Consider the following 55398-nt stretch of genomic DNA (forward strand, 5'->3'; position numbering starts at 1 on the left):
ACCCCTGCTAGTCCGAGGTGCGGCCGCTCCTGGCAACCTTCCGCAGCTAGGCCATCAACGGCACCTGCGGGGAGGGGATTTCACGAGTCGGCGCGGGATTCGCGAGGGCACACGATGCCCGCGCTGCTACGTGTGCGCCCTCATCCACCCTGCGGCGAAGGCGAATCCGCCCGTAGAGGATGCGAGGAAGACGAGGACGAACACCATGGCACTCGCCGGGGTCGATACGCCCTCGGGAATCATGAGGGCGGCGACGGCGGCGACCGCGAGACTCCCGACGACGATCACGCCGGCGGCGGCGACGGCCGCATACCTCTGCGGAGGACGACGACCAGCCGCTCGATGACGTCCGGCCGGGCGGCCCCGAGGTCGATCAGGACGACGCCGGTGGCCTTGGCCGAGCGCCAGTCGATCCCGAGGGACGGGAGTTTCACGTCGGCGGCGTTCAGGACGGCCTGGAGGTCGTCGAGGACGTCGGCCGCGGTGCGACGATCCTCGGCCGTGATCTTGCCGATCATGCTGGTCATCGGGCATCTCACTGTTCGGTGTTCGTGATCCAACGCGCTTCGGCGTCCCACTCGATGCCGCCGTTGAGGGGCCGGAGGTAGGCGCGGCCCTGCTGCCACCCCATGAAGGCGGCCCAGCGGCCGGAGCGGACATCGAAGACCCGCTCGCCGACGGCGGAGGGACGGTAGGGGTTGGTCGGCGGCGCCACCCGCCGCGCGGGCGGCGCCGCGGGGGTCAGGGAGGAGGCGTTCACCCGCGCCTCGGGGACGGAGTCGCCGCACTGCGCGCAGCGGCAGGGCGGAAAGTTCCGCCGCAGAACCAGGCTTTCGACACCCTGATTGTTCGTCATATTCACCGACTAGTCTCTCTCTGTTGCCATCCCCTCACCAAGAGTGTCTGCTCGCGACTAGTATCAGAAGAGCTTCACTTTGACAGCAAGCATTGTGGAAATCGGTGATCACCATGCCTCAGCGGGAACTAGACCCAACCTCATCTCCGAACGCGGCCATCGGCGTTCAGCTGCGACGCTTCCGCAAGGCGAGGGGGCTCACGCAGATCGAGCTCGGACGGCGGACCAACTACAGCGATTCACTCATCTCCATGATCGAGAACGGAGACCGCCCCGCGCCATTGAACCTCGTTCGCCGGTGCGACAAGGAACTCGACACCTGCGAGGCGCTTGAACTCCTGTACTGGACTGCCAAGAGCAGCACCTTGATCGGCGGATTCGTCGCCTTCATCGAGCACGAGCGCAAGGCCACGGCCTTCAAGGTCTACGAGCTGAACGTCATCCCCGGACTGCTCCAGACCCGGGCCTACGCCTCCGCGATCGTCAGCGCCGAGGCCCGACGGGGCGAGATCCCCGAAGACAAGGTCAGCGAACGCGTCAATGTCCGGATGGCGCGCCAAGCCGTGCTCTACCAGGAACCCGCCCCCTCGATCCGCATCGTCATGGAAGAGAGCTGCCTGCGGCCCGTCGGTGGCCCCTTCGTCATGGCCGAACAGCTTCGCCGGCTGGAGAATGTCGCCGGCCTTCCGCACGTCATGCTGCAGATCGCGCCGTCCAGCCTCGGCGAGAACCTCCCGTCGCTCCTGCCGTTCACGCTGCTCACCTCCCCGAGCGGGGCGTGGATGGCCTACCTCGAAACCATCCAACGGGGCTACGTGGAGCGAGAGAACCAGGACAACATCCACTCCCTCGCAAGGACTTACGATTGGCTCCAGGTCCAAGCCCTCTCATGTGCGGACTCGCTTGCCCTCATCCGCACGCGTCTCAAGGAGTTCCACGCCATGTTCCCCATCGCGGCCTCCAAGCCCGTCTCCTGGCTGAAGTCCTCGTACAGCAGTGGCGGCGGCAACTGCATCGAGGTCGCACCGGGCCACCCCGGCATCCTCCCTGTGCGGGACAGCAAGGACCCCGACGGCCCTCAGCTCGACTTCGGCATCGACGCCTGGCGGTCCTTCATCGCCGGCATCAAGTCCGGTGAGTTCGGAACCGCCTGAGAGGAGCTAGCAGAACGGTGGTGTCCAAGTCCGCTCATGCTGAACGTGGGCATCCGATGGAGTGGCTGCCTCAGAAGCTCGCCGTCGACCCGGATATCACCTGCTGGCACTGGCTACGGACTGGCACAAGGCCGGGATCTAAGGCCAGCTGCACCAGGTGCTGCTGACCGAGTTGCACCGAGCCGGCGAGCCGGACTCGTTGCGGACGGTACACAGGAACTCGCCCTGCCAGGCCCGCCGCAGGCCAATCACGGTCGGACCCGATCAATCGCCCGACCGGACTCGGGAGCGGTACGTGATCACCGACAGTCGCAGCACACTACCGGCCATCACCGTGACCTGCGGCAACCGCCACGACACCACCAAGCCCCAGCGGCGCCTGGACGTCCCACAGCATTCGGCAGTACCTGTCGTAGCCGCAGGCGCACGCCGCAGTGTGCCGCACGACTCTGGCCTCGAAGCCGTACGGCGCCTCGTCGAGCAGATCAACACCCTGCTCATCTACTGGACATCCGTCAGGCATTTCTCAAACTGGCCTAACGTCATCACATTCCGACGCATCCAAGTCTTACGCCAGGCCCTCTAGGCATCTGGCCACGCGAATCATCATCCACCGCGTGTCAATCTTTACCTCGACATCGAATGAAGGAGCAGCGTTGACGCCCGAAGGTGCCGAAAGATCCCCCAACGCTCCACGGACAGTCCATAACGACATGTCCGGGACGGTTTCCGGCCCGATGGTTCAGGCATCGGAGATCGGCAACATCACGATCAATTACAATGCGACACCACCTCCACTTGATTCAACATCCAAGCGAGACGCAATTGAAGACGCCTGCTCCAGTTACTTTGAACCCGTCCCCAGATCTCTAGATCTAATTACCTCGATGACTTTGCGCCGACCGCCGGCCTGGGAGTATCTCATTTATGTTGGACATTTGCACATTGGAATAAAGGAGCTGGAACCGAGATGGTTTGACTATAGCCTTGGATACAGATCAACCGGTCCCACCTTCACCAATGTAGAAGATTTGTCCAATCATATATCTGCAGCATTCCACGAGGCAGCAGACATCGCCCATCGGGTGGAAGTATGGCTCTCCCCCGACGCCCAGGAGAGGGCCTTCGGCGCACCAGGGGAACCAGGCAACCCGGTTCTGATCGAGCACCTCGCACGGCGGCTGGTCGGCACCTACGGGAGCCTGATCGAGTGGTCCGTGTCAGTGAGATCCATAAGCGCTCCTGAGAATCTCTCCCGGATTGTCGATGCAGCTGCAAAATTTGTCGATAAGTCCATTCGAGAATTCCGGACTTTCATCGCCGACCTACTGGCGAGGCTTGACCAGCTCTCCACCCTCGGGCCAATGGCGCCAACGGAACCAATATCCTTGGACTTCTCTTACGTAATGGATATTGATCCTGGGGTAGTCAAGGACTTTCAGGCGGAGCTAAAGCGAGCAAAACGACGCCAACGCCGGTGGTTCTGACGCCACTAAGGACCCCGACGGCCCTCAGCTCGCCTTCGACATGGACGCCTGACGGTCCTTCGTCGCCGGCATCAAGTCCGGTGATTTCGGCAGCATCTGAGAAGTGGTGGCGGAGTGGGCCTCGCCCGCTCCGGGTGAGGCCCACTCCGCCCGCTCACCCCGCCGCAGGCCTCGTCAGGCGGCGCACCAGAGTGACCAGCGCCTCCCGGTCCGCCACCGGGTCGGTCGCGCCGGAGAGGAGCAGCCGCACCATCTGCGGGAGCGTGAACCACGCGTTCACCAGGCCGATCACCGCGAACATCAGCCGTCCCGGATCCACGTCGTCGGCCAGCTCGCCCGCCCGCTGCGCGGCCGCGAGGACGGCGACCTTCTCCCCGTAGTGCGCGGTGCGTTCGGGCTCCGCCGCCAGCGCCTCGGACTCCGTGCCGCGCTGCAGCCCTTCCCAGGCCAGCAGGCGCGAGAAGTGCGGGTTGGCCGAGTGGTAGTCGAAGACGCGTCCGGCGTAGTCGCCGAGCTCCAGTTCCAGCCCCGGCACCGGGGCGAGCGGCACCGCTTCGGCCAGCTTGCCGAGTTCGGACGCCAGCACCGCGGCGAAGAGCTGGTCCTTGCTGCCGAAGTACTGGTAGATCCGCTCCTTGTTCACTCCCGCCCGGGTGGCGACGCGGGCGATCCGGGCGCCGTCCGGGCCGAATTCGGCGAACTCCTCGACGGCGGCGTCGAGGAGGAGTTGCTGCGTGCGTGCGGTGTCCCAGGCCATGGCACCACCGTAGCGCAAATCTCCAACCAAAGGGTTGGACATCTGCGTGCGCGCCTGCCAAACTCCAACCGACGGGTTGGAGTTTGGAGCATCCAGAGCGTCCAGCCGCTCGCTCACGGGAGGAAACCGCCTTGAACACCGACAACATCACCGCATCGGCCCCCGCAGCCCCGTCCGTGCACCGCCGGGCACTGCTCACCTGGCTCGCCGTCTACCCGACCATCACCGCCGCCTTCGCCCTGCTCGGCCCCCACCTCGGACGCCTGCCACTGGTACTGCGGACCCTGGTCATGACCGGTCTCGTCGTCCCGGTCGTCGTCTACGCGCTACTGCCCCTGCTGCTCAAGGCGGAGAAGAAGCTCACCCACCGCCCCGGCCGACGGAGGTAGCGAGCACCCGGAACCACGGCAGCCACCGCACCGCTCCGGACGCCGAGCCCCGGGCGCCGAGCCCCGGGCGCAGGCCACCGCCCGAGGGCGCCACCGCTCAGCGGCCCTGCGCGACCAGGAAGCGGCCGGAGCGCCAGTGCAGCCTCGCCGGGCCGCCGGTGGGCCAGTCGTGGTTCAGGTGGCGGCGGCCGCGGCCGAGGGCGCCGAGGCCCTGGGGCCGCAGCGTTCCACTCCTCAGGCCGCTCGCCTCGACGGCCGTCACCGGCATGATCGTCACGTACTGGGCGTCGTCCCCGCCCATCCAGTCGACGACCTCGGTGAAGATCCACACGAACTGCTGCGAACAGTCCAGGCAGCGCCGCAGGTTGACCGCGAAGCGCGAGCCGCCCACCACCTCCGCCTCGTGTTCGAAGCCCTCCCGCTGCCGGCCCCACACGGCCCGCTCGTCCTCGCCGTAGCACTTCGCGCAGCCGAACTCCGCCATCGGCCTTCCCATCGGTCGACTCCCTGTTCCGCGAGGTCCCGTGTCGCGGCCCATGATGCCCGCAGGGCCCCGGGGGCCGGCCGGGCAGTTCACCCGACCGGGGAACAATTCATGGACCGTTCCCGCACCGTTCGCGCCTCAGGGCGGACACCCGGACGGCCGGTTGACGCCCCGAGGCCCGGCACGGGCTTCGGACCGCGCACCTCGAAGTCCGCACCGAAGGCCCTCGCGCCCGAACGGCCGTCGCATCGGAAGGTGACGCGTACATGTCCCAGATTTCTGGGATTCTCCTCGCCCACCCGCCTCGCACAGAATCGGCTTCAGGCCCTCCGGTGAGAGCGGAGGCCCGCCAAGTCACCCATCTGAAACAGGAGTTGATCAACGATGACACACTCCTTCAAGCGCGCCGGTGCCGTCCTCGCGGCGGCGGCGATCTCGCTGTCCCTGTCCGGTACGGCCACGGCCGTCGCCCAGCCCGCGGCGGTCGGCGGCTCGGCCCGGAACTGCGTGGTGAGCGCGGAGGGCGGGCAGTCCAAGTGCTTCGGAACCTACCGGGAGGCCATCAAGTTCGCCACCGGCGGGCGGGTCGCCGACGCTCCGTTGACCGCCGCCGCGGCCGCCCGGGACACCGAGTTCACCGAGGAGCTGAACGGTTCGACCGGCCTCTCCAGCCTGGTCGTCCTGGGGACGATCTACCAGGACTTCTTCTTCGAGGGCGAGTCCGTGACCTTCACCGGCCCCCACGGCTGCTACAACGGCAACAGCGCCGACTACTCCTTCGACATCCCCGCCCCGCTCACCAACCACGTGTACTCGCTGCGCCCGTACGCCAACTGCTGGTTCAACCTGTTCACCGGCGTCCAGGCCACCGGCTACGCCAGCCCCAGCTACAAGGGTGAGACCGTCTCGGTGGACGAGGCCTGGCGGACCCACTCCAGGTCGCTGACGCTCGGCTGAGCGACGGCCCTGACCCCCGCACCCCACCCCGCTCGGCGCGCCCCCTCCTCGGAGGCCGCCGGGGGGAGCAGGGTCAGGGCAGGGGGCGGCCGGCCGGAGTTCCGGCCCGCCGCCCCCTCAGTCGGTCTCCAGCAGGACCGCCGGGAGCGCGCCGTCCAGCACCAGGGCCCGTGGCAGGTTGAGGCCGAAGTGGCGGCCGAGCACCTCCAGGCAGGTGCGGTGGAGGTCGTCGTTCTCCCGGTCGTGGTCGGGCAGCCCGGCGGCGGCCAGTTCGGCCGTCAGGGCGGCGACGGTGGCGGGCTCGCCCCGGACGCCGTCGGGGCCCCAGCCGGCGTCCAGGTGGAGGTTGAGGAAGCAGGTCTCCCGGCCGTCCCGGTAGCCGTGGAAGAACGGCGGCACCGGCTTGCCGTTCTCCTCCTCGAACTCCAGGTGGTAGACCTCGGCGCCGCCGCGCGAGACGGACGGCGACACACTCAGCTCGCCCTGCCAGTAGCCGTACACCACCGCGAAGGCGAGGTCGCCGCTGCGCCCGTGGTGCAGCCCGATGTCCTCGACGTCGCCGGGGAATTCGAGTTCGTGCTCCTCGACCAGGTCGTCCGCCGTGAGTTCGCCGAGCGGGCGCACGGTGCACCCCGGGAGTTCCTCGGCGATCCGGGCCACGAGCTCCTCGGGCTCCAGGCCGCGGGCCAGGACCACGCTGTAGCCGCCGAAGGCGATCGACTGGGGTTCGGCCAGCCAGGTGAGTGAGTCCGTCATGGTGATCATCATGGCGCACGGGTCAACCGTTCGGTATTCCGAACGGCCGGGCAGCGCGGCCGAACCCGTTCCGCCCGCTCAGTGCCAGAGTCCCCACGAGGCCGGCCGGACCGGTTCCGCGAGGTGGCCGTGCTGCTCGGCCCGGTACTGCAGCACCAGCACCGAGCGGACCTGTTCGCCGTCCAGCGCGGTGTAGGCGTGCGGCAGCGCCGCGTCGAAGCCGATGTAGTCGCCGGGGCCGAGTTCGATCTCGCGCCCGTCGACCCGCACGCCCAGCCGGCCGGTCTGGACCATGGTGTGCTCGGTACCGGTGTGCCCCCCGGACTCCTGGGCGGATCCGGTGCGCACCACCTGGTCGTACAGCTCGAACACCGCGTCCCCGGACTCGATCCGGCGCAGCGGGCGCAGGTCGACGCCCCGCCCGGTGAGCACCTCGGTCTCGGCCGCGCGCACCACCGTGACCTCGCCGCCCGGCCGGGCCTCGACCAGGTCGGAGATCGGCACGCCGAGCACCCGGGAGAGCCCGAGCACCGTCTCCAGCGTCGGGTTCCCGGCCCCGGACTCCAGCTGGGAGAGCGTCGCCTTCCCGACCCCGGCCTGCCGGGACAGCTCGGACAGCGACAGTCCGCGCTGGGCCCGCACCCGCTTCAGGTTGGCGGCGAGGACGCCCCGGACGGATTCCTCGGCATCGTTCACTCTCGACCTCTTCTCACCCGGCACTGTTCGATATACCGTACGGGACGCACACCGACGGACGGGGAAGCGTAGCGAAGCACCGCGCTTCCCTCACCCTCACCAGGAGACCTCAGTGACCGAGCCCGCCGAGACCGCCGAGACCACCGAGCCCGCCGAGACCATCAAGTACCGGAAGAACGGCCTGACCCGCGGGGTCACGGACGAGCTCGCGGAGAGCATGACGCAGGGCTGGGCCGACACCGAGCGCACCGCCCTGGAGCCCGTCCCCCAGGCCGCGCACACCGCCCGCCGCCGCGCGGAGCTGTCCGCCGCCTTCCCCGGCGAGCTGTTGGTGGTCCCGGCCGGCAACCCCAAGGTCCGGGCCAACGACACCGACTACCCGTTCCGCCCCTCCTCCGACTACGCCTACCTGACCGGCGACCAGTCCCAGGACGGCGTCCTGGTGCTCACCCCGACCGGCGCCGGCGGCCACGAGGCCGTGCTCTACCTGCGCGACCGCTCCCGCGTCGACAACGGCGAGTTCTGGCTGGACGGCCACGGCGAGCTGTGGGACGGCCGCCGCAACAGCCTGACCGAGAGCGAGCGGCTGTTCGGCCTGCCCTGCCGGGACGTGCGCGCCGTCCGCGCGGACCTGCGCGCCGCCACCGGCCCGGCGCGGGTGCTGCGCCGCCACGACGCGGGCGTGGAGGAGGCCCTCGCGGACCGGGCGGTCGCCGAGCGGGACGAGGAGTTCGAGGTCTTCCTGTCCGGGCTGCGCCTGGTCAAGGACGCGTTCGAGATCGAGGAGCTGCGCTTCGCCTGCGCCGCCACCGCCCGCGGCTTCGAGGACGTGGTGCGCGTCCTCGGCACCGACACCGAGACCGCCGAGCGGCTGATCGAGGGCACCTTCTTCGTCCGGGCCCGGGTCGAGGGCAACGACGTGGGCTACAGCACCATCGCCGCGGCCGGCCCGCACGCGACCACCCTGCACTGGGTGCGCAACAGCGGGCACGCCCGGCCCGGCGACCTGCTGCTGCTCGACGCGGGCGTGGAGACCAACCACCTCTACACCGCCGACGTCACCCGCACCCTGCCGGTCAGCGGCCGCTTCACCGAGCTGCAGCGCAAGGTCTACGACGCCGTGTACGCGGCCCAGGAGGCCGGCATCGCGGCCGTGCGGCCGGGCGGGCAGTTCCGCGACTTCCACCACGCCGCCCAGCGCGAGCTCGCCGAGCACCTCACCTCCTGGGGCCTGTTCGGCGACCTGAGCGCGGACAAGGTGTACGAGCTGGGCCTGCACCGCCGCTTCACCCTGGCCGGCACCGGGCACATGCTGGGCATCGACGTCCACGACTGCGCCCACTCCCGCACCGAGGAGCACGTCGACGGCCCGCTCGTGGCGGGCATGGTGCTCACCGTCGAGCCGGGCATCTACTTCCAGGAGAACGACCTGACGGTGCCGGAGGAGTACCGGGGCATCGGGGTGCGGATCGAGGACGACATCCTCGTCACCGAGGACGGCAACGAGAACCTCTCCGCCGGCCTCCCGCGCCGCTCCGACGAGGTCGAGGCCTGGCTGGCCCGCCTGCGCGGCTGAGCGAGGGAGCGGCTGCGCAGCTGAACGGCGAGAGCGGCACCGGGCGCGCCCGGTGCCGCTCTCCGCACAGCCACGGCTTCGGCTTCGGCTTCGGCTTCGACTGCGTCGGCTACTTCAGCTGCGCCAGCGCCTCGGCGACCCGCCGCACCGCCGCCTCGACGTCCTCGGGCATCCGGCTGGTGAAGCAGAGCCGGAAGAAGCCCGGCTCCGCGTTGTGCATGGTCCCGCCGGGCAGCAGGGAGACCTCGGTGGGCTTGGCGGCGAGGTAGCGGAACAGCCACTCCTCGTTCGGATCGAGCCCGTCCGGCCCGATGGCCGGCAGCCCGTTGACGTGCTCGCCGGGCGCGCGCTTGCCCAGGTACCTGCTGAGGTCGAGCCAGAAGAACATCGCGGCGTTGTCGCCGTCCCGGTGGACGTACTCGATCCCGGCGGCGTCCAGGGCGGCCTTGGTCCGGCGGAAGCTCGTGCTCAGGAGCGTGCGGTACTCGCGCATCGCGTACGCCGGGTACGGCTCGCCCTCGACGGTGGTCCTGAGCAGTTCCCCGACGACGTAGGTCTTCAGTGAGTCGAACGGGGTGAACCAGGGCAGTGCGCGGGTCTGCTCGGCCGGGTCGTCGCTGCCGAGCATGGCGCGGTGCACGGCCTCGTTCTTGGAGACGACGAATCCCGTGCGGAAGCCGGACAGCCCGAAGTCCTTGGCGAAGCCCCAGACCACGTGGATCCGGTCGGTATGCCCCTGGTACGCGTCCAGGGCCATCGCGCTGGTGAACGGCGTCGTACCGGTGTCGAGTTGGGAATGACAGTAGATCTCATCGGAAATGATGTGCAGATCGGTGTGCGCGAGCGCCCAGTCGTAGATCTCGTCGAGCAGTTCCTTGGGGTAGTTGACACCCAGCGGGTTGTGCGGATTGGTGAGGACGAGCAGCCGCGGGTTGTGCCCCGCCTCCTTCCGCGCCTCGTAGGCGTTCACGATCAGGTTGAGGGTGAGCCGGTAGCGGTCCTCGCCGTGGGTGGGCAGGTGCACCGGGACGCACTTCAGTTTGGGCCGTTCCTGGAACGACCAGTTGAAGCCCTGCCAGTACGGCGCCGGGATCAGCACCTCGTCCCCCGGCTTGAGCGGCTCGCCGCCCGTCCCCTGCCGCCGCATGAGCCCGAAGGCGATGCACTCCAGCGCGGAGGAGACCCCGGCGCAGCCGAACACGTCGTCCATCGCGACCGTGCGGCCGAACGCCCGGGTGAGCAGGTCCGCCACCTGCTGACGCAGCCACGGTATGCCGACCGGGGCCATGTACTTGATGTTCGCCTCGGGGATCAGCCGGACCTTGTCGAAGACGTCCCGCTGCATCGAGTGGTGGTACAGCAGGACGTTCTCCGCGACGGACAGGTCGATCGCGGTGTCCGGTGCCAGGTGCTGGTGGTAGAAGGCGAGGGCCTGCTCGAAGTCGGGCAGGCCGGCGTGCAGGTCGGCGACCGCCTGGGGCGGGGCGAGCCTGAGTCCGTTCACGGTGGTGGTCATGGTGGTCCCCTGTCGGGTGAGCGGGTCCGGCGGTGCGCCGGAACGGTGCCGAACGACACCTGACGATGCCGTTCGCACACGCATCGCTCCCAGCCGACCACGCCCCGGAACCGGCCGCCAGCGCTCGGCGGCCGTCCGGACGGCGCCCCTGCCGCCACACCCTCGACCGTCAGCCGAGCCGCCACACCGTCGTGGTCTTGACCGCGGTGTCCTCCAGGTCCGCGACCACCGGCACCTGGTAGGCCGCCACCGCGGTGAACCGCTCGCGGGGCAGGTAGGCCCGGCCCGGGTCGCCGACGACCACGGTCGCGCCGCGCGCCGCGGCCCGCTCCAGGAATGGCAGGAAGCGGGCGGCCATGGCCCGTTCGTAGAAGACGTCGCCCGCGAGCACCACCTCGGCGGGACCGCCGTCGCCGTCCACCAGGTCCACCAGGGCGCCGTCCACCCGCACCCCGTTGGCCTCGGCGTTCAGCCCGATCGCGGCCACCGCGTAGGCGTCGATCTCGGCGGCGCGCACGTCCGTGGCCCCGCGCAGCGCGGCGGCCACCCCGACCAGCCCGGAGCCGGCCGCGACGTCCAACACCGTACGGCCGGCGACCAGTTCGGGGTGGTCCAGCACGTAGCGGGCGACCGCCACCCCGCCCGCCCAGGCGAAGGCCCAGAACGGCGGCGGCAGCCCGTCCTCCCCGCGCGCCCGCTCGGTGGTCTCCCACAGGGCGATGGCGTCCTCGGCCATGTGCAGGCTGATCTCGGGCACGAAGGGGACGGACTTCAGCTCGGTCTCCCGCCGGACGAAGGCGAGGTCCTCGGCGGGCTGAAGAGTGCGCAGCTCACTCGGCATGCCCCGCAGCATAGAGCCCGCGCGGGGTGCCCGCGCACGCCCGCGCGCCTGGCGCCGGGCCGGCGGGACGGCGGCAGGGCTGCGGGGCAGGGGGGCAGGGGGCAGGGGGCAGGGGCGGCCCGACGCGAACGCCCGCCGCCCCCGGCCGGGTTCACCCGCGCTCGTCCACCACCCGCTTGATCTTCCCGACCGAGCGCTCCAGCGTGTACGGGTCCACCACCTCGGCCGCGACGGTGATCCCCACCCCGTCCTTCACCGCCCGGACGATCGTCGCCCGCGCCGCCGCCCGCTGTTCGGCGGAGGCCTCCGGCCGGGCCTCCACCCGGACGGTCATGTGGTCCAGCCGCCCCTGCCGGCCGAGCCGCAGCTGGAAGTGCGGCGCGACGCCCGGGGTGCGCAGCAGGATCTCCTCGATCTGGGTCGGGAAGACGTTCACCCCGCGCAGGATGATCATGTCGTCGCTGCGCCCGGTGACCTTCTCCATCCGGCGGAAGGCCGGCCGCGCGGTGCCGGGCAGCAGCCGGCTGAGGTCGCGGGTGCGGTAGCGGATGATCGGCAGGGCCTCCTTGGTGAGCGAGGTGAAGACCAGTTCGCCGCCCTCCCCCTCCGGCAGCACCTCGTCGGTGAACGGGTCGACGACCTCCGGGTAGAAGTGGTCCTCCCAGATGTGCAGCCCGTCCTTGGTCTCCACGCACTCCTGGGCGATGCCGGGGCCGACCACCTCGGAGAGGCCGTAGATGTCGACGGCGTGCAGGTCGAGCCGTTCCTCGATCTCGCGCCGCATCTCCTCCGTCCAGGGCTCGGCCCCGAAGATGCCGACCCGCAGCGAGGTGCCGCGCGGGTCGACGCCCTGCTTCTCGAACTCGTCCAGGAGGGTCAGCAGGTAGGACGGGGTGACCATGATGATCTCGGGTTCGAAGTCCAGGATCAGCCGCACCTGGCGGGCCGTCATGCCGCCGGAGGCCGGGATGACGGTGCAGCCGGCCCGCTCGGCGCCGTAGTGGGCGCCGAGGCCGCCGGTGAACAGCCCGTAGCCGTAGGCGATGTGCACCTTGTCGCCGGGCCGGCCGCCGGCCGCGCGGATCGAGCGGGCGACCACGTCGGCCCACATGGAGAGGTCGTTGTCGGTGTAGCCGACCACGGTCGGCAGCCCGGTGGTGCCGCTGGAGGCGTGGATCCGGCGGACCTGCTCCATCGGGACGGCGAACATGCCGAAGGGGTAGCCCTCGCGCAGGTCGGCCTTGGTGGTGAAGGGGAAGCGGGCGAGGTCGTCCAGGGTGCGGCAGTCCTCGGGGCGGACCCCGGCGGCGTCGAACTTGCGGCGGTAGAGCTCGACGTTGTCGTACGCGTGCCGCAGGGTGGCCCGCAGCCGGGTGAGCTGGTGGGCGCGCAGCTCGTCCGGACTCATCCGCTCACCGGCGTCCAGGAGCTCCGGCGGGATCGGCTCCCCGAGGTGTCGGTGCGGGACGGGTGCGGTGCCGGTCATCGTCGCTCCTTCGCTGCTCGGCCGGGGTTCCCCTGCCAGGGGCACCGACCGATCGTTCGGTCAGCCCTGTTCGCTCCATTGATCCAGTACCCGAACCACCTGTCAAGGGATCGCACGAGGCTTCCGGAATGTGAAGTTCCGACCACTTCGAGGTGACTTCACCTCGACAGCTTGGCTGTCCGATATGAAAATCATTACAGAAGTTTGACTTGCCACCGGCCTTCACCGCCCCGCCCCCATGGTTCAGTAGTGCGGTTTCCGCCCCGCACCCCGGAGTGATCACCGTGCCCACGACTCCCGCCCTGGTCAGCGCGCTGCGCGAACTCGGCGACCGACCCGCCGTCGTCGCCGACGGGCGCGCGATCAGCGGCATCGGCCTGCTGCTCGGCGTCTCCCCGCCGGGCGGCCTGCCCCGCGCCCTCGCCCGGCGCGTCGCCGAGCACGCCGCACTCCCGCCCTCCGCCGCCCGGGCCGCCGAACAGCGGCTGCGCTACTGGGCCGGCGTCCTCGGCACGCCCCCGATCCGGCACACCGTGCTCCACCCCGTGACCGACCTCGCCGTCGACCTCGCCCTCGCCACCCTCCTGGCCGGCGGCACCGTCCACTGCGGCGACCCCGACCAGCGGCCCGAACAGCAGCTCCGGGCCGTCGCCGCCGCCCGGACCACCCACCTCAGCCTGCCCTCCGCCCTGCTCTGGCCGCTCAGCCGGCAACCCGACCTCACCGCCCACGACCTCGGCGCGCTGCGCCTGGTCCTGCACGTCGGCCCCGAACCCCGACAGGAGGACGTCTACACCGCCGTCGACGCCCTCGGGGCCGTCCTCGCCCACGTCCGCGCCCCCGACAGCAACGCCGAGGCCGCCGACCGCCGGCTGCGCGCCGACACCGAGAACGCCACGGCCGCCGCCTGGAAGCACAGCATCGGCATCACCGCCGCGCAGGTCCGCGACTTCGGCGCCCAGCTCGACCGGGCCGTACTCGCCGCACTGCTGCACACCCTCCAGCAGAGCGGCGTACTCACCGACCCCGCCCGCGGCCACCCCGAGGCCGAAGTGCTCGCCGCGGCCATGGTCACCCCCGCCCAGCGCCCCCGCGTCGCCCGCTGGCTGGACGCGCTCGCCCGGCACGGCCTGATCACCCGCCAGGACGGCGGCGCCCAGGGCCCGGTCTTCCGCGGCCGGCCCGGCACGGCCGCCGCCGAGGTCCGCGACACCTGGCGCCCCGCGGTCGAGACCTGGGCCGACGGGCTCGGCCCGGCCGCCGCCCTCACCCGGGTCCGGCGCGACGCCCTGCGGCTGCCCCGGGTGATCACCGGCCAGGAGGCCCCCCGGCCGGCCGCCACCCCGGTCCGCCGGGCCGCCGCCCGCGGCTACCTCGGCGCCGCCCTCGGCGCACTGGTGCGCGGCACCGCCGAGGCCCACCAAGGGCCCGGGCCGCTGCGCGTGCTCGAACTCGACCCCGAGGGCGGCGAACCCGCCGTCGCCCGCGCCCTCGCCTCCGCCACTCGGCCCCGGCACGCCGTCGAGCACCACGCCGTTCCCGACGGCGGGCGCTACGACGTCGTCGTCGCCACGGTGACGGCGGCTCCGGCATCGGCTCCGGCATCGGCTCCGGCCTCTGCCTCTGCCTCTGCCTCTGCCTCTGCCTCTGCCTCTGCCTCGACCGTGGCCGCCACCGCGGCCGGAGAACCGGAGCAGGAGGTGACGACCCTGGTCCGACTGCTCTCCCCCGGCGGCCGGCTGCTGCTGCTCGCGCCCACCGCCGAACAGCTCGACCTGCTGATCACCGGCGACGCCCACAGCCCCCCCGCCCGCCCGGCGGAGCACTGGCGGGCCGCACTGACCGCCGCGGGCTGCCCGACCGTGCTGACCCTGCCGGAGGACGAGCACCCGATGGCGCTGCTGGGGCAGCGGCTGTTCGCGGCCCGGGTGGACTGACGGACGCCCGGGGGTGCGGCTGGCTACTCTCAAGGGTCATGACCACTTCCGCGCCTCCGGCCCGACCCGCCCGCGGGTCCATCGGCTCCCTCCGCTCGATCGGCTCCATCGTGTCCGTCCGGTCGATCGGCTCGATCGGGTCGGTGCTGTCGACCGGCTCGATCGGATCCGTCCTCTCCCTCGGCTCGATCGGGTCGGTGCTGTCCATCGGCTCGATCGGGTCGGTGCTGTCCATCGGCTCGATCGGATCCGTCCTCTCCCTCGGCTCGATCGGATCGGCCTGCTCCGCCCTCAGTGTCCTGTCGGCCGGGTCCCGGCGCGGCCTCGGCTCGCTGCTGTCGGAACGTTCCCTCCCGTCGGTGCTGTCCCGGCGGCTCGCCCACCCGCCCACCGTGGCCGAGCGGTGAAGTCCGGATCACGCACCGCCACCCGATCCGTACCATTTCGATACCGAAGCCTGGATGAGCTGCGAGGATCCTCGCCGCCCGGCTCCGTCCCCGGGTAGGCTCCGCATGTCCTCCGGCCCTCGCGCAGGCGGCCCCCTGCCGCCGTGCCGCGTTCTCCGGGGGTGCACCCCCGCGGGCCACTCGGTGGGCACCGCGCACTCGACACCGCGCGCCAGGGCAGTCGCGCGAACGGCGAAGGGCATCGCATTGGCGGATCGGCTCACCGGAGGAGACTCCTCGCTGCTGCGGCGGATCAACGCGGCGGTCACGCTCCGGGCGCTGCGCAACGGCCACTCCGTGACCCTCACTCAGCTCGTCGGCGAGACCGGGCTCTCCCGCCCGACCGTCGAGGGCGTGATCGAGGGTCTGGTCGAGACCGGGCTGGTCGCCGAGGTCGAGCAGCCGCGGGAGGAGGGCCAGCCGGGCCCCGGCCGCCGCGGCCGCCCGGCCCGCTGGTTCCGTTTCCGCGCCGAGGCCGGGCACATCCTCGGCATCGAGATCGGCGTGCACGACATCCGGGTCATCCTGGCCGACCTCACCGGCGAGGTGGTGGGCAGTCACTTCAAGCCGGTCGACGAGACCCTCGACGCCGAGGACCGGCTCGCCGCCGTCCGCACCGCCGTCGCCGAGGTGCTGCGCAAGGCCGGCATCTCCCGGGACAACCTGTGGTCGGTCGGCATCGGCACCCCCGGCATCGTGGACCGCGAGGGCACAGTCCAGCTGGGCACCGCGATGCCCGGCTGGACCGGGCTCGACCTCGGGGCCCGGCTGCGGCGCTCCTTCCGCTGCCCGGTCCTGATCGAGAACGACGCCAACCTGGCCGCCATCGCCGAGCACTGGCAGGGGGCGGCGGTCGGCGCCGACGACGTCGTCTTCGTGATGGCCGGCCTCAGCCCCGGCGCCGGCTCCCTCATCGGCGGCAGGCTGCACCGCGGGTTCGGCGGCGCGGCCGGCGAGATCGGCGCCCTGCACCTGCTCGGCCAGGAGGTCACCCCCGAGCGCCTACTGTCCACCACCGGAAAGCCCCTCAACCCGCTGGACGAGGCCGCCGTGGCCCGCGTGCTGCGGCTGGCCCGGGAGGGCGACGAGGTCGCCAAGGTCGCCATGGACCGCTTCCTCACCCGCCTCGTCCAGGGCGTCGCCGCGCTGGTCCTCGCCATCGACCCGCAGCTGGTGGTGATCGGCGGCTGGGCGGCCGGCCTCGACGGCGTCCTGGACCCGCTGCGCGAACGCCTGTCCCAGTTCACCCTGCGCGCCCCGGAGGTCGCCCTGGCGGCCCTCGGTTCGGAGGTGGTGGCGATGGGCGCCCTGCGCGTCGCCCTGGACCACGTCGAGGAGCAGCTCTTCGCGGTGGACCCGCCCCGGGCCTGACGTCGGGCGCGGTGCGGGGCCGGCCCGGGGCCGGCCCGGGGGGCTGGGGGCTGGGGGGCTGGGCTGCCGTCGGAACCGCTCCGCCGTCACGGCGCGTAGTCCGGGTCGGTCAGGTCGAGGGTGAGGATGGTTCCCCAGTCGTTGACGAAGTGCGCCAGCGGCCAGTCGACGGACACCCGGAGGAACGGGTTGCCCTGGGTCGACGTCAGCACCCACACCAGCCGGCGCCGCCCGTCGAGCCGGGCGAGGAAGCCCTCGTCGCCCATGCCCCCGCTGCCGCAGCAGACGAACCCCCGCCCGTCCGGCAGCTCGGCCTCGCCGTCCACGTCGATCTCGTGCTCGTACGTGGGCTCCTCGACCTCGAACGGCTCGCCCAGCTCCAGGTGCAGCGAGCCGGGCCCGTCGAAGAACACCTCCCGCGCCGTTCCGTCCGCCCTGAACAGCCCGCCGTACGCCGGTATCTCCGACTTCGCCCACAGCTCCACGACCAGGTTCACGACCCCGTCCTCCCCCTCCGCACTGCCGGAGCCTCCGATGCTATGCCGGCCAACGGCAAAGGCCCGGACGCCAGTTGGCGTCCGGGCCTCGACCTGAGGGTGTTCGGAAGATGGTTCAGGAGGCGGTGCGGACCTCGGCCGTCGCACCGACCGGGGTGACCTCGACGAGTCCGGCCTCGCCGAAGGTCAGCTTGCAGGTGTCCGCCCGGTAGGTGGCGACGCCCAGCGCCACCAGCCGGCCGGCCGCGGCGTACTGGGTGGTCATGACCAGGACCGGGGCGCCGGGCGGGCGCTCCAGCAGGGCGGCCTGCTCGGCCTCGGCGACGCCCAGCTCGACCGAGCGGGACTCGCCGTCCACCTCCAGGCGCTCCAGCTGGCGCAGCACCGAACGGGCGCGGTCGCTCTCGGCGCGGAAGCCCGGCAGGTGCGGCAGGGCGGCGGCCGGAACGTGCAGCGCCTCGGTGGCCACCGCGCGGCCCTCCACCAGGCGGACCCGGCGCACGGTGTGCACGGTGGCGCCCTCGGCGATGCCCAGGCCCTTGGCCAGCTGCGCGGAGGCGGGGGCGGTGGTGCAGTCGAGCGTCCGCCAGGACTGGCTGCGCGCGGCGCCGGGCCAGCCCTCCTCCTGCCGGTTGACCGGGACGCCGACCCGAGGGGCGGCGATCAGGGTGCCGATCCCCCGGCGGCGCACCAGGCGGCCCTCCAGCTCCAGCTGGTCGAGCGCCTGCCGCAGCGTGGCCCGGGCGACGCCGAAGCGGGCCGAGAGCTCGCGCTCGTTGGGCAGCACCTGACCGATGGAGAACTCCGAGTCGATGGCCCGCAGCAGCACCGTGCGCAGGTGCCAGTACTTCGGCTCCGGCACCGCAGAAAGCTGTCCTGTCGTCCCCACCGCGTCCTCCACCCTGATGCTGTCCGCCCTGAGACAAGGAGGGCGGATCCCGGGCCCACTGTCCGCTGTTGCGGCAGGTGGGAGAGCGGGCCTTTATCCGTCCTTCTTTATTAAAGGTCCTTGCAGTAAGTGACCCTAGGCGCTCCGTCCGAAGATGGTCAAGACCAATGGCGCGGCTTGATGGGACTGTCGCACATCTTCATGCCGCGTTCACGACAGGTCCTGTCAGTCGCTGTCACCATTCACGTCCACCGGAATCCTGGAGTCCACACCCCGCGGAGCCGGCCGCCCGGCCATCGGCCCCGCGCGTCACGATTCGGGACGGGGACGACCAGTCGGTAGGCTGCCCGGGTGATCGTGGTGACGAGTGTGAACGTGAACGGAATCCGGGCAGCGGCCAGGAAGGGCTTCGTCGAATGGCTGGCCGGCACCGAGGCCGACGTGGTCTGCCTGCAGGAGGTGCGCTCCGAACCCGAGCAGCTGCCCGCCGAACTGCGCGACCTCGACGGCTGGCACGCGGTCTGGGCCCCGGCCGCCACCAAGGGCCGGGCCGGCGTCGCCATCCTCTCCCGCGAGAAGCCGCAGCGCACGGTGATCGGATTCGGCTCCGAGGAATTCGACAATGCGGGCAGGTACGTCGAAATCGACCTCCCCGGCCTGACCGTCGCCAGCCTCTACCTCCCCTCCGGTGAAGTCGGCACCGAACGCCAGGACGAGAAGGAACGCTTCATGGCGGAATTCCTCGTCCACCTCACCGCCCTGCGCACCCGCGCCGCCGCCGACGGCCGCGAGGTCGTCGTCTGCGGCGACTGGAACATCGCCCACCGGCCCGAGGACCTCAAGAACTGGAAGGCCAACCAGAAGTCCGCCGGCTTCCTCCCCGAAGAGCGCGCCTGGCTCTCCCGCGTCTACGACGAGGCCGGCTACGTCGACGTCGTCCGCGCCCTCCACCCCGACCGCACCGGCCCCTACTCCTGGTGGTCCTACCGCGGCCGCGCCTTCGACAACGACTCCGGCTGGCGCATCGACCTAATTGTTTGTCAAAAAAGCCTCGCTGACAGGTGCGTTGAAGCCTACGTCGAACGCGCCGCCTCCCACGCCGAGCGCTGGTCCGACCACGCACCCGTCACCGCAGTGTTCGACTTCGAGCGATAACTGAATAGCCAAATGACAATGGCCTCCAAGCCGGGTCTCGTGGCTAATCAGCAGCAACTTCATGACGGCGGTACCCGGACGTGAGCACCTCGACTCAGAATCCCCTGCATGCGAGACAGCTCCGCGGGCGGACCGATGCTCTGGCCGGCCGACGAGCCGTGAAGGCATGGGGCGCACTCTCGAGGACGGAATCGACCCCGGGCTGACGGACCCCGAGCGGGAGGTTCTGGCTTCGCTGGACGGCATGCCCCATGGCTGGCGAGCACCGACCCAATCCCCATGACAGCTGTCGCGCAGCTGTACCGGCGGGACGTGCCCGACCTGGCCGGCGGGCCCACCGACTGCGGCCTGCTCCAGGTGTCTGGTGCCGTTCGACGCTCGGCGGCGATCGTAGGCGGGCAGGCCTGCCTACGATCGCCGGTAGGAGGTGAAGTCCGGGCCGGTTGTACTGCGCGGGGTGTCGGGCAGGGTGGGGGTGCCGACGAGTTCCAGGGCGGCGTCGACGCCCTGCGGGTATAACTTCCGTACGGCGTCGGAGATTTCGCCGGTGTCCAGGAGCGGGTGGTCGATGCCTCGGCGCTCGAGGTCGTCGAGCCGGTCCGAACGACGGGTGGTGGCAAGGACTGAAATTCCACCCTGGGGCTGGACACCTGGAGGCTGGGACATGTGAGCCCGGAGGAAGCAGTTTCAGGTGGGAAGCAACGGCAACATGAGTAAGCGGTACACGGCGGAGTTCAAGAGGGACGCGGTCGCGCTCGTCCGGTCTTCTCCGCACCGGAACGTCACCGAGATCGCCCGGGAGCTGGGGGTCAGCCCGGAGGGGCTGCGGGGCTGGGTCAAGCAGGACCGCACCGATCGGGGCGAGGGCCGGCCCGGTGACCTGACCAGCCCCGAGCGCGAGGAGCTCGCCCGACTTCGTCGGCAGAACCTCGAGCAGCAGAAGACGATCGAGATCCTGCGCAAGGCGGCCGCCTATTTCGCGGCCGAGACGAATCGGTGATCCGCTTCCGTTTCGTTGAGGACCACCACGGCGCCTTCGGCGTCAAGCGGATCTGCCGGGCGCTGGGGATCGCCCGCTCCTCCTTCTACGCCTGGCGGGCCCGCGAACAGGACCGTCGCGCCCGCGAACGGGCCGAAGACCTCCTGGCCGCCGAGATCGCGGTGATCCACCTCGCCTCCCGGGGCGCCTACGGCGTCCCGCGCGTTCACGCGGAACGACACCCTCGCAGCGTAGACGGAGAGTGTCCAACCGCAGGGTGGAACTTCACTACGGCGCTTTCCCCACCGGCCCGGACCTTCTCACCACTCGACCAGCGCGAATCCCGCCGACATACCGCCGCCGAAGCCGGCCAGGAGGATCAGGTCGCCGGGGGTGAAGGCGCCAGCGCGGGCGGCCGCGTCCAGGGTGATCGGGATGGAGGCGGCTCCCGTGTTGGCGTAGCGCGTCAGGGTGCGGTGCATGGTCGCGCGAGGCAGTGCCAGGTCGGCGAAGACGCTGTCCAGCATGGTGCCGTTGGCCTGGTGCGGTACGAAGTGGTCGATGTCGTCGGGCGCGACACCGCATTCGTGCAGGAATCCCTTGACCAGCTGCGGCAGGTGGTCACCGACGAAGTTCCGCACGCCTCGCCCGTCCATCGCGAAGTACTGGAGCCCTGCGTCGAGGACCGTCTGGTCCACCGGCATGCGGCTGCCGCCGGCGGGCACCTCGATGAGCCCCGACAGTTCGCCGAACGAGTGCAGTGAGAGGTGCCGGACACGTGGTCCGTGGTCGACCGGCGCCCCCAGGACCACGGCTCCGGCGCCGTCCCCGAACAGGATCACGGTCCTGCGGTCGGCCCGGTTCAGGATGCGGGAGTACAGGTCTGCACCGATGACCAGCGCATGGCCGCCGGTGCGGGCGAGTACGCCCTCGGCCGCGGAGAGCGCGAACACCGTGCCGGAGCAGACCGCGTTGACGTCGAACGCGGCCGCGCCGCTCGCGCCGAGCCGCTGCTGGACGTAGGCGGCGGTGGGCGGTTGCGGCCGGTCGGGTGTGGACGTGGCGACCACGATCACGGACAGCTCCTCGGCGGAGATGCCGGCCGACCTCAGCGCGGCACGCCCCGCGGCGGTGGCCAGGTCCGAGGTGGCCTGGCCGTCGGCAGCCCATCGTCGTTCCCGGATGCCGGTCCTGTCGGTGATCCACGCGTCGTCGACCCCCGCCGCCGCCGCGGCCTCGTCATTGGACACGATTCGCTCCGGCACATAGGCACCCGTACCGAGAATCCTGACGTCGGTCATACGGCTGCCCTCCCCTCAAATGGATGGAGAACGGTGTGTGTAGAACTGGCCTGCGGCCGTGGCGGGCGCGTGCGGGAGCAGCCGCGGAGGCTGCCCCCGCACGCATGGGACCGCAGGTGTTCGGGATCGCAGGTGTTCTAGCGCGCCTGGTAGATGCGCTTGTGACCGCTGACGCCGGCCAGCCGGAAGGGCCCGGTGGTCTGCTGCGGGGTGGGGTGGTCTCCTCCGTCGGCCGGGAAGGACCACTCGTGCAGCTCGCGGTAGCGGGCGTGGTCGACCGGCTTGCGCCTGGCTATCGCCGCCAGGTTCGCTGCGGTCCGCAGGTGTTCGCGGTAGCCGGGGACGGCCGTGCCCGCGAAGAACTCGGCGACGCTGCCGGAACCGTAGCTGAGGAAGCCGATGGGCCGGTCGGTCAGGTCGTCCGCCTGGTCGAGCAGCGCGGCGAGAGCGAGGTACACCGAGGCGGTGTAGCTGTTGCCGATGGAGGTGTTGTAGGCCACGGTCTGCCCGATGGCGTGCTCGATGTCGGCCTGGTCGGCGCTGTGGCCCGCGTGGTTGAGCAGGTGGCGGTGTGCCTTGTAGGCCATCTTTGTGAACGGCTGGTGGTAGCAGAACGCGGCGAACTCGTCGAGTGTGCGCCCGCCCTGCTCGCCGTAGTCCTTCCAGCTGCCTGCGACCGCCTGCAGGTACGCTTCGACGGATTCCTGCCCGTCGACGAGGGCGGTGGTGCGGTAGTTCGGCCGCCAGAAGTCCATCACGTCGGCGGTGAACAGGCCCGAGGCGTTCTCGATGCAGACCAGGGCGGGGTCGGCGCTGACCAGCATCGCCACCGCGGCGGCACCCTGGGTCGCCTCGCCGGGGCTGTCCAGTTCGTACTTGGAGACGTCGCTCGCGATCACCAGGACCTGCTGGTCGGGGTCGCGTCGTACGAGTCCGATGGCGAATTGCAGGGCGGCCGTGGCTCCGTAGCAGGCCTGCTTCAGTTCGACGACGCGGCAGGCCGATTGCAGGCCGAGCAGTGAATGCACGTAGATGCCGGCGGACTTCGCCTGGTCGATCGAGGATTCCGTCGCGAAGACCACCGTCCGGATCCGTTCGGAACCGTGCCGGGCGATGATCGGGGCCGCGGCGGCGGCCCCCAGGGTCACGATGTCCTCGTCCGCGGCGCACACGCTCATCGACCGCTGGCCGATGCCTATGTGGTACTTGCCGATCTCCGTGCCGTTGTACTCGGCGAGTGCCGCGTGCGACAGGACGTATTCGGTCGTCGCGAAGGAGAGATCGTGGATTCCGAAGGAAGCGGCGTTGGACATGTTCAGGCACCGACCTTTGCTGTCTTGTTGTCGCGCTCCAGTTCGACGTGTGCACGCATGAGTTCACCCGGGTTGGTCTGCGCCGCGAGCAGCGAGAGCTCGCCGCAGAGGACCGTCGCCGCCACGATGACGGCGAGCCGGCGCGCGTTCTCGCCGGGGGCGCGGTCCACGCGGCAGCCGAGGCGGGTCAGGTTCGTCTCCACGAACTCCAGGCCCTTGCCGTTGCCCACGGTGCCGACGATCAGGTTGGGCAGATTGCAGGAGAAGTAGAGGTCACCGTCGCGGTCCTCGGCCAGGGTGACGCCCTGGGAGCCCTCGACGATGTTGGCCGCGTCCTGCCCGGTGGCCAGGTAGAAGCCGAGCAGCATGTTGGCGTAGTGGGCGTTGGCCGAGCGGATGCCGCCGGCCAGCAGGGTCCCGAGCAGGTTCTTGCGGATGTTCAGCTGGACGATCCTGGCGGCAGTGGTGTGCAGGACGCCTTCCACCACGTCGCGCGGGACGAGCAGTTCCGTGACCACGTTCTTCCCGCGGCCGAGGATGCCGTTGATCGCGGTCGCCTTCTTGTCCGTGCAGTAGTTCCCGGAGATCGATCCGTAGGAGATTCCCGGAACGGTCCGCAGCAGGTGCGTCAGCAGATTGTCGGAGGCGAGCGTGGCCATGTTGTGGCCGGAGGCGTCGCCGGTGCTGAACTCGAACCGGATGAACAGCAGGTTGCCCGCGATCTCGTGCCGGACGGTGAGCAGCTCGGCGAACCGGCTACAGCTGCGGACCACGGCGCGCAGTTCCTCGATCTGCGCCTCGATGGCGCGGGCGGCCGTGTACGCGGTCTGGGCGTCGGTCGCCTCGACGAGCACCGAGCGGGTCATGCGCTCGTCAACGAGGGTGGCGACGATGCCCTGCTCGGTGAGCATGGACACCTTCGCGCCGCGGCCCACGGAGGGCCACAGCGGTGTCTCGTAGGTGGCGAGGGGAACGTGGGTCTCGGTGTTGGCGACGTTCCCGGAGACTCGAAGGGGTCCGACCCACTTCATGGGGACCCTGGCAATGGCGTGTGTGTCGGTCACTGTGCTTTTCCTGTCGCGTTGTGAAGGGTGTCGGCCGATCGGGAACGCCGGGCGAGTCGCCCCGTGTCGATGCCCCGGTCGGCGCAGAAGGAACGGAGGGTGCCGTGGATGATCAGGTCGTTGCTCGCGAGGTCCGCGGGAGTGCGCGCGCCGAGCATGGTCTGGAGGGCCGCGAGCTGGTCCAGCCAGTTCGTGAGCTGCTCGATCAGCGCCTCGGGACCGCCGTCGAGCAGGGTGCGCAGGAACACTCCGGAGGCCCCGACGCCGGAGGCGCCCAGGGCCAGGGCGCGGGCGACGTCGAGGGGATGGCGGACGCCGCCGGAGGCGAGCACGGGAAGACCGGCGCTCTGAGCGTCCAGGAGACAGGCGGCGGTGGACTGGCCCCAGTCGTGGAGGAACGCGTAGTCGCCGAGCGGTCGCCGGCCGTTCTCGATCCGGGCGAAGTCGGTGCCGCCCCGGCCGCCGACGTCCGCCGCGTGGACCCCCAGTTGTCGCAGCAGCAGGACGGTTTCCCGGCTCAGGCCGTTGCCGACCTCCTTGACGATCACGGGTACGTCACCGGCCGCCGCGATCTTCTCGATCTGCGGGACCCAGGACCCGAAGGACCGGTCGCCTTCCGGCATGGCCGTTTCCTGCGCCGTGTTGACGTGGATCTGCAGGGCGTCGGCCTCCAGCAGATCGAGGGCACGCCGGGTGTCGTCGACCGATGCCGTCGCGTTGACATTTGCTATGACAAAACCGTGGGGGTTCTCCTGGCGCAGGACGCGGAAGGTGTCGGCGCACGTCGGGTCCTTCAAGTAGGCGTGCACCGAGCCCGACGCGATGGGTACCCCGGTCTCGCGGGCCGCTATCGCCAGACCTCGGTTGATGACGCCGGTCTTGGCGGTCCCGCCGGTCATCGCGTTGATGTAGAGCGGCACCTGCCAGGAGATCCCGGCGAAGGTCGTGTCCAGGGTCACCTGCGGCCGGTCGATGCCGGCCAGGGCGTGATGGACGAAGGACACCTCGTCGAACTGGTTGATCCCGCTGCGGGTGTCCTGCTGCTCGATGGCGAGCCGGACGTGGTCGTCCTTGCGCTGAGCGCTCATTTCTCGGTCCCTTCCGGGGCGGGCCGGACGGGCAGGGGCAGCACCCCGGCCGCGGCCCACCGCTGCCGTACATGTGAGATGTCGTGCATGGCCTCGGCATCGAGCAGCGCGATGCCGCAGTCGCCGCCGCCCGCGCCCGACGGCTTGGCGGCACCGCCGACGGTTTCGGCGACCGTGCACAGGGCCGTCAGCTCGGGTGTGAAGATGCCGAGCCCGACTTCGTCGTCGAGGCGGGCCAACTCCCGCCGGGCACGGCGGATCTGGTACAGCAGGCTTTGGTCGTCGCCGGCCTCGAGAGCGGTGATCGAGGCGCGTACGAAGTCGGTGGAGGTCTCCACGAACGCGCGGTGCGACGCGGTGCCGCGCCAGATCCGGCGGTGCAGACCGGACACGAGCGAGGCGGTGGAGGCCGGGTTGCCGGTCCAGCCGACTTCGAGGGCGAGGCCGCGCGGGGCCGGAAGCCTCCGGACCGAGTGGCCCGGCCAGGGCGTGCGCAACGCCTCCTCGACGCCGTACCGGCGGGTGAGGTCGAGCACGAAGGCCCGGTCGGGTGCCTGGTACGCGATCCAGCCGCCCCAGGTACTGGCGGCGAGGTCACCGCCGGAGCCCACGGGGTCGATCCCGACCGAGGAGATCACGGCCAGGCGGTACCGGGCGTCGGGTGAGAGGTCCAGTCCGCACAGGGACGTGATGGCGTCGATCGTGGCCACGGTCACCGCGCCGCTCGACCCCAGGCCGTACTTGCGGCCGTTGTCATGCAGCCGGCTGCCGATCGAGAGGTCCAGCCCGGGCATGGGCAGGCCGCGTTCGGCCAGCAGTCGTCCCACGGTCTCGACCGCTGCCACCACGTGCGTCAGTGCGCCCCGCGCGCCGTGTCCGTCGGCTTCCCCGTTCTCCGTGCCGGGAGCGTGGAGCCGGCCGTCGAGCCATCGCCAGTTCACCGCCCGGGGGACGAGATCGGAGGAGATCACGATGTCGGCCGTTTCGGAGAGGGTCACCGTGGCGGTGATCTCCCGGTCCACGGCCACCACGATGGCCGGGGTACCGGGCTCCACCACCGCGTACTCGCCCGTGACGAACAGCTTGCCGGGCGCACTGCGGACGACCGTTCGCCCGGAGGTCATCGTCCGCCCGCGTCCACCAGGCGGGCGCCCTGTCCGGGCCCGGCGATGTGCACGGTGCCACCCGCGGCAGCGTCGCGCACGGCCTCGGCGACCCGGTCGGCGTCCGTACGACGGCAGAGCACCTTGACGTTCGGTCCGGCGTCCATGGTCGCGTAGGCCGGTATGCCGTCGCGCCGCAGCCCCAGCACGCTGTCGAGGACGGTGAGCGAGGCGGGCGCGAGGTAGCGCACTGCAGGGCGCGCGCCCAGCATGGTCGCGTGCATGCCGAGAGAGTTGCGCTCAGCGATCTCACCCACCGTGTCGAGGTCGCCGCGCAGGAGCGCCGCCCTCATCTCGGTCAAGTCGTCCCGGCTCGACGCGGCCCAAGGCTCGAACAGGGGCGAGGTCTCGACGGTGCGGCGCATCGCCGCGCGGCTGGACACCTCCTTGGGGCCAGCGTTGACCACCGCGATGACCAGTGCGGGGTCGAGGTCGCCCGTCCGTACCGGCTCGGCGTAGGAGCTGAGGTCGGCCTCCGCGGGCGGCGCCGTGGGGTTGCCAGCGTTCCAGACGGCGAAGCCGCCGAAGATCGACCGCGAGGCCGAGCCGGAACCGCGGCGGGCCAGGCGGGAGAGACCGGTGCCGTCGAGGTCCAGTCCGTACGCGGCGGCGGCGGCGACGGCGAGCGCGGCGAAGCCGCTGGCGGAGGACGCCAGGCCCGCCCCGGTGGGTACGGTGTTGCGGGTGTCGACGACGGCCCGGTGCGTGAGCCCGGCCCGCCGGCGCACCAGGTCGAGGAACCCGGCGATGCGCCGCCGCTCCTCGCCCGCCGCGGGTACGCCGTTGAAGGTCACTTCGTCGTCCGAAGCCTCGGCGTCGAGGTGGACCCGGGTGGTCGTGGGGAAGATGTCAAGAGTCATCGACAGACTGCTGGTCCACGGCAGGAAGAGGCGCTCGTCGCGCTTCCCCCAGTACTTGATCAGCGCGATGTTCGGGTGCGCGACGGCGGTGGCCCCGTTCGCGCCCTGCCGGTCCTGCAGGCGGCGCACGGTGATCTGTTGCTCAGACATGCGTGACGAGCCTCCTCAGTGGGACGATCCACGTCTGCACGGCCCCCGCTTCGTGCAGCCGCCGGGTGACCTCTCTCGCCTGCTCGGGCTGGGTCAGAGCGAGCACGCAGCCGCCCAGTCCGCCCCCGGTGATCTTGGCGCCGAGGCTTCCTGCGGCGAGCGCGGCACTCACCATCCCCTCGATCCGGTCAGTGCTCAGCCCGGCCTCGCGGAGCATTCCGTGGTACTCCGTCAGCAGGAAGCCGAGCTCCTCCGGCCGGCCGGCGGCGAGGGTGGTCACGGCTTCGCTGGTCAGTTCCGACGCCCGGCGGACGAACCGCTCCTGTGCTCCGGCGTGGAGTCGGAACCTCTCCCGCAGCTTGTCGACCGCTTCCTTGGTGCTGCCGACGGTGCCGCTGTCCGCGATGACAAACAGCGCGTCGCAGCCCACCAGCAGCGTGCGGGCCTCGCCCGCGTGGAACAGCAACGGCGCGCTCGCGCCGACGGTGATGGCGTCGACGCCGCTGGCCTTGCCGTGCACCACGTTCTCGGCGGTCTGCACCAGGTCGAACACCGTCCGCTGCGAGACCTCGCGGCCGCAGAGGTCGGCCAGGGCGAGGACGACGGCACGGGCGCAGGCCGCGCTGGAGCCGAGCCCCCTGCCGAGCGGGATCGAACCGTCGATGATCACATCGAGATGCCGGCCGTCGTCGATGCCCGTGGATGCCCTGAAGTCGGTGGTCAGCCGACGCAGCCCCTCGGATGCCTGCGTTCCGACCTCCTTCCAGGCGGATCCGGTCATCGTGAAGGACACACCTGCCGGTTCTTCACCGCGGGTGGAGAACCCGACGCTGGCGGTGATCGACAGCTGCGGAACGGGCAGGGCGAGCGCCGGGGCTCCGTAGACGACCGCGTGCTCCCCCAGCAAAATGGCCTTGGCATGGGCGTGGCCGGTGCCGACCGAGCGAGCACGGCGGCTGTCCGCTGTCCCTGCCGCCGAGGCCGGTGGAGTCGACGTGCTCAGCTCCCCTTGTCGAAATTCCATTGAGATCGCGTCATCCAGATTTCTAGGAAGGAATGAAGTAAGCCCGTTCGACCGCGCGCCGCGTCATGCCCGGGCCACCCCCGGACCACCGTGGCCGGCGGTCGCGGCCGCCGGCGCGAGCGATGTCATCGCGCAGGGCGGGCCAGGGCGTCGAGCCGCACCCGACGGTGCGTGCTCGCGGAACCGCGTCCCTGGCGGGTGCCGGGCCGGTTCTCCCCCGGTCGCCCCCGGCAGCGGGTTCCGGACGGGGTGGGCTCGCGAGGCGAGCGACGCGTGTGGCGGCGCCGGGACGGTGGCGACCCGCGCCGACGTGGTGCTCAGGTGGTCCGGAGTGTCGTGGTGGTGACGAAGGTTTCGAGGGTCTTCCTGACCTCGTCCGGGAACGGGGTCTCGTCCAGGACCCGCCGGGCACGCTGCACACGATCGGTGATCATCTGCTCTACCTTGTCGGCGGCGCCCGTGGCCCACAGGATCCCGCGAACCGTCTCGGCGCCTGCCTCGTCCAGGTCCGGGTCGCCGACCAGGGACCTCAGCACCCGCGCCTGCTCGGCGCCGGCGGCGTGGAGGGCGTGTGCCATCAGAGCGGTCGCCTTGCCCTCCCGCAGGTCGTCCAGGACCGACTTGCCGGTCTTGGACGGGTCGCCGAAGACGCCGAGGAGGTCGTCGCGCAATTGGAAGGCCTCGCCGATCGGAAGGGCGTAGGCGGTGAAGACGTCCAGCAGGGCCTGGTCCGCTCCGGCAAGGACCGCGCCGATGTGCAGCGGCCGCTCCACGGTGTACTTCGCCGTCTTGTAGCGGATCACGGCCAGCGACCGTTCGACGTCCTCGTTGGGCTTCCCGGTGGCCAGCAGGTCCAGGTACTGACCGATCATCACCTCGGTGCGCATGGCGTCCAGCAGCGGTCGGACGGCGACCAATCGCTCGTGGTCGATGCCGCTGGAGTACAGCAGCTCGTCCGACCACACCATGACCAGGTCGCCGAGCAGGATCGCGCTATTGGTGCCGAACCGCTCGGCGGTCGTGGCGTCCGCACCCGTCTCCAGCGTCCGGTGGAGGGTCGGACGGCCACGCCGGGTGTCGGAGGCGTCCATTACGTCGTCGTGGATGAGGGTGAAGGCGTGGAAGAGTTCGAGCGAGGCCGCCGCGCCGATGACGGGCCCCGTGTCGCCGTATCCGCCCGCCGCGTGCCAGCCCACCATGCACAAGAGCGGCCGGATGCGCTTGCCGCCGGCGGTCAGGAAGCCACGCAGGTGCTCGATGAGCGAGACCAGGTGGGGTTGCCTGTCGCAGTTGGCGTCGAGGAAGGCGTTCAATCGCTCGTCGATCAGGCCGCGCAGATGAACCGAGTCCAGGGCGTCGGCTCCCAGCTCGCGAAGGCTGGTGGTCGAGTTCATGTCGTTACTCCTGTTCGTCAAGACCATGTGGCCGCGTCCGCGAGGACGTGGCATGGGAGGGAAAGCGCCGAGAGGCATCACTTTCCGGCCGGGCTAAGGAGGGCCCCGGCAGTCGCCGGGCCGCACCGCAGGTGCGGGTCGCCGAGGGAGGGGCGAGTGGTGGGTGTTCGGGCCGCGCCGGATGGCATGCCCTCCGTACATGCGGGTTCACATGGTGGAGGGCATGCCGGGCAGGGGTGGGCCCGGTGCGGCACCCGCCGGGCCCCTGTCGGTCGAACGGAACGGGTTCAGCTCGCGGCGGACTGCGGCTCGCGTGCCGGCTGCCGACGGGTCGGCACCACCGTGAGCTGGTCGGGACGCAGGCTCATCCGCACGAGGGCGCGCGTGGGGCGGGTGCCCGGGGCGCGGTCCAGCTTCCAGTACTGGGCCACGGTGGCCACGATGACCTGGGCCTCGGTGAGGGCGAACGCGTCACCGATGCACTTGCGGTTCCCGGCGCCGAAGGGCAGGTAGGCGCCCTTGCGCGGAGTGGTCGACATGGTGAGCCACCGGTCCGGCTCGAAGCTGTCGGGGGCGTCGAAGTAGCGGGCGTCCCGGTTCAGCAGGAAGGGGCTGTACGACAGCTCGGTGCCGGCCGGCACGGGCAGCCCGCCGAGCGTGGTGTCGACAGCGGCACGACGGCTCAGCAGCCAGGCCGGCGGGTAGAGGCGCAGACCCTCGGCGACGACGTTGCGGGTGTACGGCAGCTTCTTCAGGTCCTCCGCCGTCACCGGGCGGCCGGCCAGCACCTCGTCGAGCTCCGCGTGCAACTTGGCGGCGACCTGCGGGTTCTCGTGCAGCAGGTGGAAGATCCACGACATCAGGACGGCGGTGGTCTCCGCGCCTCCGAGGAGCAGGGTGATGGACTGGTCGTGCAGCTCCTGGTCGGTGAAGCGGTGCCCCTCCTCGTCGACCTCCGTCATCATCGTGCGCAACAGACCGCCGCCGTCGCCCGAGCGGCGGTAGCGGTCGATGGTCTCGTTCACCACCTGGTGCAGCTGCGCCTCCGCCCGCTTGTAGCGCTGGTTGCCGGGAGTGGGCAGGAAGGACAGCGCCGGCAGCGGGTTGAGCATGCGGAAGAACATGCCGTCGATCACGGTGTTCAGGGCCGTCGGGAGACCGTGGTGACCGCCCCGGCGCACCTCGCCCTCACCGGGCTCGGAGAAGAGGCAGCTCAGCGCCACGTCGGCGCTGAGGTTGCCCATCTGCATCAGGAGGTCGACGTTCTTGCCTTCCGGCCATTCATGAGCCGACACGGCTGCCTGCTTCTGCATGATGCCGACGTACTCGGCGATGCGCGCAGGGTGGAAGGACGGCTGGATCAGGCGTCGCTGCTTGCGATGGACGAGGCCGTCGACCGTGACCAGCCCGTCTCCGAGGACCGTGCGCACGCGGTCCATCACGGGACCGCCCTTGACGAAGTCCTTGACCTTGTCGGTCAGCATCTCGTGGACCAGATCAGGGTGGCACGCGATGTACATGGGGGTCGGCCCCACCATGATCTTCACGAGATCGCCCTGCTCGGGCAGTGATCGGAGGAAGGTGAGCGGGTCGCTGCGCAGCTGATTCGCGTGCCCGAGCACGGGCAGGGCATTCGGTGCGCTGCCCTTCGTGTAGCTGCGGGTTTCCTGGCCTGTCACGGAACAAACCTCCATGCGGTTAGTGGCGAACTTGTGGACCTGTCGGACTTTGCTTCGCCGCTGTCACTTCTCCAACTGGTCCCACCACCAGGCGATCTGTGGAATCGGCAGGGGCGCAGGGTTGGCGTCAGCCGGCTCGTCGGCCCAGAGCAGGCCGTAGCCACCGAAGTCCTGTTCTTCGCCGGTCTCCGGGTCGACAGGCGCGCAGTAACGGGTGGTGAAGTCCGCCCAGATGATGTGCCCGCGAATCCAGTAGCCGATCTCGTGGACGTATCGCCGCAGTTCCGGGCGGGCGGTCGCGGAGACCTGGTCACGCAGATTCAGATAAAGGGACATGATTCGGTCGCGCAGCGCGCGGACCTCGGCGACCGCTTCCTCGGGCGTGCATTGCCGGTCGCGCACCATGATGCTGATGGCGTTCTGGTCGAACAAGCCCTGGAGATTCTCCCGGTGAATGGAGATCAGGTCGTTGTCGAGACCGACGATGACGGATACGGCTTCGGAGGCGGCGCGCACCCGGGGATCGAGGCGTTCGGCTGCGGTCAGTTCGTAGCCGCCGCCGATCGGAGTGAGTGCGGTCAGCCAGGGGCCGGCCACATCGTTGCCACGCATGATCAGGTAGTCGCCCAGTTCGGGGAGTTCACCGAGGCTCTGGTTCGCACATTTCCACAGCACGCCGTCGAAGTAGCTGCAGAAACCCTGGCGCAGGTGCTCGAGCTGGCCCGGGGTCGACACGGTGGAGATGTGGTTCCAGAAGTCCTGGAAGGAGGAGAGGTACGCGTCTCCGGGCGGCACGACGGACTTGGGCGAGGCGAGGATGTGCTTGAGACGGCTGACGTGGACCGTCAGCGGTGCGGGCTGGTCCAGCCCCGGGATCACGTCGAGGTCGTCGTCCCAGGCGCCGCCCCAGTACATGACATAGGTGATGATCTCGGCGCACCGGTCGAGGACGTACGGCATGCAGTGTGCGGTGTACGAACCCGCATTCATGCGCGGCAGCCAGTCACCCTCCTTGCGGAACCCTTGCCGGAACATCCAGGCGACGGCGCCGGCATCTATTTCCTCCGGCTTGTCGTACACGGCGTCGGGCAAAGGGCAGAAAAATGGCGGAACGCCAAGTGTGCGGCGCACGGTTGTCATGCCAAAAATCCCTTCGGGCAGGACTGAGCGGCAGGAATGTCACAGTAATGCTGGGGTGGCCCTCGGAATAAACCCGGAGCATTGGACGGCCTTGGGCGGTGGGGCTGTGTGCGACCCACTACGGACCCAAATGGCGCGGACTCGAGGAACAGCACTCAATGTCAGCGCCTCAACCCCCCGTGGCATTCATTGACGTCCCACTGCCGCACCCCTCGGCAGTCATCGACGTCTCGCTGCCGTCCCCCCTCGGCAGTCCTCGATGCCTCACTGCCGTCAGAAACTAAACAGGACAGTTAGATTCGAACCATAGGGTGGCTTGATCCAGATCGAGCGATCAGGCGTTCGAAACATCCCGAGCGCGCCGCGATGTCCGATATTTAATTATTTCGCCTCCATGCTGGGTGCGACCCCTATGGCGGGAATGTGGTGCGCGCGCCATAGGCCATTCACCTGAATATACCCCCGGACAAGGAGGCTCCTTTTCCGGTTAAATGGAGCTCCCAGCGTATGACCCGCGTCACACGGCTGGATTTCGATCATCACATGCCGGAACCGGGAATCTCGTCCGTCGGCTCCACGCTCGCCACCGGGAGGACCCACCGGCCCCGGACACCGTCCGGCTCGCCGTCGACGCCGGGACCCGGAACGCCCCCTGGATGTGGTCTCCGTTCGACGCGTCCGGGGCGGGGCCGTTCGGCGGCCCTCTTCGGGGCGCGACGGAGGTGGAGTTCTCACCGGTGAGCCGGACGGACATGCTCTCGTCCGCCCACTCGGCGACGGAGCCGTGGACCGCGGCGCGGACGCGAAGGGGAATACGGGACATGCGAGTCCTCCTGAGTCGTCCGCCGGCGGCCCCGTCCGGAAGCCGCCGAGTCCGTGACCGGACCTGATATACGGTCAGGGATACTGGTAGACAAACGATCAACGACCTCGTCGGCATACAGTCAACGCCCTGGTCAAGACGGCCGCGTCACCCCGGGCAGCACCTGAGCCCAGCGTCCCGGCAGACAATCGATGGACAACGGGCCGGCAACAAGGCGCGGCCGTCAGCGTCGGCGGCGGGGAGCCCGCTCGGTGATCCGCTCCACCAGCACGGCCCGACGGACGCGGCGGGGCGGCATCGGTGTGAATCCGCGGCACGAAGAGCCCGCCAGCCCGGGCACGAAGGGGCAGGGCTGCTCATGCTGGTGGGCATGTCTCATCACCTCAGCGGCCCCAACCTCCGCTCCCCTGGACGACGCCCGCCTCGACATGACGGACCTGTTCGCCTTCACCGTGCCTGGCGACCGGACCGTGCTGATCCTGAACGTCAACCCGGTCGCCCCCACCGGCGGCCAGGCGTTCCACCCGGACGCCGTCTACCGCGTCAACGTCGACACCGACGGCGACCACCGCTCCGACGTGGCGTATAGCTTCGTCTTCTCCCCGCCTGAGGACGGCCGCCAGAGCGTCACCGTCCTGCGGGCCACGGGCGAGCAGGCCCGCTCCCACAAGGCCCTCGGCCAGGAGCTCTTCATCGACGTGCCGGTGAACTTCGGCGCCGAGACCACCGCGGCGCACTCCGGGCCGTACACGTTCTACGCCGGGTTCCGCAGCGACCCGTTCTTCGCCGACCTCGACGGCATCGTCGCCAAGTTCCAGTGGACCGGCGTGGACTGGGGTGCCGACAAGAACGTCTTCGCCATCGTCCTGGAAGTGCCGAACGCCGAACTCGGCACACACCCCGAGATCGGCGTCTGGGGCCGGGTCAGCCTGCGCCAGAACGGGCAGCTGACGTCCGTGGACCGCGGCGCCCACCCCTCCCTGACCGCGTACTTCAACGCGGAAGAGGTCAAGGACGCCTACAACGCCGGCGAGCCCGCCGACGACTGGGCCACCTACCGCGAACCCTGGTCCGCCGTCCTCCAGCACTTCGGGGACTACGACCCGCAGGCCGCCGAACAGGCCCTACGCACCGTCCTGCCGGGCATCGGGCCGAGGCGGCTTCGTGCCGTGCCGCCCCCGGAGCCCGGGGAGGACCGCGGGTGCCGTACTCGGCTTCCGCCATCAGTTACTCAAGGGCGGCCCGACCAAGCAGCCCCCGGGGCGGCGACCGGCCCCCGAGGGGCGCGGCGCGGCCCCGGGGGCTGCTTGCGATTCAAGGATGGAGGGACTTCGTGGAGCAGGTGTCACATGGCGACGGCCTTCACCGCGTCGGGGGACTTCTCCCGAACACCGGGACGGTACAGCGCGAAGGTCACGACGAGCCCGACGGCTGCGAGGCCGGCCGCCCACCAGTACGCGGTGGAGTAGCCGTGCAACGCCGCCCCGGCGATCACCTCGGGCGTGGCCTGCCGGCTGCTGAGATAGCTGCCCGCGGCGGTCGCCGCGAGCGTGTTGAGAACGGCGATCCCCAACGAACCACCGATCTGCTGCGAGGTGTTGACCGCCGCGGAGGCCACCCCGGCGTCATCCTCGTGAACCCGGTAGGTGGCCAGGTCGATCGCCGGCGCGTAGACCAGGCCGAGACCGAGGCCCAGGACGAGCAGCGGCGGCAGAATGCCTCCGGCGTAGGTGCTGTCCAGATCCAGGCGGGTGAACCAGACCATGCCCACGCCCAGCAGCGCCATCCCGAGGGGAATCACGATCTTCGGCCCCACCCGGGGCATCAGGACCCCCACGGCCAGGGCGGAGGCAACGACCAGTGCGGCGGGGATGGGCAGGAAGGCGAGCCCCGCCTCGACCGGGGTGTACTTGAGCGTCTGCTGCATGTAGTAGGCGAGGAACAACGCGACCGCGTACATGCCTCCGGTGGCGACCAGAATGGCGATCTGGGAGGCACCTCGATCCCTGTCGAGGAGGATGCGCAGGGGCAGCAGCGGCCCGGCCGTCGTCGACTGCCAGTACGCGAAGAGGGCGATCAGGGCGAGGCCTCCGACCAGCAGACCCCAGCTGGCGGGAGAACTCCACCCGCGCGACTCGGCGTTGGAGAACCCGTAGACCAGGCCGAAGAGCCCCAGGGTGACGAGTACCGCACCGGGGACGTCGAGCTTGGGGCGCTGCTCCGCCCGCGACTGACGCTCGATCAGCAGCAGACCGCCCAGGAGCGCCACCGCCGCGAACGCCAAGTTGATGTAGAGGGTCCAACGCCAGTTGAGGTACTCGGTCAGCAGGCCGCCGAGCAGGTTGCCGAGCGCGCCGCCGGCGCCCGCGATGGCACCGAAGATCGCGAAGGCCCGGCCCCGCTCCTTGACGTCGGTGAAGATGGTCGTCAGCAGGGAGAGGGCCGCCGGGGCCAGCAGGGCACCCGAGATGCCCTGGATCGCCCTGGCCAGCACCAGGAGTTCGAAGCTGCCGGCGGCTCCGCCGAGCGCCGAGGCGGCGGCGAATCCGATGACACCCGCGAGAAAGGCCTGCTTGCGGCCGAAGAGATCGGCGACACGCCCGCCGATCAGCAGCAAGCTGCCGAAGGTGAGTGCGTAGGCGGTGACGACCCACTGCCTGTCGTTGTCGGAGAAGCCCAGGTCGGCCTGGGCGGACGGCAGCGCGATGTTCACGATGGTGGCGTCCAGCATGATCATCAACTGGGCCAGGCCGATCACGGCCAGCGCCCACCACCGCAGCGAGGACCGCGGGGACGGGGGTCCTGATTCGGGCGGGATGCCGGTGAGCTCAGTGGTGGATGCCGACATGGCGGTGCCACTCCGTTCGAAATAGATTGACTAACTGGATGGTTAATATTCCGAGGCAAGGCTGCCCGAGATCCGACGGCCCGTCAACACGACTTCGGGCGAAGAGCGATGGCCGGATGCGACGGAGGTCCGCGAGGGTCACTCCGCGAGTCGGATCCGGATGCCCACCGCGCGGTACCCGGACCCCTTCAGTCGGCTGCCCAGCAAGCCGACCCGCGCGACGAGGCCGTACTTGCGCTTCATCAGGTCGAGGTAGTGGGCGGTGTCCCGGTCGGCGGGCAACTCGGCGACACCGGGCACGGATTCCCCCTTCGGGACTCCCCGCCAGTTGCAGGGGGCGACGGTCACCCGGCCGCTGTTGCGGATCCGTTTGACCTTGCCGGCGCCGGCCGCGCTCCACACGGCCAGGCAGTCCCCGTCCCCCATCACCCACACCGGAGTGGGCACGGCCCGCCCATCCCGGCGGAACGTCGTGAGAAGTACGTACCTGGATGCCGCCAGTCGTTCAACCGAACTGCCCGGCAAGGATGCTGAGGCGGATGGTGAGGTGGTCACCGCGATAGCGTAACTGGTTAGTTAACTCACTGTCGCCGCGAACCGACGTGGCGCCCGTCCCCAAGATGAGGAGTGCTGCGTGCTGAACTTCGCCTTGGCCGTGCTCGCCGGATTCGCCCTGGGCACCCCGGCCGTACCCTTCGGCCTCTCCTCCCTCCCTCCGCCCGTCGCGCTCGTCGCCGTACTCCTCGGCGCGGCCGGATGCCTGCTGTCCGCCGTCTTCGCGGCCGGGTGGCTGCGTACCCGCTGGCTGCTCTGGCGCTCGAAGCGGCGGCCCGTCACCGCCGGGCCGCCGCCAGAGAACCGCCGCAACCGCCGCAACCGCCGGAACCGCCTTGACGGCCCCACCGGCCGACGGGCCCGGCGCCTGGTGAACCGGTACGGCGTGATCGGCTTCGGCATCATCGGGCCTGCGCTCTTCGGCACCTGGGGATCGGCCATGCTTGGCACGGCGCTGGGCCTGCCCCGGTGGCGGCTGATCGGCTGGCTGACGGCCGGTGTCACCCTGTGGTGCACCGTCATGCTGCTCGCCTCCGAGGCAGTGATCGACGCCTTCGGACTGCGGTGACGACACACGCTGCGTACCGGTCCCTGACCGCGAGGAGCACGTCGCCGCGGCCCCCCGGCCTGCCTCGTCGTGGGTCTGCGCATCGCGCCGACCGTCGGCCCGGTCATCGTCGGGCGGTGGCAACTCACCGTTCCGGCAAGGCACTTCTCCCCCTCGCCGGTTCACCCGGAGCAAGACCACCGACGGGACTCCCGAACGAATCGCCTCATGTCTCAAACGAATCCACCGTGGTTCCAGCGGCGAACGCGCTCACCTGGCGAGGGCACCGGGTCCTACGCCCCGGCAAGATCCAGTAGGCGCTGTTAGCATGACTCCCATGTCCCGAGCCGAGGCCACGAAGGCGCGCATCCTCCACGCAGCAACCCAGGAGTTCGCGGCGTACGGGATCGCGGGAGCCCGCGTCGACCGGATCGCCAAGGTCGCCTCGGCGAACAAGAACCTCATCTACGTCTACTTCTGCAACAAGGACGGGCTCTTCGACGCCGTCTTCGACGCACACCTCGGGCGCGGCCTCGACATGGTGCCCTTCACGCCTGACGACCTGCCGGGCTACGCCGGGCGGCTGTTCGACTTCTACCAGAAGCACCCCGAGGTGCTCCGCCTGGCGACCTGGCACCGGCTGGAACGCGGCACTGCCGTGGAACGGGACCCTGCCGTCGCCAAGCAGACCCACGACGACAAGCTCGCCTCTTTGGAAGCGGCTCGAAAGGGCGGAGTGGGCACACCGGGCTTCGCCCCGGCCACACTTCTCACCCTCGTCCTGGCCATCGCCTCGGCCTGGAGCCCGACGAATGCCGCGAGCATGCCGGCGACGACTGTCCTGGCGTCGGACCCGGAGGACTGCCGGAACGCGATCATGGAGGCCGTGCGGCGCCTCCTGTGAGGGGCGGCGTGCATCACTCGCCTCCGCCACGTACCGCGGTGACCGCACACGTTCGCCGGGTTGCCGGGTCACGCGGCGGGGATGGGTCGGGATGCGCGCACCTGACCCGCTACGTTGCCGTGCCGGCGTCAGGGCGGTGCGTTCACGGGCGCCGGAGCGCCGGGTCCGCCCAGTGCGCCACGTCCGCACAGTCCTTGGCCGACCGGAACGCCCTGTCCACCTTCGCCCACACCAGCGCGTCCCACTCGCCCTGGCGATCGGTGAGCCACGGGCCCAGGTCCGGGCGCTTCCACGGCGTGATCTCAGCAGAGACGTCCAGGTCCTCGAAGGACCCGACGATCTCCCATTCCTTCGAGAGCGCATGCCGGGTCGCGGTCTCTGCCTGGATCAGGTGCGAGACCTTGCCCTCGTCCCCGTGCGTGTCCGACACACGCGAACCCACCACCGCCCGAACCGGCACCGAAGCCGTCATGATGCTCACAGGAGGTCCCCTACCGCCCAGGCCAGCAGACACCCTCGAACAGGCTGCACTCGAACGGGTGGACCTTTTTCGAAAAGGTGTCGTTCCACTGGAGAGTAGACCTAATTGTTTGTCAAAAGCGCCTCGCTGCCAGGTGTATCGACGCCTACGTCGAACGCGCCGCCACCCATGCCGAACGCTGGTCAGACCACGCACCTGTCACCGCCGTGTTCGACGTGAACTACTGACGCATGCCTCAGACCTGCCGCACTTCGCCGGTGCCGCGGGGTAGAACCCCCGATCGACAGGCTCCCCTACGACGGGGATTCGTACGCTTCCGGGGCTGCCCTCGGCTGTGGCGGCCGGAGCAAAGACATCACCCTCCACCGGCTTCCTGCCGTACGGGGAGCGCGCTCACGAGACGCTGACACAACCGGCCCTGGCATCCCGGCAGGACTGCTGCAGAGTCTCCGGCGGTCCTGTGGGTTGCGGGTGTTCCGCAGAGCCCGCCGGCGCTCCGGCAGGAATCAGCGGGTGCGGCGCCGCCGGCCGGTGGCCCCGGTGGTGCGGGCGATGAACGCAGCACGTCCTTCGCCCGCCTCATCGACCGGCGGCATCGCGGCCCGTTGGCGGTCGGCGCGGTTCAGCAGCCACGCGGGGGCGGTGGCGCGGGCCAGGTCGAGGAGGCTGTCGGTAAAGTGGATGTCGGCGAACGAGGAGCCTTCCGGGTGGACCTGTCGGGCCGTGGTCCATTCGGCGAGCGCGCATGCGGCGCTCCTGGCCATCGACACGGTGTCGATGGCCGGGCCATCTCGGCGTCCACCAGTGGCGCGCCGCCAGGTCTCCTGCATCGCAGTTACCACTTCGTCCCGCAGACGGTGGAGTTCGTCCAGCGGAGTGTCGCAGAGCGTATCGAAGCGTTCCTCACCGTTCGTCTCCTCGAAGCGGCCCATCTGGCCCGCGTGAGTCGTGGCCACGTACTCCCAGACGGCGAGTCGGGCAAGGCTGAACTCGTCGGAGTCCAGGTCGATCGCGGCCTCCAGGTCGCGCATGATGACGAGATCGTCCTCGGGCAGGCGAGGCGAGTTGAGGTGGGTCAGCACGCCGACCAGGCGTTCATCGACCTCTTCCCGCGAGGCGCGGGCGAGATCGGGCAGCCGGCGCAAGTTCGCGCGCATCTTCCGGATTGCCATCCCACCCTCCTTGACATCGAGGACGGCTTCGGCCTCCGCCCAGTCGTAGAAGGTGTCCTGTCCGGAACCGGGGTCGTCAGGGACGGCGTCCGCGATCCCCGGGCGGGGCGGGTGCTGTAGCGCTCGGCGCGGACTACGGTGCCCTTCTGCTCGCTGGCGGCGAGCGCGGTCAGCAGGGCCTGCTCGATCTCGGCGACCTGGGCCTTCCCGCCGCCGGGCAGGTCGGGCGTCGGCTGCTCGGCCAGCTGCTCGCCGTCGGCGGCGGCCGGGGCGGTGTTGGACGCGCCGGTGACGGTCCACTCGCGCCACTGTGTCGCCGGGGCGACATGCGGTCGGAGCAAGCCGCGGGCGATCGCCCGTTCCCACACGGCCAGTTCCTCGCGGACGATGGGCCGGATCTCGATGCCTTGCTGTGCGTCGTTGCCCATCCGCCCACGGTACGGCGGCCCCCGGAAGCCGGCCATCCGGTTTCCTGCCGCCGCCCGGGAGCCGCGCCCGCACCCGACGGTGCGCCAGGAGCTGTCGGCGGCATCCGAAAGAATGTCCGACATGACACTGCTTCCCGTCACCGCGCCCGCCTCGCTGGTCCGACGCCACGCCCTCGACCCGGAGGCCCACGACTGGGGCATGAAAGCGGAGCACGCGGTGGCGACCCCCAACGGGGACACCTACGTGCTGAGCATCCTGTGGCGGCACGACCGGTACCCCCACGATCCGGCGGTGCCCCGCTTCAGCGAGCGGATGATCACCCGTTACGACGCCGACGGGACGCCCGTCGCCACCGCCGTGCTGGAGCAGCACTCGGACGGCCAGGTGGCGGCCGTCGGCTGGGGCAGCGACGCGAACCTGGCGGTGCTCCCGGACGGCTCGCTGGCGGTGAGCACCGGGCCGGGCAGCACCCACCTGGTCTCCCCCGGGCTGGACGAGGTGCGGGCCGGCTGGCCGATGCCCACAGCGGGCGTGCTCGCGGACGGGCCGGCGGGCGACCCGTTCGCCGCGTCGGTCGCGGTCACGCCCGGCGGGCGGCTGCTGTGCACGACCTCCGAATACAAGGTGGACAACTGGGCGGGCGCGATCCTCAACCTGGTCGCCGTCACCGAGCCCGGCGACGTGCTCGCCCCCGGGCACAAGCCGCGGCTGCGCGCGATCGCCACGCTCACTGACCGGACGCCCCGTCAGACCGGTGCCGACGCCCAGCCGCACGTCGTGTTCGGGGACGCCCCGGTGCTGGGGGCCAACCGCCCGTCGCCGTCGCTGGCCGAGACCCTCACCGAGCTCACCGGGACGCACCGCAGCCTCTACGGCTACGACCGGTCGTTCATGACCCGGCCGTCCGCGCTCGGCGACGACCTGTTCGTCGTCCCGGTGTACGGCCACACCTTCCGCTCCGGCAGTCGCGGCCAGGAATTCAGCTTCGCGCTGCTCGACGACCGGGGCACGGTCCGCGGCCGGCTGGGCGGCCTGCACCTGCACCAGGACAGCCCGTTCACCGGTTTCGACTTCACCGTCGCCGCCGACCCGTACCGCGCCCGTGCCTTCCACCTCAACCGCTACGGCCTTTACGCCTGGACCGCCGACGGAGCGCTGCGGGCCCGGGTTTCCACCGCCGACAAGCCGTTCAAGCCGCTGGTGCACTTCACCCTGCTCGACTGCACCCCTGCCGGCGAACTCCTCCTGGCCCACCGCAAGCAGCACTTCGTGCTGCGCGTCCTCGTCCCCGCCGACCTCGCCGACCTCCCCGCCGCCGTCGAGGCCGCGCTGTCCGGCATCGCCAAGGCCCGCAACGCTCTCAAGAAGCGCTACCAGCCGGTGAATTGGCTCTGGGCGGAGGAGACCTCCACAGTCCACCGCCTGTGACCCGGTCGTTCAGGCCGGCTTCCCGGCCGGCCCCGCCGTCGTGGTCTCGACCCAGTTCATCGTCCGGGCCGTCTCGTAGCCGAGCGCGTGGTTGATGCCGATCATGTGGGTGTTGGTGGTGGCGGTGGTGGTGCAGATCAGCTCCAGGTCCGGCCGTTCGGCAGCGATCGTCCGCGTCTGACGGGCCTTCATCGCGCGACCCAGCCCGTGCCCGCGGTGCGCGGCGAGCGCCGAGGTGTCGTGGATGTAGCCGATCTCCCGGCGGTGCGGGTAGCGGTGGACGACGTGCACGCCGACCACCTGCCGGGTGCTGTCGTCGACGGCGACGACCACCCGCTGTTCGGCGCGCGGCCGAAGCCGTGGGCGTCCCGCCACACCTGCTGGCCGCGTCGTTGGGGCTGAGTACCGCCGCCCCCACTAGAGTTGACCCGTCAGGCCGCGCCGTTCCGAGGAGGACCCGATGCGCCGCCGTTCCCTGCTCGCAGCCGCCGGCCTGGCCGCCCCCGTCTCGATGATGGTCGGCCTGAACGACGCCTTCGCGCAGGTTTCCGGGAGGCCCGCTGCGTCGCCCGTCCCGCTGGACGCCCGCATCGCCTCGGCCCGCGCCCACTTCGACACCGGACGGCACACCCAGCTCCTGACCGCCCTGCCCGGCCTGCTGGCCGACGCACACCAGGCCGCGCGGGGCCGCGAGGAGATCACCCTCGCGCGCCTGGCCACCCTGTACGTCCTGGCCTCCCAGGTGCTCACCAAGACCGGCAACTACGACCAGGCCCGCACCACCACCGACCGCGCCATGGTGTACGCCGACCTGTCCGGCTCCCCGATCGCCGCCGCCGCGGCGGCCCGCGAGAGCAGCATCATCCTGCGCCACCAGGGCGAGGCCGCCGCCGCCCAGCACCGCATCATGGCCGCGGTCGCCCGCGTCGAGGCCACCGGCCTGAAGACCGACGCCCAGTCCTCCGCCTACGCCCAGATGCTCTGCACCCAGGCGTACACCCACGCCGTCGCCGGCGACCGCGCCCAGGCCCTCACCGTGATCCAGGAGGCCCGCAGGGCAGCCCGCTCCCTGCCCGCCCAGGCCCCCGACGGGCGCCTGTTCCCGCTCACCCCCGCCGCCGTCCAGCTCTACGCGGTGGGCGTCCACTGGGCGCTCGGAGATGTCGGCGCCGCACTCGACGTCGGCCGCACCCTGCACCCCGGCCAGTTCCGCACCGCCGAGCGCCAGGCACGGATGCACACCGACCTCGCCCGGGCCTGGTGGCAGCTCGGCAAGCCGGACCGAACCGCCGCAGCGCTCCTGTCGGCAGCCCGTGTCTCCCCCGCAGAGGTCCGCGACCGGCCCGCCATCCGCGCCATCGTCACCCAGCTGCACAGCCACCACGCCAAGACACCGGGCGTGCCCGAGCTGGCGAAGGCGGCCGGGCTGCCCGGCTGAGACAACATACTGGGCAGAGCTCCCACGCCCCAACCGCCCGCGGTCGCGCAGGACCTCGCCGCCGTCCGCTGCATCATCCCGGCGCCCTGGCGGCGCATCGGACGGCCGCCAACTCGCCGATCCGTCCATGAGTGAGCACAGAGGTAACTCGGTCGGGTGACCTGGTGCGTGCCCTGCCCTGTCGGCAAGGGCGGGCCGGTACGGTCCCGCCGTGACCCTCCTCACCTCCCTGCCACCCGTCCGCGGGCGCAGCCCCTCCTCCCTCCTGGCGACCGGCGCCGCCGGAGCCGTCGCGCTCGGCACCTGGGGCCTGCTACTCACCGACCTCGGGCCGTCCCTGCGCGCGGTCGGCCTCGGGCCGGTGGAGTCCTGGGCCGCGCCCGCGGTCCTGCCGGTGTTCGCGGGGTTCGCGATGCGTCAGCGGTTGCTGCTGGTCCCCCTCGGCGTGCTGCTGATGGTGCTGCTCCACCAGACGTGGCACGGGCAGCAGGGGCCGGTGTTCGGCTGGGGCTGGTGGCCGGCGCTGGGTGAGGCGTCGTGCCTGTTGTTCCTCGGTTCCGTACTGCCCTGGATGGTCCACCGGTTCGCCGGGATCCTGGAAGCCGAACAGGACTGACGGCTCGTCGACGGTCGTCGGCTATCGACGCCACCGCGCGCGCAGGCCGGACCGGGCCGGGCTCGGTACGCCGTCCGACACGGCGCGCTCGGCCGACTGCACCTCTGCGGATTCGGCGGGCCCCGCTTCGGAGGTGGCCCCGAAGACGGCGTGCCGCACGGGCTCCCAGTCCTCCCGACGCCACCACTCGAACAGACGGACGCTGCCGATCACCGGCACGGTCAGCGCGTCAGCGAACGCGCGGTCGGTGTAGACCTCGGCGTCCCGCTTCGCAGGCGCCAGCTTGACCTGGTGGTTGACGACCAAGACGCCGCCGTCGACCGGCTCGGTCCCGGTCAGGCCGGACCAGGTCGCCAGATGCTTGAGCAGCTTGTCGGGCAGACTCTGCGGCGGCCGGTTGCTCGCCGACTTGACCTCGACCAGGACCCGGCGGCCGCCGTACTCGGCCAGCAGGTCCGCCGACTCGGTGCCGTACACGTCGTCCAGGCGGGTCACCGTGGCGCCCGCCGCCACAAGGACGTCGTGCACCGCGTCCTCCAGCTGCCGGCCGGTGCCGAACAGCAGGCCGTCGCGCAGCGGGTCCGCCACGGCCTGCAGCACCGCAAGCTCCCGCTGCAGCTCGGCCTGCCGCTCCTCGTGGTCGAGCTGCTCCTGGGTGATCGCCTCGATCAGGCGGGCCTCGGCGTCGGTGGCGAACGCGGCGTCGCGCACCAGGGTCGAGCGGGCGCGGGTCAGCGCGCCGGGCACGTACGCGGGCAGCGCGTGCTGAATCAGCCATTCCGCCAGCAGTTGCTGGTCAGTGCCGTGCGGGACGACGAACCACCGGGCGCCGCCCCCGTCCGGTACCCATACCCCCGCGATCGGGGTGCCGAGACCGTCGACCAGGATCGGGCGCAGCACCCCCTCCTTGGGCTTCGGCGCGATCACGGCAGAGCCGGGCCGCCCCGAGTACGAGGCCGCCTGCAGGAGCGTCAGGCCGAACCAGGTCTCCGGGGGGCGGTTGAGCAGCCGGGCACCCAGTTCGTGCTCGGCGTGGTCCAGGCCGCCGGCGAGATGGGGGCACACCCCGGCGGGGAGCGGGCTCGCGGCGATCTGGCCGTAGCGGTCGGGCAGGTGGATGCCGGGAGCGACCTTGCCCGAGAAGACGTTGTGGCGGTGCTCCCCCGCGCCGGTGCACGCGACGACAAGCACGCTCTCGCCGCGCCGCAGGGCACCCGCGGCGTACCGGGTGTACTCCTCCGCGCCGGTCGCGGGCCCGAGGACGGGGGACAGGATCGCCGCGCAGTCGCTCGTCTCCAGCCCCTTCCAGCGCGGCTCGATGCCGAGCGCCGCCCAGTTCGGCCCGGTGGGCTGCGGCTCCGAGGTGGGCCGGCTGCCCGGCCCGGCCACCGAGCCGATCACCGTGGGGGCGAAGGGCGCCGGGGGCGGCGGCGCTTCGACGGATATGTGCAGAGGAACCGGGGCGGCGGACGGCGAGGTCGTGCTCATGGTGGACACGGTAGCCGCCCCCGGGAGGCCAGCCGGGTCAATTCTCCCCTACTACCGGTGCGTTCGTTCGAATTGTCCGTGCGTGCACCGGGCGGTGAAGCCCGGCCGGGCGGACCCGGGGGCGGCCGGGGTACGGCATGATCGAAGCAGTCGAGGTCGAGGAGTCGAGGTCCACCGTGCACGCTGGCAGTCCCACCGGAACCCCGCCTGGCAGCCGGCTGTCGCCCGAGGAGCTCGCGCTCCTGGCCGAGCTGCGCGGGCGTGGCGCGCACCAGGACCGCCCCGGGCTGGCTCCGCTGGGCGGCCTGGCCTCCGGCGCCTTGTCGTGTTCGCCCAGCCGGAGGTCGAGGGGGGCTTCCGGGGTGCCGGACTCCGGCGGCGGGTTCGGTGGCCGCTCTGAGTGGTCAGGGTGCTCGGGGTGCGTCGGCCTTTCGGGGTCCGGCGGGGTGCCCTCTGCGCGCTTCCTGCGGAACATTCGGGGTCACTCCCCCTGCCTTGGTGGCGGTCACGTGGGGGACCCGAGGTCCCGTACGAGCTCCAGCAGTTCCCGGATCGCAGCCGACGGCGCCCTTCCCCGGTCGAGGTAGGCGCCGAGTAGCTCCCGGTCTGCCGGGGCGAGCGAGGCGAGCGGCCTGCCCACGAAGGAGAGCGGGTCGCCGAGGTCGTGCACGGTCGAGCCGTGGACCACGTGGCGGCCTCCGGGTGGGGCGGCCAGCAGGCGCGGCGGGTCCTCGCGTGACGCCCCCGTGAGCAGGCGTGGCGTCGGTACCGGGGCGAGGGTGACCGATTCATGGAAGTGCGTCCTTGCCCCGTCGCGGGACCGGCCGCCGACGACGTGCCAGGCAGTCACGGCGGTCCAGTCGGACTCCTGCTGGAACAGGTAGACGCCGCCGGTCGACGGTGACGAACTCCTCGGGGGACAGGAACACCGCGGACTCGACCGTGCCGTGCTGCTCGGGTACCTCCCACCAGCCGTCGGCCGACAGAGGCTCCAGGGCGGCGTCGGTGAGGCGCACACGGCGCCGGTCCGCCAACAGGAGCCGCTCGCCGGAGGGGTCGACGGCGTGGATGGTGACGTGCTCCAGACCGAGGTCGTCGTACAGGTCTACCTGCTCCAGCCGACCGTCGTCCGTGCCGATCAGGGCAGCCGTCTTGCCCCACAGCAGGACGACGAAGACGCGCGAAGTAGCGAGGATCCGGGCTTTGTTGAGGGCCCGGCCGTGTGCGAGAACCTCCGCCCCGTATGGCCCGTAGAGGACGAGTTCCGGTTCCCGGTACGGCTGCGTGCGCACGGCGACGACCGCGTCGGGCGCCGAGGCAGGTCACGGCGGCGGGGCCGGTCCTGCGGTGGTCGGCGGACCAGAGCACGGAGCGGGAGCGGAGATCGTACACGTCGATGCGCGTGGCGAACACGCCGTCGGGGTGCGCCCCGCCGGGCAGGTATGCCTCCCGGACCATGACCGGCGCCCGCCCCGACCCTCCGGGGCCGAAGGAGAGCAGGCCGGTCCCCGTCAGGCCGGCCGCTCCCAGGCCCCCGCGGTCGGGCAGCCGCCACACGGCCAGCTGGGCGGCGGCGTGGGCCGTGCGCTCGGCGTCCCGCGGCCGGTGGCGCCACGAGGTGAGCCGGGCGACCAGACCACGAGGGTCCGTGGGCGGGGCCCAGTGCTCGGACGGGTGGCGGTGGGCGATCCGCAGCGCTTCGGTGACGGGGACCGCTTGCATGAGGCGCCAGAGCCCTGCCGGGTCGGCGGCCCGTACGAGCCGCTCGGCCACCGCGTCGATCTCGGCTGGCGTTCCCCAGGCCAGGCGGTCGGCGCCGCGCCGCTCCCGTAGGTAGAGCAGCGCGGTTCCGACGGCATCGCGTTCGGTTTCGGCGGCGTCTCGGCCGTCGGCGCTGTCCGGAAGACGGGCGAGGCGCTCGCGGTGCAGGGCGAGGCTCTCCTCGACGATCGCGGTGGCCTCGGCGTGCCGCTCCAGGGCGATGAGTTTGGCCGCGGCGTCGTCGCGACGGGTGGCGAGGAGGTCCTGGAAGTGGAGTCCCACCTCGGCGAGTTGGCGGTAGAGGCGGATGGATTTCAGGAGCGCGTCGACGGATTCGGCGTGCCGCCCGGCGTCCCACAGGTGCAGGCTCTGGATGTGCAGGGTGCTCGCGAGTTCATCCCCGTGGCCGGCCGGGTGGAGGCCCGTCAGCTGGGTCAGGAACTCCACCATCCGGCCGGCGCCCTCGGCTGCGTCCGCGGAGCGCCCTGACATGGCCAGCAGGTAGCCGTTCACCATCTCCAGGCTGTTCGTGTCCCTGGTCAGGGCCAGATACCGGATGGGGTCGCGGTCCAGGATCTCCCCGAAGAGCCGTTGTGCCTCGGCCACGGACGCGTGGGCGGCCGCTGCGGCCCCGGTCTGCCAGAGCGCGAGGGGGCGGCGAGCGCGGGGTCACGGCGCAGCAGCGGGTAGAGGACGGCGGGGCCGACGTGCGGCCAGCGTTCGGCGGCGGCGATGAGCAGGACCCGTGCGGGGAGTTCGCCGCGCAGGAGGCCGTTGTGGAAGAGCCATGCGAGGTGGGCGTCCGGCCAGCGGTCGGCGTAGTCGACGAGGATCAGTACCCCGGCCCGGTGGCCGGTGCGCAGGTCCTGGCTGCCCTCGGCGGGCAGGTAGGTGTCGGTGCCGTGCACGGCGTCGACGACGAGCCAGCCGGCATCGGCGCATTCGGCGGCGAAGCGGGCCGCGAGGCGGGACTTGCCTGCGCCGCCGGGTCCGTGCAACCACCGCACGGCCGTCCGCGCGGGCTGGTCGCGCCACGCGCGGAGCCGGCCCAGCTCCGCCTCGCGGCCGGTGAACTCCACGATCTCGCTGCGGGCGTCAAGCATCCTGCTGGGCTGGGCACGCAGCCAGGCGGAGTCCCGCCGCAGGCCGTCGGCGGCGCCGTGGGTGTCGCGGGCGTACAGCAGGTAGACGGGGGTGCCGTCGCCGAAGACGTGGATGTCGGCGCCGACCGCGCCGTAGGCGAAGCCGGCGACGGCGCGGACCTGCTGGTGGACCTCGTCGGGGAGGTCCACGGTCAGCCGGTCCCGTCCGCGCCGTCTTCTTCGGCGGTGGCACCTGCCCCTCGGCCGCCTGGTGGTAGTGCAGGTTGCCGCCCTGCACAGCGAAGAGGGTGCCGTGGTCGCGGGCGGTGTTCGACTGCGCCCACACCTGGCGTCCGGCGGGCAGGCCGTCCTGCACACGGGCGACGAGGTCCCGCAACTCGCCCTCGGAGTCGGGGTGTTCCTCGGTGGCCATGGCTCCGATCAGCGCACTGGCTCCCGCGCCGGCGAGCGCCGTCAGTGACTCGGTCAACATCCGTCCTCCTGACTTTGATGTGGCGGGCGGCCCCGGGAGACCCAACTCCGCTCGCCCTGAAGCAGGTTAGCCCGGGCCGGGCCGGTCGTGGCTGGATGAATGACTTCGATGTTCTCGGCGCCGGTGGTCCAGTGGTGCCAGATGCCGGGGGTGAGGGCGAGGGTTTGGGCCGGCGGAGCTCTACTCCACCGTCGACTCCCCCGCAGCCGCCGTCGCGGCCGAGGTCACCGCCGAGGCCTCCGGACACGACCCCGTCCGGGTAGTCCTGGAAGCCGACAACATCGAGGCACGCCCCCACGAGACCTCGACCCTCATCCTCGGCCCCATCAAGGACGGCGCCACCCCGCACGACGCCGTCACCGGACTCGTGGGCCACGCCATACGCATCGCCGACGGCCTCCTCCCCGACCCTGCGGGCCTGCGCGAGCAGCTCGACGACCTCGCGGACACCGTCGCCGAGTTCGAGCGTTCCTTCGTGACCGAGCGCTCGTCCATCGCTGCCTGGATCGCGGCCCACTCGTCCTCCGTGAACAGGGGCTTGGCCATCCGAATCGGCAGGCCCTTCACGTCGCGGGCGATCTTGCGTGCCTTCACGGAGCGGCCGGTCAGTTTCAAGCCCGTGGTCGCCGGCGAGCGCAGGATCTCCCAGGGCCGGCCCATCGTCTCCGGTCGCGCATGCCTGCTTCAAGTGGGCCTCACCACGGGTGTTTCGGCGACGGCCGAAAGGACTGGGACCGCGCCCGCCGGCAACGTCAGGATGGGTTCCGAGGGCGGCGGGCCGGGGGCCGCGGGGACACCGGTGGTTCCCCCGGGCCTGATGGCCGTCCGAATCGAGAAACCACCCATGGAGGCGTTCATGCGTATTCGTCGTGCTTTCGCGGCCACCGTTGTCGGTGCCACGCTCGCCCTGGCCGCCGCGGCCGGACCGGCCGTGGCGGCCACGCCCGCCCCTGCCTCGTCGGCACCCGCTGTCCAGGCTGTGTACACGTGGCAGCCCACCGGCGAGTACTACAAGGCCAAGTCGGCCTGCCTGGCCCGCGCCTCGTACTTCCTGGCGGCGTCCAACGTGATCGACTACCGGTGCGTCAGCGAGGGCGGCCTGTGGGCCGGTCAGGTCAAGGCCAGCTGATCGAACGCAGGAGGCGCCCGGTGGCGGTCGAGCCTACTGCGAAGGCCTCGCCACCGGGCGCCTCCCACGGGGGCAGGGAGTTCCGCGTCCTCGTCGCTCACCGGCCGGTCGGCAGCAGGGCTTGAAGCGGCCGTGAGTAGTTGTTCGCGAGCTCTGGTCAAGAGGTCTCGCTGGTCTCGTCATCTTGTGGGCTGTCTGGCATTCAGGAGTTCGCAGGGGACGAGCCGTTGGTGCTCAGCAAGGTGAGGCCGAGATGGGTCAGTGAGCTCCTTCAGAGTGGCCACTGATCGGGTGACGGGCCAGCGTCCCGTAACACACGAGGCTCCCGTGCCGTTGAGAGATGTGCTCGACGTCTCAATTCATCAGCGCAGGTGCCTCGTTGGTTCCCCGTCCTGCCGCACTCGACTTGCCGCACGCTCTGGTCGAGTGGGTATCCATGCTCATCGTCACCCGTGAGGGTGACCGACGCTGCAAACTGCCGCCTCACCAGCGCGCTCTCGTCGGCCTGGTCTACCTGCGCCGGCACGACACGCTCGCACAGATCGCCGCCGGCTTCGGCATATCCGTCGGGACCGCCCACACCTACGTCACGGCCGTCGTCGGGCACCTGTCCCGCCAAGCACCCGGCCTCCTGCGGGTCCTGCGCGAGACCGACCCGGATGACGTCCTGCTCGACGGGACGCTCGCCGAGTGCGACCGGGTCGGCGACAGTCGGGCCGACTTCTCCCAGAAGCACCGCCGTCACGGCGTGAACGTGCAGGTCGTGGCCGATCCCACCGGCAAGCTGCTGTGGATCTCACCCGCGCTGCCCGGCCGCACCCACGACCTGACCGCGGCCCGTGCCCACCGCATCATCCGGATCTGCGAACGCCAGGGCGTCCCCGTGCTCGCCGACCGCGCCTGCATCGGGGCCGGCTCCTGGGTGACCACACCCATCAGACGGCTTCCCGGCCGGGACCTCACCACGACCCGGCGGACGATCAACCGAGCCTTGTCAGCAGCACGAGCACCGGTCGAACGAAGCATCGCGCGACTCAAGTCCTGGCAGATCCTCCGCCGGGCCCGCTGCAGCCCCAACCGGATGACCGTCATCGCCGTAGCCGTCCTCACCCTGGAACGTCAACGCTGATGAATCTCATTGCCGTTTCAGGGTGAGGACGGATTGGCAATGGCCGTCATCCAGTTGGGAACCGTCTCACGACCAGACAAGTCGACCTTCGGCAACGGAACAGACCGGATAGTCCCCCGCGCCGATCCTCGTCAGCATCTCCGCCACGGAGTCGAAGTAGTGAGCCAGTGACGCGTACTCGCCGGTGACCGTGGGCGCACCCACGAACCATCTGCCGATACGTCCGTCCCTCGCGTCGATGAACTGTCCCATCCAGCCGTCCCGGTCCGACTGGAACGGGATCCACTCCTCGCGCCACTCGCTCCCACCGGACAAGGGGTGATTCGCGTAGAGCCTCTCCATCGCCCGGATACCCAGAAAGAAGCTTCCCTCGTCGGGGAACCCGTCGAAGCCGCAGCACATCACGTCGTCGTCGACGTCTTCCTCCGGCAGATCCGGATTGTTCTGCAACAGCCACGTCCGCAGGTCCACATGCAGGGAGATCCCCATCCGCTCTTCGGCTGCCGCGAGCATCTGCTCCGTAGCGGGCCCCGGCAGATCCGCGTGATCGGCCGGCGCGTGCTCCCGAAGAAGGCTCACCACACGCGACCAACTCTCAGCCACACTCATCGCTCTATGCCCTCTCTGCAGGGATGTCTCCGTCCGACTACGCCACTGCGGAGGTTGGGAAGTACCGGCCGGAGAACCTTGCAGGGATGGTACTTCGAGCGTGCGTTCCATTCCTCCCCACGATCGTCTTCCGCCCCGAAGCGCAGGGTCGGCCCCTGAGCGAACTGCCCGCCCGCGACTTTCACAGACAAGCCACTGTGCCCGGCGGGCCCAGCCGAACAGCTTCCAGGACTCAAGCGAGGGCCACGGCGTCACCCCGGAGTGGCGAACCTGACAACGCTCACTGACGCGGGGCCGGAAGCGCCTCGTGCGACCGGCGTCCCGGAAGCGATCACTCCGCCGCGAAGGCGGTGGAGGCCTTTGTCGAGCGCGCCGCCGCCCATGCCGGGCGCCGGTCCGATCCCGCGCCCGGCCACCGCCCTGGCCCGCATGGCCTTCGCATGCCGCGAGGCTGGATCGCCCTCCTGCCACGGGAGACCGGGCGAAGGGACCACCCGCGCCTGCAGCCTGCGACCCACGACCCGGCCGCGACCCGCCTCGGCCCGGTAGCCACCGGGGGCGGCCTCGCCGTCGAGCGTTTCGAGCGCAGAACGATGGCGCAGGCGCACACCCCGACCACGACGGAATCCGGCCGACGCCTCGGCATGGCGTCGGACCGGAAGGTACTATCGGTTTCCGCACTGACTGACTATCAAGTGCACGCTATTCATTGGACATTGCTGTCGGGGGCGCCAACCGGCCCCTCAGCTGGGGGCGACCTGGGAAGTCGCGCCGAGCCGCGCCCCCCTGTGCCCCACCCTCCGCACCGGAATCGACCACCGAAACCGGTAAGAACCAGAAAGCGTCCATTGGTTGCCATCGCACATTCCGAGCTCGACGTCTTTCCACTCTGCCTCGGCGGCAGCGTCTTCGGATGGACCGTCGACGAGCGGACATCCTTCCGCGTCCTCGATGCCTACGCCGCCGCGGGCGGGAACTTCATCGACACCGCCGACTCCTATTCCCAGTGGGCCCCCGGAAACACCGGCGGGGAGTCCGAGTCCATCCTCGGCAACTGGCTGGCCGCGCGCGGTCAGCGGGACCGTTTCGTCATCGCCACCAAGGTAGGCCGACTGAACGGACTGTCCGGGCTCACGGCGAAGGTCGTCCACCAGGCGGTGGAGGAATCCCTGCGCCGACTGCGGACGGATCATATCGACCTCTACTACACGCACGCGGACGACCCGGAAACTCCCCTCGAAGAGACCCTCGCCGCACTCGACACGCTGATCACGGCAGGAAAGGTGCGCCATATCGGCGCCTCGAACATCAGCGGTCCCAGGCTGGCCGAATCCCTTGAGGTATCGAAGCGTTCGGGGCTCGCCTCGTACGTGGCGGTCCAGCCTCCCTACAACCTCATGGAACGCGAGCCCTTCGAGAGTGGGATCGCCCCGGTCTGCGAGCGCGAGGGCGTCTCCTGCGTCCCGTACTTCGCCCTGGCGCAGGGCTTCCTGACGGGCAAGTACCGCGAAGGCGCACCCGCCGTTCCCAGCGTCCGCAGCGACGCGGCACGACCGTACGGCGAAACGCCCCGCGGCCGCGCGGTGCTCCGGACGCTGGACACGATCGCCGCCGAGCACGGCACCGCCCCCGCCGCGGTGGCCCTGGCCTGGCTGAGGGCGCAGCCCCATGTCGTCGCTCCGCTCGCCAGCAGCAGGACGCCCGAGCAGCTCGCCGAACTGACCCCGGGAGCGAGCCTGGAACTCTCCCCGGCCGAGGTTCACTCGCTGGATCTCGCTTCACGGACCACCGCGGCGGACCACCATGCGCATGTCGACTGAAGGAGGAGGAGCCGCCGTGACCCTCACCCCCCACACCGCCCTGATCGGATTCGACGCCCTCAAGTCGTTCATCTCAGTAGCGCGCGATGAATACGAGGCCTGTACCCCGCAGGAACCACCCTCCTGTTTCGCCCTCCTACTCGGCACCGTCGACGACGGTGTAGCGGCCATCACCTCGGTCCAGTTCGCGACCAACGTCCGTGCCACCGACCCGATGGCGCTCGAAGAGTTCTCGCGCTCCATAGAGCCGTGCTTCGGAAGCGCCTACCGAAACCCCCGCCGGGGATTCTGGTGCAGCTCGCAGGATCTGCTTCGTATTCACCGGCAGGCGGACCGTGACGGGGTCGAGATCCTGGGCTCCATTCATCTGCATCCCGACTGGCACCGGATCGGCCCACCCGAAGAGCGAGGGCTGCGAATAAGCGAGGAGCCGACACCGATGGACCGCTACATGTTCGACAACAGTCGGTACCCGGTGAACATGATCTGCTATCTGGAATCCGGCCCACAGGGGGTTTCCGCCGCACTCGCGGCATGGGGTCCTCCTCCTGAGGACGAGGCCGCGGCGCCATGCCCCCGCCTCCTTCTGAGGTTCAGCGTGTCCTGAGGAACGGCAGGCTCACCCCTGGCCGCCCGCGCCACCGACGCCCGCGTCGAACGCGCCGCCAGCCACGCCGAGCGATGGTCCGACCACGCACCCGTCACCGCGGCGTACGACCACGAGTCCTGACCGCCCTTCACTGGCGGAGCCCCCGGCGCACCCCGGGGGCTCCGCCCGGGACGGCACCCCGCGGGCGATGCTGGGCGAGTGGCTCCAGGGCCGGGTGGCCTGCCGCGTCCTGCGTCCGGACGCGTCCGTGCCGTACGACCGGGAGACCTCGCGCATCCTCGACGAGGCCGTGCTGCGCACATCCGAGTCCGACGTCCAGGCGCAGGCCAGGCTGAACGCCTGGAGGTTCCGGCTCGACCGGCGGTCGGCCGAGGACCGGCCGTCGGATGCCGCGGCGGCCCGTCGGCTGGCGAAGCGGCACTACGAGCGGGAGAAGGCGGCGGGCGGTCCGGGCCTGCCCGCCGCCGCCCGCACCTGGGCCCGGCGCTGCCTGGCGGACGGCGAGTTCGGCCAGGCCGCGGCCGCGGCGTCGGACGCGGTGGACGCGATGGCGGACACCGCCCGCCGCCAGGCGTACTTCCACGACAAGCGGAACTCGCTGGCCGGTCTCACCACAGCGGCATGGCTGGCCGCACGCGCCTACTGCGAGGACGGCCGCCCGGGTCCGGCGGCCGCCGTCCTGGAACGTGCCCAGTTGCTGGTGTTGGAGGACATGTACCTGCGCCCCCGGGCGATCGAGGCCGCCGTGCGGCGCTCCGGCGATACTGCTCTGGCCGAGCGGTACGACGCCGTCGACAGGGTGCTGCTGGTGCCCACCGGCGTGACGGCCGCGCTGCCCCTGCAGGCCGGTTTCGCAGGTACGGGCATCCGGGTCACCTCGCTGCCCGCCACCTCGCTGGCCCGGCCCGCGGTTCCACCCCTCGGCCCGGACACGTCGGCGGTGGCGGTGGCCGTCCCGCGGCGGCCGGACGCCGGCAGCATTCCCGGTACGGTCGCGGAGGTCGCGGCCGTACGGCGTGCCTTTCCCGGTGCCCGCCCGCTCGTCGACCGGGACGCCACCCTGCGTGCCGTCACTGCCGGGATCCCGGCGGAGCTGCTGCACTTCGGATGCCACGGCGTCGCGTCGACGGACGTCCTCGCCGGGGCGTTGCTGCTGGCCGACGGCGACCTGACGGTCGGCGACATCCTCGACTCCCCGGCGCAGGTGCGCGGCACCCGGCTGGCCGTCCTGTCGGCCTGTCGCAGCGCGGTGGCGGACCGGGCGCGGCCCGGGGAGGCGGTGAACCTGTCCACCGCCGTGCTCGTCGCCGGCGCGGACGCCGTCATCGGTTCGCTCTGGCCCGTCTCGGACGCGGCGACCACCCACCTGATGTCCGCGTTCTACGCGGCGCTCGCCGACGGCGCGGACCCCGCCCGGGCACTCAGGACCGCCCAGCGGACGGTCGGCGCCGACCCTCGCTGGCGCAGGCCCTACTACTGGGCCGGCTTCGCCTACTGGGGGCTGTAGGGCGTGGGGGGGGGCGGCGGCGGCCCGGGCCGGCCCCGGGGGCGGGGGGCCGGCGGCGCGGACCCCCCCCCCCCCCGGGGGGGGGGGGGGGGGGGCCGGGGGGGGGGGGGCCCCGGACCCCCCC

General features: G+C 70.9%; 56 protein-coding genes and 3 pseudogenes. 25 read left to right on the forward strand and 34 right to left on the reverse strand.

The features are described from left to right. Positions 1-284: 284 nt before the first annotated feature. The gene (locus ACFWJ4_RS18580; protein ID WP_380545202.1) at positions 285-527 is read right to left on the reverse strand and encodes a hypothetical protein; all 243 of its coding nucleotides are present in this window, start codon (positions 525-527) and stop codon (positions 285-287) included. Positions 528-535: 8 nt separating this feature from the next. Then, positions 536-856: a hypothetical protein gene (locus ACFWJ4_RS18585; protein WP_380545204.1), complete on the reverse strand. Its 321-nt coding sequence runs from the start codon at positions 854-856 to the stop codon at positions 536-538. Between the two features lie 113 nt (positions 857-969). Between ACFWJ4_RS18585 and ACFWJ4_RS18590 the strand changes: the two genes are divergently transcribed. The 3 genes from ACFWJ4_RS18590 (at position 970) to ACFWJ4_RS18600 (ending at position 3497) form a co-directional block, all read left to right on the forward strand. After that, positions 970-2010, forward strand: coding sequence for a Scr1 family TA system antitoxin-like transcriptional regulator (locus ACFWJ4_RS18590; RefSeq protein WP_380545295.1), 1041 nt, complete (start codon positions 970-972; stop codon positions 2008-2010). A gap of 295 nt (positions 2011-2305) precedes the next feature. Further along, entirely contained in the window at positions 2306-2596 is a 291-nt protein-coding gene (locus tag ACFWJ4_RS18595) for a hypothetical protein (protein WP_380545205.1), read from the forward strand. Positions 2597-2627: 31 nt separating this feature from the next. Then, positions 2628-3497, forward strand: a complete 870-nt coding sequence (locus ACFWJ4_RS18600; RefSeq protein WP_380545207.1) for a hypothetical protein — start codon at positions 2628-2630, stop codon at positions 3495-3497. Positions 3498-3651: 154 nt separating this feature from the next. Here the strand turns inward: ACFWJ4_RS18600 and ACFWJ4_RS18605 are convergent, their stop codons facing one another. After that, the gene (locus tag ACFWJ4_RS18605; RefSeq protein WP_380545209.1) at positions 3652-4254 is read right to left on the reverse strand and encodes a TetR family transcriptional regulator; all 603 of its coding nucleotides are present in this window, start codon (positions 4252-4254) and stop codon (positions 3652-3654) included. A gap of 131 nt (positions 4255-4385) precedes the next feature. On the opposite strand from ACFWJ4_RS18605, the gene ACFWJ4_RS18610 reads away from it, so the two are divergent. Beyond that, on the forward strand, positions 4386-4643 hold the full coding sequence (locus ACFWJ4_RS18610; RefSeq protein ID WP_380545211.1) for a hypothetical protein: 258 nt from the start codon (positions 4386-4388) through the stop codon (positions 4641-4643). A gap of 97 nt (positions 4644-4740) precedes the next feature. Here ACFWJ4_RS18610 and ACFWJ4_RS18615 read toward each other — a convergent pair whose 3' ends face one another. After that, positions 4741-5139: a hypothetical protein gene (locus ACFWJ4_RS18615; RefSeq protein WP_380545213.1), complete on the reverse strand. Its 399-nt coding sequence runs from the start codon at positions 5137-5139 to the stop codon at positions 4741-4743. A 372-nt stretch (positions 5140-5511) separates the two neighbouring features. On the opposite strand from ACFWJ4_RS18615, the gene ACFWJ4_RS18620 reads away from it, so the two are divergent. Further along, positions 5512-6084, forward strand: a complete 573-nt coding sequence (locus ACFWJ4_RS18620) for a hypothetical protein (protein ID WP_380545215.1) — start codon at positions 5512-5514, stop codon at positions 6082-6084. Between the two features lie 117 nt (positions 6085-6201). Here the strand turns inward: ACFWJ4_RS18620 and ACFWJ4_RS18625 are convergent, their stop codons facing one another. Both ACFWJ4_RS18625 and ACFWJ4_RS18630 read right to left on the reverse strand, forming a co-directional pair. Then, positions 6202-6840 (reverse strand): hypothetical protein, encoded by a 639-nt coding sequence (locus tag ACFWJ4_RS18625; protein WP_380545217.1) that lies wholly within the window; start codon positions 6838-6840, stop codon positions 6202-6204. A gap of 78 nt (positions 6841-6918) precedes the next feature. Beyond that, on the reverse strand, positions 6919-7536 hold the full coding sequence (locus tag ACFWJ4_RS18630) for a helix-turn-helix domain-containing protein (protein WP_380545219.1): 618 nt from the start codon (positions 7534-7536) through the stop codon (positions 6919-6921). Between the two features lie 112 nt (positions 7537-7648). Here ACFWJ4_RS18630 and ACFWJ4_RS18635 point away from each other — a divergent pair, with 112 nt between their 5' ends. Beyond that, positions 7649-9112, forward strand: a complete 1464-nt coding sequence (locus ACFWJ4_RS18635) for an aminopeptidase P family protein (protein WP_380545221.1) — start codon at positions 7649-7651, stop codon at positions 9110-9112. Positions 9113-9221: 109 nt separating this feature from the next. Here ACFWJ4_RS18635 and ACFWJ4_RS18640 read toward each other — a convergent pair whose 3' ends face one another. The 3 genes from ACFWJ4_RS18640 to paaK form a co-directional block, all read right to left on the reverse strand. Continuing rightward, entirely contained in the window at positions 9222-10628 is a 1407-nt protein-coding gene (locus tag ACFWJ4_RS18640) for a pyridoxal phosphate-dependent aminotransferase (RefSeq protein ID WP_380545223.1), read from the reverse strand. A gap of 169 nt (positions 10629-10797) precedes the next feature. Continuing rightward, positions 10798-11469, reverse strand: coding sequence for a class I SAM-dependent methyltransferase (locus ACFWJ4_RS18645; RefSeq protein WP_380545225.1), 672 nt, complete (start codon positions 11467-11469; stop codon positions 10798-10800). A 151-nt stretch (positions 11470-11620) separates the two neighbouring features. Then, on the reverse strand, positions 11621-12955 hold the full coding sequence (gene paaK, locus ACFWJ4_RS18650) for a phenylacetate--CoA ligase PaaK (RefSeq protein ID WP_380545227.1): 1335 nt from the start codon (positions 12953-12955) through the stop codon (positions 11621-11623). A 284-nt stretch (positions 12956-13239) separates the two neighbouring features. Between paaK and ACFWJ4_RS18655 the strand changes: the two genes are divergently transcribed. From ACFWJ4_RS18655 to ACFWJ4_RS18665, 3 genes are all read left to right on the forward strand, one after another. Further along, positions 13240-14892, forward strand: a complete 1653-nt coding sequence (locus tag ACFWJ4_RS18655) for a hypothetical protein (RefSeq protein ID WP_380545229.1) — start codon at positions 13240-13242, stop codon at positions 14890-14892. A 38-nt stretch (positions 14893-14930) separates the two neighbouring features. Next, on the forward strand, positions 14931-15299 hold the full coding sequence (locus ACFWJ4_RS18660; RefSeq protein WP_380545230.1) for a hypothetical protein: 369 nt from the start codon (positions 14931-14933) through the stop codon (positions 15297-15299). Between the two features lie 246 nt (positions 15300-15545). Next, entirely contained in the window at positions 15546-16709 is a 1164-nt protein-coding gene (locus ACFWJ4_RS18665; RefSeq protein WP_359899623.1) for an ROK family protein, read from the forward strand. Between the two features lie 86 nt (positions 16710-16795). On the opposite strand, the gene ACFWJ4_RS18670 is transcribed toward ACFWJ4_RS18665, so the two are convergent. Together ACFWJ4_RS18670 and ACFWJ4_RS18675 are read right to left on the reverse strand one after the other, a co-directional pair. Then, positions 16796-17206: a hypothetical protein gene (locus ACFWJ4_RS18670; RefSeq protein ID WP_380545232.1), complete on the reverse strand. Its 411-nt coding sequence runs from the start codon at positions 17204-17206 to the stop codon at positions 16796-16798. 115 nt (positions 17207-17321) lie between these two features. Further along, positions 17322-18095 carry a GntR family transcriptional regulator gene (locus tag ACFWJ4_RS18675; RefSeq protein WP_359899721.1) on the reverse strand — a complete coding sequence of 258 codons (774 nt, stop codon included), beginning with the start codon at positions 18093-18095 and terminating at the stop codon, positions 17322-17324. Positions 18096-18446: 351 nt separating this feature from the next. Between ACFWJ4_RS18675 and ACFWJ4_RS18680 the strand changes: the two genes are divergently transcribed. Both ACFWJ4_RS18680 and ACFWJ4_RS18685 read left to right on the forward strand, forming a co-directional pair. After that, on the forward strand, positions 18447-19250 hold the full coding sequence (locus ACFWJ4_RS18680; protein ID WP_380545234.1) for an exodeoxyribonuclease III: 804 nt from the start codon (positions 18447-18449) through the stop codon (positions 19248-19250). Positions 19251-19959: 709 nt separating this feature from the next. Further along, entirely contained in the window at positions 19960-20250 is a 291-nt protein-coding gene (locus tag ACFWJ4_RS18685; RefSeq protein WP_072653749.1) for a transposase, read from the forward strand. Here ACFWJ4_RS18685 and ACFWJ4_RS18690 read toward each other — a convergent pair. The 11 genes from ACFWJ4_RS18690 to ACFWJ4_RS18740 all read right to left on the reverse strand — a co-directional run bounded on the left by ACFWJ4_RS18690 (position 20223) and on the right by ACFWJ4_RS18740 (position 32405). Then, the gene (locus tag ACFWJ4_RS18690) at positions 20223-20471 is read right to left on the reverse strand and encodes a hypothetical protein (protein ID WP_380545236.1); all 249 of its coding nucleotides are present in this window, start codon (positions 20469-20471) and stop codon (positions 20223-20225) included. The genes ACFWJ4_RS18685 and ACFWJ4_RS18690 overlap by 28 nt on opposite strands. A 78-nt stretch (positions 20472-20549) precedes the next feature. After that, positions 20550-21530 carry a ketoacyl-ACP synthase III gene (locus ACFWJ4_RS18695; protein WP_360348588.1) on the reverse strand — a complete coding sequence of 327 codons (981 nt, stop codon included), beginning with the start codon at positions 21528-21530 and terminating at the stop codon, positions 20550-20552. Between the two features lie 137 nt (positions 21531-21667). Continuing rightward, positions 21668-22843 (reverse strand): hydroxymethylglutaryl-CoA synthase, encoded by a 1176-nt coding sequence (locus tag ACFWJ4_RS18700; RefSeq protein WP_224279294.1) that lies wholly within the window; start codon positions 22841-22843, stop codon positions 21668-21670. A 2-nt stretch (positions 22844-22845) separates the two neighbouring features. Then, positions 22846-23874, reverse strand: a complete 1029-nt coding sequence (locus ACFWJ4_RS18705; RefSeq protein ID WP_380545238.1) for a hydroxymethylglutaryl-CoA reductase — start codon at positions 23872-23874, stop codon at positions 22846-22848. A 29-nt stretch (positions 23875-23903) separates the two neighbouring features. Next, positions 23904-24995 (reverse strand): type 2 isopentenyl-diphosphate Delta-isomerase, encoded by a 1092-nt coding sequence (gene fni, locus ACFWJ4_RS18710; RefSeq protein ID WP_380545240.1) that lies wholly within the window; start codon positions 24993-24995, stop codon positions 23904-23906. After that, on the reverse strand, positions 24992-26119 hold the full coding sequence (locus ACFWJ4_RS18715) for a phosphomevalonate kinase (RefSeq protein ID WP_224279307.1): 1128 nt from the start codon (positions 26117-26119) through the stop codon (positions 24992-24994). Before ACFWJ4_RS18715 ends, fni begins: the two co-directional genes overlap by 4 nt. Next, on the reverse strand, positions 26116-27168 hold the full coding sequence (gene mvaD / locus ACFWJ4_RS18720) for a diphosphomevalonate decarboxylase (RefSeq protein ID WP_380357408.1): 1053 nt from the start codon (positions 27166-27168) through the stop codon (positions 26116-26118). Before mvaD ends, ACFWJ4_RS18715 begins: the two co-directional genes overlap by 4 nt. Then, complete coding sequence (mvk, locus tag ACFWJ4_RS18725; protein WP_224279311.1) at positions 27161-28192, reverse strand: mevalonate kinase; 1032 nt, start codon at positions 28190-28192, stop codon at positions 27161-27163. Before mvk ends, mvaD begins: the two co-directional genes overlap by 8 nt. Before the next feature lie 317 nt (positions 28193-28509). Next, on the reverse strand, positions 28510-29586 hold the full coding sequence (locus ACFWJ4_RS18730; RefSeq protein ID WP_380545242.1) for a polyprenyl synthetase family protein: 1077 nt from the start codon (positions 29584-29586) through the stop codon (positions 28510-28512). A 287-nt stretch (positions 29587-29873) separates the two neighbouring features. After that, on the reverse strand, positions 29874-31265 hold the full coding sequence (locus ACFWJ4_RS18735) for a cytochrome P450 (protein WP_224279314.1): 1392 nt from the start codon (positions 31263-31265) through the stop codon (positions 29874-29876). Between the two features lie 63 nt (positions 31266-31328). Then, positions 31329-32405 carry a terpene synthase family protein gene (locus ACFWJ4_RS18740; protein WP_224279316.1) on the reverse strand — a complete coding sequence of 359 codons (1077 nt, stop codon included), beginning with the start codon at positions 32403-32405 and terminating at the stop codon, positions 31329-31331. A 1014-nt stretch (positions 32406-33419) separates the two neighbouring features. Between ACFWJ4_RS18740 and ACFWJ4_RS18745 the strand changes: the two are divergent. Then, a pseudogene (locus tag ACFWJ4_RS18745) lies at positions 33420-34268 on the forward strand (DUF4331 family protein); the annotation flags it as partial. Positions 34269-34573: 305 nt separating this feature from the next. On the opposite strand, the gene ACFWJ4_RS18750 reads toward ACFWJ4_RS18745, so the two are convergent. Together ACFWJ4_RS18750 and ACFWJ4_RS18755 are read right to left on the reverse strand one after the other, a co-directional pair. Further along, positions 34574-36076, reverse strand: coding sequence for an MFS transporter (locus ACFWJ4_RS18750; RefSeq protein ID WP_380545244.1), 1503 nt, complete (start codon positions 36074-36076; stop codon positions 34574-34576). Positions 36077-36214: 138 nt separating this feature from the next. Continuing rightward, positions 36215-36631, reverse strand: coding sequence for a PPOX class F420-dependent oxidoreductase (locus tag ACFWJ4_RS18755; RefSeq protein WP_380545246.1), 417 nt, complete (start codon positions 36629-36631; stop codon positions 36215-36217). Positions 36632-36710: 79 nt separating this feature from the next. Here ACFWJ4_RS18755 and ACFWJ4_RS18760 point away from each other — a divergent pair, with 79 nt between their 5' ends. Together ACFWJ4_RS18760 and ACFWJ4_RS18765 are read left to right on the forward strand one after the other, a co-directional pair. Further along, positions 36711-37199: a hypothetical protein gene (locus ACFWJ4_RS18760; RefSeq protein WP_380545248.1), complete on the forward strand. Its 489-nt coding sequence runs from the start codon at positions 36711-36713 to the stop codon at positions 37197-37199. A gap of 316 nt (positions 37200-37515) precedes the next feature. Beyond that, complete coding sequence (locus tag ACFWJ4_RS18765; protein WP_380545250.1) at positions 37516-38082, forward strand: TetR family transcriptional regulator; 567 nt, start codon at positions 37516-37518, stop codon at positions 38080-38082. Between the two features lie 142 nt (positions 38083-38224). On the opposite strand, the gene ACFWJ4_RS18770 is transcribed toward ACFWJ4_RS18765, so the two are convergent. After that, positions 38225-38554 carry a recombinase family protein gene (locus ACFWJ4_RS18770; RefSeq protein WP_380545297.1) on the reverse strand — a complete coding sequence of 110 codons (330 nt, stop codon included), beginning with the start codon at positions 38552-38554 and terminating at the stop codon, positions 38225-38227. Between the two features lie 98 nt (positions 38555-38652). Between ACFWJ4_RS18770 and ACFWJ4_RS18775 the strand changes: the two are divergent. Beyond that, positions 38653-38790 (forward strand): annotated as a pseudogene (locus ACFWJ4_RS18775) (exodeoxyribonuclease III); the annotation flags it as partial. 279 nt (positions 38791-39069) lie between these two features. Here ACFWJ4_RS18775 and ACFWJ4_RS18780 read toward each other — a convergent pair. Both ACFWJ4_RS18780 and ACFWJ4_RS18785 read right to left on the reverse strand, forming a co-directional pair. Further along, positions 39070-39735, reverse strand: coding sequence for a hypothetical protein (locus tag ACFWJ4_RS18780; protein WP_380545251.1), 666 nt, complete (start codon positions 39733-39735; stop codon positions 39070-39072). Next, a complete protein-coding gene (locus tag ACFWJ4_RS18785; RefSeq protein WP_380545253.1) occupies positions 39639-40163 on the reverse strand; it encodes a hypothetical protein in 525 nt (174 codons plus the stop codon). The genes ACFWJ4_RS18780 and ACFWJ4_RS18785 overlap by 97 nt, the downstream gene beginning before the upstream one ends. Positions 40164-40284: 121 nt before the next feature. Here ACFWJ4_RS18785 and ACFWJ4_RS18790 point away from each other — a divergent pair, with 121 nt between their 5' ends. Then, complete coding sequence (locus tag ACFWJ4_RS18790) at positions 40285-41592, forward strand: hypothetical protein (protein ID WP_380545255.1); 1308 nt, start codon at positions 40285-40287, stop codon at positions 41590-41592. Positions 41593-41601: 9 nt separating this feature from the next. On the opposite strand, the gene ACFWJ4_RS18795 is transcribed toward ACFWJ4_RS18790, so the two are convergent. After that, positions 41602-41967: a GNAT family N-acetyltransferase gene (locus tag ACFWJ4_RS18795; RefSeq protein ID WP_380545257.1), complete on the reverse strand. Its 366-nt coding sequence runs from the start codon at positions 41965-41967 to the stop codon at positions 41602-41604. Positions 41968-42052: 85 nt separating this feature from the next. Between ACFWJ4_RS18795 and ACFWJ4_RS18800 the strand changes: the two genes are divergently transcribed. Further along, complete coding sequence (locus tag ACFWJ4_RS18800; RefSeq protein ID WP_380545259.1) at positions 42053-43030, forward strand: transcriptional regulator; 978 nt, start codon at positions 42053-42055, stop codon at positions 43028-43030. A gap of 211 nt (positions 43031-43241) precedes the next feature. After that, positions 43242-43646, forward strand: coding sequence for a hypothetical protein (locus tag ACFWJ4_RS18805; protein ID WP_380545261.1), 405 nt, complete (start codon positions 43242-43244; stop codon positions 43644-43646). Between the two features lie 21 nt (positions 43647-43667). Here the strand turns inward: ACFWJ4_RS18805 and ACFWJ4_RS18810 are convergent, their stop codons facing one another. The 3 genes from ACFWJ4_RS18810 to ACFWJ4_RS18820 all read right to left on the reverse strand — a co-directional run bounded on the left by ACFWJ4_RS18810 (position 43668) and on the right by ACFWJ4_RS18820 (position 46426). Further along, a complete protein-coding gene (locus ACFWJ4_RS18810) occupies positions 43668-45134 on the reverse strand; it encodes a hypothetical protein (protein ID WP_380545263.1) in 1467 nt (488 codons plus the stop codon). Between the two features lie 505 nt (positions 45135-45639). Beyond that, entirely contained in the window at positions 45640-45822 is a 183-nt protein-coding gene (locus tag ACFWJ4_RS18815; protein WP_380545265.1) for a hypothetical protein, read from the reverse strand. 100 nt (positions 45823-45922) lie between these two features. Then, a complete protein-coding gene (locus tag ACFWJ4_RS18820) occupies positions 45923-46426 on the reverse strand; it encodes a hypothetical protein (protein ID WP_380545267.1) in 504 nt (167 codons plus the stop codon). Between the two features lie 631 nt (positions 46427-47057). On the opposite strand from ACFWJ4_RS18820, the gene ACFWJ4_RS18825 reads away from it, so the two are divergent. Next, positions 47058-47384 (forward strand): hypothetical protein, encoded by a 327-nt coding sequence (locus ACFWJ4_RS18825; protein WP_380545269.1) that lies wholly within the window; start codon positions 47058-47060, stop codon positions 47382-47384. 50 nt (positions 47385-47434) lie between these two features. Here ACFWJ4_RS18825 and ACFWJ4_RS18830 read toward each other — a convergent pair whose 3' ends face one another. After that, a complete protein-coding gene (locus ACFWJ4_RS18830; RefSeq protein ID WP_380545271.1) occupies positions 47435-48187 on the reverse strand; it encodes an ATP-binding protein in 753 nt (250 codons plus the stop codon). 463 nt (positions 48188-48650) lie between these two features. Beyond that, positions 48651-49130, reverse strand: a complete 480-nt coding sequence (locus tag ACFWJ4_RS18835) for a recombinase family protein (protein WP_380545273.1) — start codon at positions 49128-49130, stop codon at positions 48651-48653. Between the two features lie 196 nt (positions 49131-49326). On the opposite strand from ACFWJ4_RS18835, the gene ACFWJ4_RS18840 reads away from it, so the two are divergent. Beyond that, positions 49327-49599 carry a hypothetical protein gene (locus ACFWJ4_RS18840; RefSeq protein ID WP_380545275.1) on the forward strand — a complete coding sequence of 91 codons (273 nt, stop codon included), beginning with the start codon at positions 49327-49329 and terminating at the stop codon, positions 49597-49599. Between the two features lie 379 nt (positions 49600-49978). After that, a complete protein-coding gene (locus ACFWJ4_RS18845) occupies positions 49979-50728 on the forward strand; it encodes a transposase family protein (RefSeq protein ID WP_380545277.1) in 750 nt (249 codons plus the stop codon). A gap of 66 nt (positions 50729-50794) precedes the next feature. On the opposite strand, the gene ACFWJ4_RS18850 is transcribed toward ACFWJ4_RS18845, so the two are convergent. Continuing rightward, complete coding sequence (locus tag ACFWJ4_RS18850) at positions 50795-51337, reverse strand: SMI1/KNR4 family protein (RefSeq protein WP_380545279.1); 543 nt, start codon at positions 51335-51337, stop codon at positions 50795-50797. A gap of 848 nt (positions 51338-52185) precedes the next feature. Here ACFWJ4_RS18850 and ACFWJ4_RS18855 point away from each other — a divergent pair. From ACFWJ4_RS18855 to ACFWJ4_RS18870, 4 genes and pseudogenes are all read left to right on the forward strand, one after another. Then, entirely contained in the window at positions 52186-53157 is a 972-nt protein-coding gene (locus ACFWJ4_RS18855) for an aldo/keto reductase (RefSeq protein ID WP_380545281.1), read from the forward strand. Positions 53158-53173: 16 nt separating this feature from the next. Then, entirely contained in the window at positions 53174-53764 is a 591-nt protein-coding gene (locus ACFWJ4_RS18860) for a hypothetical protein (RefSeq protein ID WP_380545283.1), read from the forward strand. Between the two features lie 18 nt (positions 53765-53782). Then, positions 53783-53887: pseudogene (locus ACFWJ4_RS18865) on the forward strand (exodeoxyribonuclease III); the annotation flags it as partial. 67 nt (positions 53888-53954) lie between these two features. Then, positions 53955-55274, forward strand: a complete 1320-nt coding sequence (locus tag ACFWJ4_RS18870) for a CHAT domain-containing protein (RefSeq protein WP_380545284.1) — start codon at positions 53955-53957, stop codon at positions 55272-55274. The last annotated feature ends 124 nt before the right edge of the window (positions 55275-55398 follow it).

The sequence above is a fragment of the Kitasatospora sp. NPDC127067 genome (genome assembly GCF_042724755.1).
GTDB lineage: Bacteria > Actinomycetota > Actinomycetes > Streptomycetales > Streptomycetaceae > Kitasatospora > Kitasatospora lactacystinica.

Coding starts and splice junctions, on each gene's coding strand:
- mvaD (WP_380357408.1), bottom strand. CDS start 27,168: ATGTCTGAGCAACAGATCACCGTGCGCCGCCTGCAGGACCGGCAGGGC.
- ACFWJ4_RS18750 (WP_380545244.1), bottom strand. CDS start 36,076: ATGTCGGCATCCACCACTGAGCTCACCGGCATCCCGCCCGAATCAGGA.
- ACFWJ4_RS18790 (WP_380545255.1), top strand. CDS start 40,285: ATGACACTGCTTCCCGTCACCGCGCCCGCCTCGCTGGTCCGACGCCAC.
- ACFWJ4_RS18780 (WP_380545251.1), bottom strand. CDS start 39,735: ATGGCAATCCGGAAGATGCGCGCGAACTTGCGCCGGCTGCCCGATCTC.
- ACFWJ4_RS18840 (WP_380545275.1), top strand. CDS start 49,327: ATGCGTATTCGTCGTGCTTTCGCGGCCACCGTTGTCGGTGCCACGCTC.
- ACFWJ4_RS18640 (WP_380545223.1), bottom strand. CDS start 10,628: ATGACCACCACCGTGAACGGACTCAGGCTCGCCCCGCCCCAGGCGGTC.
- ACFWJ4_RS18590 (WP_380545295.1), top strand. CDS start 970: ATGCCTCAGCGGGAACTAGACCCAACCTCATCTCCGAACGCGGCCATC.
- ACFWJ4_RS18800 (WP_380545259.1), top strand. CDS start 42,053: ATGCGCCGCCGTTCCCTGCTCGCAGCCGCCGGCCTGGCCGCCCCCGTC.
- ACFWJ4_RS18705 (WP_380545238.1), bottom strand. CDS start 23,874: ATGAAGTGGGTCGGACCCCTTCGAGTCTCCGGGAACGTCGCCAACACC.
- fni (WP_380545240.1), bottom strand. CDS start 24,995: ATGAGCGCTCAGCGCAAGGACGACCACGTCCGGCTCGCCATCGAGCAG.
- ACFWJ4_RS18685 (WP_072653749.1), top strand. CDS start 19,960: ATGAGTAAGCGGTACACGGCGGAGTTCAAGAGGGACGCGGTCGCGCTC.
- ACFWJ4_RS18700 (WP_224279294.1), bottom strand. CDS start 22,843: ATGTCCAACGCCGCTTCCTTCGGAATCCACGATCTCTCCTTCGCGACG.
- ACFWJ4_RS18620 (WP_380545215.1), top strand. CDS start 5,512: ATGACACACTCCTTCAAGCGCGCCGGTGCCGTCCTCGCGGCGGCGGCG.
- ACFWJ4_RS18810 (WP_380545263.1), bottom strand. CDS start 45,134: ATGAGCACGACCTCGCCGTCCGCCGCCCCGGTTCCTCTGCACATATCC.
- ACFWJ4_RS18785 (WP_380545253.1), bottom strand. CDS start 40,163: ATGGGCAACGACGCACAGCAAGGCATCGAGATCCGGCCCATCGTCCGC.
- ACFWJ4_RS18740 (WP_224279316.1), bottom strand. CDS start 32,405: ATGACAACCGTGCGCCGCACACTTGGCGTTCCGCCATTTTTCTGCCCT.
- ACFWJ4_RS18645 (WP_380545225.1), bottom strand. CDS start 11,469: ATGCCGAGTGAGCTGCGCACTCTTCAGCCCGCCGAGGACCTCGCCTTC.
- ACFWJ4_RS18850 (WP_380545279.1), bottom strand. CDS start 51,337: ATGAGTGTGGCTGAGAGTTGGTCGCGTGTGGTGAGCCTTCTTCGGGAG.
- mvk (WP_224279311.1), bottom strand. CDS start 28,192: ATGGAATTTCGACAAGGGGAGCTGAGCACGTCGACTCCACCGGCCTCG.
- ACFWJ4_RS18765 (WP_380545250.1), top strand. CDS start 37,516: ATGTCCCGAGCCGAGGCCACGAAGGCGCGCATCCTCCACGCAGCAACC.
- ACFWJ4_RS18730 (WP_380545242.1), bottom strand. CDS start 29,586: ATGAACTCGACCACCAGCCTTCGCGAGCTGGGAGCCGACGCCCTGGAC.
- ACFWJ4_RS18605 (WP_380545209.1), bottom strand. CDS start 4,254: ATGGCCTGGGACACCGCACGCACGCAGCAACTCCTCCTCGACGCCGCC.
- ACFWJ4_RS18660 (WP_380545230.1), top strand. CDS start 14,931: ATGACCACTTCCGCGCCTCCGGCCCGACCCGCCCGCGGGTCCATCGGC.
- ACFWJ4_RS18835 (WP_380545273.1), bottom strand. CDS start 49,130: ATGGGCCGGCCCTGGGAGATCCTGCGCTCGCCGGCGACCACGGGCTTG.
- ACFWJ4_RS18870 (WP_380545284.1), top strand. CDS start 53,955: ATGCTGGGCGAGTGGCTCCAGGGCCGGGTGGCCTGCCGCGTCCTGCGT.
- ACFWJ4_RS18580 (WP_380545202.1), bottom strand. CDS start 527: ATGACCAGCATGATCGGCAAGATCACGGCCGAGGATCGTCGCACCGCG.
- ACFWJ4_RS18715 (WP_224279307.1), bottom strand. CDS start 26,119: ATGACCTCCGGGCGAACGGTCGTCCGCAGTGCGCCCGGCAAGCTGTTC.
- paaK (WP_380545227.1), bottom strand. CDS start 12,955: ATGACCGGCACCGCACCCGTCCCGCACCGACACCTCGGGGAGCCGATC.
- ACFWJ4_RS18695 (WP_360348588.1), bottom strand. CDS start 21,530: ATGACCGACGTCAGGATTCTCGGTACGGGTGCCTATGTGCCGGAGCGA.
- ACFWJ4_RS18770 (WP_380545297.1), bottom strand. CDS start 38,554: ATGACGGCTTCGGTGCCGGTTCGGGCGGTGGTGGGTTCGCGTGTGTCG.
- ACFWJ4_RS18585 (WP_380545204.1), bottom strand. CDS start 856: ATGACGAACAATCAGGGTGTCGAAAGCCTGGTTCTGCGGCGGAACTTT.
- ACFWJ4_RS18615 (WP_380545213.1), bottom strand. CDS start 5,139: ATGGGAAGGCCGATGGCGGAGTTCGGCTGCGCGAAGTGCTACGGCGAG.
- ACFWJ4_RS18625 (WP_380545217.1), bottom strand. CDS start 6,840: ATGACGGACTCACTCACCTGGCTGGCCGAACCCCAGTCGATCGCCTTC.